The sequence below is a fragment of the Serratia sp. SA088 genome (assembly GCF_049065515.1).
Classification (GTDB): Bacteria; Pseudomonadota; Gammaproteobacteria; order Enterobacterales; family Enterobacteriaceae; genus Serratia; species Serratia nematodiphila.
This window is the reverse complement of record NZ_JBAKGW010000003.1, coordinates 337,986-395,656: the sequence shown is the minus strand read 5'-3', so window position 1 is coordinate 395,656 and position 57,671 is coordinate 337,986. Positions and strand designations below refer to the sequence as shown.

The following is a 57,671-nucleotide window of genomic DNA, read 5'->3' as shown; positions in this document are numbered from 1 at the left end:
TGGACCAGATCCGGGTTCTCCGCGCCGAACGCCGCTTCCGGCTGCAGGGTAAAGGCGCACTTGTCGCCCGCGCGCAGGCCGAGCAGTTGCTCTTCCAGCGGCGCCGACAGGCTGCCGTCACCCAGGCGGAACAGCGCCGGTTTGCCGCTGCTGCGGGTGGATTCGGCGGTCGAACCGTCTTCCAGTTTCAGCGTGAAGTGAACCAGCACCGCGCTGTCACTGATAACCTGAGCCGTCATATTACTCACCTTTACTCTTTGCGCCTTTGCTCGCCGGCGACAGGAAACCTTCCAGCACGATCATCGCCGCACCCACGCAGATAAAGCTGTCCGCCAGATTAAAGGTCGGGTAGTGCCAATCACCGACGTAGAAGTCGATGAAGTCGACCACGAAACCGTGCCACAGGCGATCGAACAGGTTGCCCAACGCCCCGCCGATAATAAAGGCGTAGGCGATGTTGTTCAGCTTCTGCTGCGCGGTGCTGCGGTACATCATCACCAGCAGCACTGCGACGATGGCGATGGCGATGCCGGCAAAGAACCAGCGCTGCCAGCCGCCATGGTCGGCCAGGAAGCTGAACGCGGCGCCGTAGTTGCGCGCGTAAAACAGGTTGAACGACGGGATCAACGGCTGGGACTGGCCCAGCGTAAAGTTAGCGAGGATCCACTGTTTGCTGCCGAAATCCAGCGCCAGCACCGCTACCACAACCCACAGCCAACGCAGGCCGGTCGAACAAATTGGTTTACTCATCAGGCGCAAGTTCTCAGGCAAAGTTACGCTTCTCGCCGTCACCGGCGACGTTGCTCACACAGCGGCCGCAGATGTCTGCATGCTCCGCCACCAGGCCGATATCGGTGGTGTAATGCCAGCAGCGCGGGCACTTCTCACCTGGCGCTGTGCTGAAGGCGATCTTCAGCCCTTTCAGCAGCTCGGAGGCCTGCGCATCGGCCGGCGCATCCGCCAATGGCGCAACGCTTGCCGCAGAGGTCAGCAGCACAAAGCGCAGCTCATCCTGCAGGCTGTTCAGACGCGCCGCCAACTCGCTGTCGGCATACAGCGTCACCGCCGCTTCCAGCGAACCGCCGAGGCGTTTGTCGGCACGCGCCTGCTCCAGCACCTTGTTCACTTCACCGCGCACTTTCAGCAGCTCAGCCCAGAAAGCGTCGTTCATCGGCTCGCCTTCCGCCAGCCCGAACAGACCGTCGTACCACTCTTCGGTGAACACGTACTGCGCGCGTTTGCCCGGCATGAAGCCCCAGATCTCGTCTGCGGTGAACGACATGATCGGCGCCATCCAGCGCACCAGCGCTTCGACGATGTGATACAGCGCGGTCTGGCAGCTGCGGCGAGCGACGCTGTCGCTCTTGGCGGTGTACTGACGATCCTTGATGATATCCAGGTAGAAGGAGCCCATCTCGACCGAGCAGAACTGCATCAGGCGCTGCACCACTTCGTGGAAATCGTAGTTGGCGTAAGCCTGCTCGATATCCTGCTGCGCCGCCAGCGCGCGGCCGACCGCCCAGCGATCCAGCACCACCATGTCTTCAGGCGCCACGCAATCGGTGCTCGGCTCGAACCCGTTCAGGTTGGCCAGCAGGAAGCGCGCGGTGTTGCGGATGCGGCGATAAGAGTCGGCAGAACGCTTGAGGATCTCGTCGGACACCGCGATCTCGCCGGTGTAATCGGTCGACGCCACCCACAGACGCAGAATGTCGCCGCCCAGCTTGTTCATCACGTCCTGCGGGCTGACGGTGTTGCCGATCGACTTGGACATCTTGCGGCCCTGGCCGTCGACGGTGAAGCCGTGGGTCAGCACTTCCTTGTACGGCGCCTTGCCCTTCATCGCGGTGGAAATCATCAGCGAGGACATGAACCAGCCGCGATGCTGGTCGGAGCCTTCCAGATACATGTCGGCGCCGTGACCGTTAAACTCAGGGCGCACGTCAACCACCGAAGCGTGAGTGGAGCCGGAGTCGAACCACACGTCCAGCGTATCCGGCACTTTCACGTAGTCGGCGGCTTCCGCGCCGAGGATGTCGGCCGCGTCCAGATCCCACCAGGCCTGAATGCCGTCCTGCTCGACGCGCTTGGCCACTTCTTCCATCAGCTCAACGCTGCGCGGGTGCAGCTGCTCGGTCTCTTTATGCACGAACAGCGACATCGGCACGCCCCAGGTGCGCTGACGCGAGATACACCAGTCCGGGCGGTTGGCGACCATCATTTCGATGCGCGCCTGGCCCCAATCCGGGATCCACTGCACGCCCTTGATCTCTTCCAGCGACTGCTGACGCAGGCCTTTCTGATCCATGCTGATGAACCACTGCGGCGTGGCGCGGAAGATGATCGGCGTCTTGTGGCGCCAGCAGCACGGATAGCTGTGCAGGAACTTCTCGACGTGCAGCAGCGCGCCTTTCTCACGCAGCAGCTCGACGATCAGATCGTTGGCCTTGAAGACGAACTTGCCGTCCAGCAGCGGGTAGGTGCCGGTCAGGTAGCAGCCGTTCGGCCCTACCGGGTTGGCCACTTCCAGGCCGTATTTCTGGCCGATCACGAAGTCGTCCGGGCCGTGGCCTGGCGCGGTATGCACCGCACCGGTACCGGCGTCCAGCGTCACGTGCTCGCCGAGGATCGCCGGCACGTCGAAGTCCATGAACGGGTGTTTGAAGCGCAGCAGCTCCAGATCGGCGCCTTTGCAGCTGCCCAGCACCGTCCACTCGGTGATGCCGGCGCGTTTCATCACGCTTTCCACCAGTTCGGCCGCCAGGATCAGGCACTGGCCGTCAACCTGCACCAGCTGATAGGTGAAGTCCGGGTGCAGCGAGATCGCGCGGTTGGCCGGCAAGGTCCACGGCGTGGTAGTCCAGATAACCAGCGAGATGGCGCCGTTGAAGTGGCTCACGCCGAACTTGGCCGCCACGGCAGCCGCGTCGGCCGCATGGAAGCTCACGTCGATCGACGGCGAAGTCTTGTCGTAGTACTCCACTTCCGCTTCCGCCAGCGACGAGCCGCAGTCGGTGCACCAGTGAACCGGCTTGGCGCCTTTCAGCAGGTGGCCGTTGCTGATGATCTTGCCCAGCGCGCGGATGATGTTGGCTTCGGTTTTGAAGTCCATCGTCAGGTACGGACGATCCCAGTCGCCCAACACGCCCAGACGGATGAAGTCCTTCTTCTGGCCTTCAACCTGCTCGGCCGCGTACTCGCGGCACTTCTGGCGGAACTCGGCCGCCGTCAGCTTCTCGCCCGGCTTGCCGTACAGTTGCTCAACCTTCAGTTCGATCGGCAGGCCGTGGCAGTCCCAACCCGGCACATAAGGCGAGTCGAAGCCGGCCATCCCTTTCGACTTGATGATAATGTCTTTGAGAATCTTGTTAACCGAGTGACCAATGTGAATGCTGCCGTTCGCATACGGAGGGCCGTCATGCAAAATGAAGGTTTTTTTGCCCTTTTTGGCAGTACGAATAATCCCGTACAGATCCTGTTCATACCAACGTTGCAGCATGCCAGGTTCGCGCTTGGCGAGATCGCCGCGCATCGGGAACCCTGTTTCCGGCAAGTTCAGGGTATTCTTGTAGTCACTCATGAGATTCTCGTTTCCGTTTTCGGCTATTTACCCGTCACACTTCAAGCTGCATCTTTGTCGGCCGCCCTTTCTCACCCGAATCACTTGCCTATGCAAGCTCATCGGGGTTCGCGCGGTTGCCGCCGCGATGCAACTCGAATTGTTTAGGGTAAACGATTAAACCAGTGTTTTTAACCCGAAGAACTTCCGGGCCGTCACCACATCATTGGCGATTTGCTGCTTCAGGGCATCGAGCGAAGCAAACCGCTGTTCATTGCGCAATTTTGCGCGGAGCACCACCTCAATATGGCGCCCGTAAAGATCCATTGTGACATCCAGCAAATGCACTTCCAGCTGCTGGCGCACGCCGGCGACGGTCGGGCGCGTGCCGATATTGGCCACGCCCGGCAGCGGCTTCGGCCCCAGGCCGTACACTTCCACCGCATACACTCCTTTCACCGGCGCCACCAGACGCTTGAGCGGCAAATTGGCGGTCGGGAAGCCGATGGTGCGCCCCAGCTCGTCGCCGTGCACCACGCGCCCGGAAATGCTGTACGGGTGGCCCAGCAGGGTCTCCGCCAGCGGCAGATCGTCCTCGCTCAGCGCGGTGCGGATCGCGGTGCTGCTGATGCGCCGCTCGCCTTCGCGGAAGGTCGGGGTGCTGACCACGTCGAAGCCGTACTCTTTTCCGGCCTGCTGCAATAGCGGAAAATCGCCCTGACGCCCGGCGCCAAAGCGAAAATCATCCCCCACCATCAGGAATTTGACGCCCAGTTTTTCCACCAGCAGCTCGGCGACGAACGCCTGCGCGGTGTTGGCGGCGAAACGCGGATCGAACTTGACGCACAGCAGGTAATCGACGCCCGCCTGCGCCAGATAGTTGGCCTTGTCGCGCAGGCGCGTCAAGCGGGCCGGCGCTTTGTCTGCGGCGAACATCTCCAGCGGCTGCGGCTCAAAGATCATGACCATCACCGGCAGCCCGAGGCGTTTCCCCTGTTGCTTCAACTGTTCCAGCAACGCCTGATGGCCGCGATGCACGCCGTCAAAGTTGCCGATGGTGAGCACGCAACCATGGTGGCGCGCCCGGATATTGTGAATGCCGCGAATTAGCTCCATAGCTGGCTCAAAACAGTGGAAATCGGCGGATTATACCTTGTACAGCCGGTAAGGTTAACCCGCGATTGGTGCCTTTATGTAATAGACATACCATACCGGAGATAATCTGTGCGTGAAACGGCTTCGCCACAGTTTATCCGGCGCTGCCGGGGCGATTCTCGACCGCGGCCAACGGCTTGCGCCCGCCGCGGCAAATCATTGGCGAATTTTCTCGCGAAACACTGTATTCCCAAGAGCGAAGCTGGTAAAATCCTGCGCCATCACAACGTAGCGAGTGCCGCCTGTACAAACGGCGCTTATTTGCACAAATCCATTGACAAACGAAGGCTAAAAGGGCATATTCCTCGGCCTTTGAATTGTCCTCAATAGAATATATTTGGGAGTTGGACCTTGGCTAATATCAAATCAGCTAAGAAACGCGCCGTACAGTCTGAGAAACGCCGCAAGCATAACGCAAGCCGTCGCTCAATGGTGCGTACCTTCATCAAGAAGGTAGACGCAGCTATCGCAGCTGGCGACAAAGAAGCAGCACAAAATGCATTCCTGGTAATGCAGCCACTGGTGGACCGTCAGGCAGCTAAAGGCCTGATCCACAAAAACAAAGCAGCGCGTCATAAGTCAAACCTGACTGCACGCATCAACGCAATGCAATAAGCATTTCGTTATCTGCTTGATAAAAAAACCGGCTCAGGCCGGTTTTTTTACGTCCTGCATTCAGTGAACCGCTAGCAGGAAAACAGCGCCGAGAAGTCTTTGTTGCAGACACGCTGCACCGCCGGATGCTGGATCATGCGCTCGGCGAAGATGATGTAATACTCCTCCTGCACGCTGTCGATGCGCCCAATCTCCACCACATTGTCATCGTTGTAGGTATCCTGCGCATACAGCGTCGGCGCCACGAAGATCGCATTGTGGTACATGCCGAAGGCCTTCATCAGCGCCGCATCGTCGAACTCGCCCAGAATTTCCACCTGAATACCCTGCGTATTGAACCAGTTGAGCAGCTTGCGCCCCAACATCGAACGACGGCCGGGGATCAGCAGCTTGCGCTGCTCCAGGCAAGCCGGGAACGGCAGCTCCGGCGCCGGCTGGCGACAGAAAAAGCTGATGCCGCACTCGCCCAGCTTCAGCGAGAACAGCCCTTCCTGCTGGCTGGAGTCCACCGGGCAATCCGACAGGATCATATCCAGTTTGTGCTGGCTGAGCTGCTCCAGCAGCATCTCGTGCGTCGATTCAAAGCAACGCAGGTGGATCTGCTCGTTGTCCACCACCACCGCCGTTTCCAATACCTGGCTGACCAGCCGCTTCGACAGCGCGTCCGCTACGCCGACGTCGAACAACAGGTTGGACTCTTTGCGGTAGTTGACGATATCCAACATTTCCTGGCTGAGCATGAACATCTTGTCGGCATAGCGGAACACCAGCTGCCCCAGCTCCGAAGGCACCAACCCGCGCCCCTGGCGTTTGAACAGCTTGCCGTCCAACCGCTCTTCCAGCGCTTTGATCTGGCCGGTGATGGTCTGCGGCGTCAGAAACAACGCTTCGGCGGCACCGACCACGGAACCGGCCTTGCAGACCTGCCAGAAATAGTAAAGGTGATTAAAGTTGATATGCGACATCCTCACGAGCGGCTCTCCTTAACAACGTTTCGCAGCGGCAAACGGTGTGCCGTGACGAGCGACAAACTTCCTTTCCCTGCTTCAGACAACGTATAGCCCCATTAGTCCCAACGAAGAACGGCCGAAGCTGCACATATTTTATACCGTACAGCTCCGACCAGCCATTTTATTATGTGCCCTTACCGGGCACATTCAGGATTAACGCACGCGCGGCAACGCCAGACGCAGTAATCCATACCCTACCACCGCCGCAGTGGTGGAGCCCAACAGGATCCCCAGGCGGGAATAGGTGCTGAGCGCCGCATCCGCATCGCCGAACGCCAGCGAGGCGATAAAAATCGACATGGTAAAACCAATGCCGCAAAGCACCGAAACGGCAAACACCTGTTTGAAGCCGATACCTTCAGGCAAACGGGCGATGCCCATTTTCACCGCCAGCAGGCTGAAGAGGAAAATCCCCAGCGGCTTGCCGATAAACAGACCGGCCGCAATCCCGACCGGCAGCAGCGACGTCAATCCCTCCAGCGATACGCCCTGCAAAGAGACCCCGGCGTTGGCGAAAGCGAACAGCGGCAGGATCATGAACGCCACCCAAGGGTGCAGCTCATGCTCCAGCGTTTCCGACGGCGATGGCCCCTTTTTGACGTTCAACGGGATCATAAAGCCGACAATCACCCCGGCCAGCGTCGCATGCACCCCGGACTTGAGGATCGCCACCCACAGCACCAGGCCGACCATCATGTACAGCGAGGTCTTGCCCACGCCGCGCCAGTTCATCACCGCCAGCAGCGCCGTCGCCGCCGCCGCCACGCCCAGCGCCACCATCGACACTTCGTGGGTGTAGAACAGCGCGATGATGATGATCACGCCCAGGTCATCGATGATCGCCAGCGCCAACAGGAACACTTTCAGGCTGGTCGGCACGCGGTTGCCCAGCAAGGCCATGACGCCCAGCGCAAAGGCGATGTCGGTCGCGGCCGGGATCGCCCAGCCCTGGCGGGTAACTTCATCCGCGCCGTTGAAAAGCAGGTAAATCAGCGCCGGCGCCAGCATGCCGCCCAGCGCAGCGATCGCCGGAAACACCGCCTTGTCACGCCCGGACAGCGAGCCTTGCATCAGCTCGCGCTTGACCTCGAGCCCCACCACCAGGAAGAAGATGGCCATCAGGCCGTCGTTTATCCACAGCAGCAGCGGTTTAGCGATCTCCAGCGAAGCTACCTTCACCATCACCGGCAGGTTAAGGAATGCCTGATAGATCCCCTGCGCCGGGGTGTTGGCCATGATCAGGGCGACGATCGCCGCCGCGATCAGAATGATACCGCCCGCGGCTTCCTGACGTAAAAATTGACGAATGATGTTAGTCACAGTACGTCTCTCCAAATCTGTGCAGGACATAGCGCCCTGCGAACCACAGTCATGAAGTGAGTATAGAGGGCGTTTTAGTTCGAAAAAATAAGTTTATAAATGCTAAATAACTCGAAAAAACCGATAAAAAGCACGAATAAGTCACATTTACGTTGTGGAATTAGCGGTTCGGCGCGCAAATAAAAACCCCGGGACAGAAGCCCGGGGTTCGCACATAAGCCAACAGAAACAGCAGGTTAGCGAGTCAGATCGTCAAAGAACTTTTTCACCCCGTCGAAGAAGCTCTTCGAGCGCGGGCTGTTCTTGTCGCCGGACGGGCCACCCAGGCTCTCTTCCAGCTCACGCAGCAGCTGCTTTTGCTTGTCGTTCAGATTGACCGGGGTTTCCACCACCACGCGGCACAGCAGGTCGCCCTGGCTGCCGCCACGCACCGATTTCACGCCCTTGCCGCGCATGCGGAACAGCTTGCCGGTTTGGGTCTCCGAAGGCACCTTCAGTTTCACCCGGCCGTCCAGCGTCGGCACTTCAATCTCGCCGCCCAGCGCCGCCATGGCGAAGTTGATCGGCACTTCACAGTACAGGTTGTTGCCTTCACGCTCGAAGATCGGGTGCGCCTTCACCTGCACCTGAACGTACAGATCGCCCGCCGGTGCGCCGTGTTCGCCGGCTTCACCTTCACCCGCCAGGCGAATGCGGTCGCCGGTATCGACGCCGGCCGGAATTTTCACCGACAGCGTCTTGGATTTTTCTACCCGGCCGTGGCCGTGGCACTTGTTGCACGGATCTTTGATGATCTGACCGCGGCCATGGCAGTGCGGACACGCCTGCTGCACGGTGAAGAAGCCCTGGCGCATCTGCACCTGGCCCTGGCCGTGACAGGTTGGGCAGGTGACCGGTGAGCTGCCCGGTTTGGCGCCGCTGCCGTGGCAGACGTCGCACTCTTCCAGCGTCGGGATGCGGATCTCTTTGGTGACGCCACGTACCGCTTCCTCGAGGGTCAGCTCCATGTTATAGCGCAGATCGGAACCGCGGCTGGCGCGCTGACGGCGGCCTCCGCCGAAGATGTCGCCAAACACGTCGCCAAAGATATCGCTGAAGTCGGCGCCGCCGCCAAAGCCGCCGCCGCCCATGCCGCCCTGTTCAAAGGCCGCGTGCCCATACTGGTCGTAGGCCGCGCGTTTCTGGTCGTCGGTCAGAACTTCGTAAGCTTCTTTAACTTCTTTAAACTTGGTTTCGGCGTCTTGTTCCTGGTTGCGGTCAGGATGGTATTTCATCGCCAGGCGTTTGTACGCCTTTTTGATCTCACGTTCATCCGCCGTCTTGCTGACGCCGAGAATCTCGTAATAGTCTTTCTTCGCCATTCTTTCGCTTACCCTTAACATGCGTGCACGGGCGCAGAGTTGCCTCGACGCCCGTGCTGGTTTCCGGGAGCGGCACCTCGGCCGCCCCGTGCCCGCTTAAGGGCGATTATTTTTTGTCTTTAACTTCTTCGAACTCGGCGTCAACCACGTCGTCGTCTTTCTGCGCCGCGTTGTCCGCGCCGGCGTCAGCACCCTGCTGAGCCTGCTGCGCCTGAGCCATTTCCAGCAGTTTGCCGGAAACCTGCACCAACGCCTGGGTCTTCGCTTCGATCTCGGCTTTATCTTCGCCTTTCACCGCCGCTTCCAGATCCTTCAGCGCCGCTTCAATCGCCGTTTTGTCTTCCGCCGGCAGTTTGTCGCCCGCTTCTTCCAACTGCTTGCGCGTGCCGTGGATCAGGTGATCCGCCTGGTTACGCGTCTGCACCAGTTCTTCGAACTTGCGGTCCGCTTCAGCGTTCAGCTCGGCGTCGCGCACCATTTTCTGGATTTCGTCTTCGTTCAGGCCAGAAGACGCCTTGATGGTGATCTTCTGCTCACGGCCGGTGTTCTTGTCTTTGGCAGACACGTGCAGGATGCCGTCGGCATCGATATCGAAGGTCACTTCGATCTGCGCCATGCCGCGCGGCGCCGCCTGGATGCCGTCCAGGTTGAACTGGCCCAGAGATTTGTTATCGCTGGCGCGCTTACGCTCACCCTGCAGCACGTGGATGGTTACCGCAGACTGGTTGTCTTCCGCAGTAGAGAACACCTGGCTGTGCTTGGTCGGGATAGTGGTGTTTTTGGTGATCAGCGGCGTCATCACGCTGCCCATGGTTTCGATACCCAGTGACAGCGGGGTAACGTCCAGCAGCAGAACGTCTTTCACATCACCGGCCAACACGCCGCCCTGTACCGCAGCGCCCACGGCAACCGCTTCGTCCGGGTTCACGTCTTTACGCGGCTCTTTGCCGAAGAAGTCTGCGACTTTCTTCTGCACCATTGGCATACGGGTCTGGCCGCCCACCAGGATCACGTCCTGAATGTCGGAAACCGACAGGCCAGCGTCTTTCAGCGCCACTTTCAGCGGCTCGATGGAGCGCGCCACCAGATCTTCAACCAGCGACTCGAGTTTGGCGCGAGTCACTTTGATGTTCATGTGTTTTGGACCGGTCGCGTCTGCAGTGATGTACGGCAGGTTAACGTCGGTCTGCTGAGCGGAAGACAGTTCAATCTTCGCTTTCTCGGCGGCTTCTTTCAGACGCTGCATCGCCAGCGGATCGTTGCGCAGATCGATGCCCTGATCTTTCTTGAACTCTTCCACCAGGTAGTTGATCAGACGGCTGTCGAAGTCTTCGCCGCCCAGGTGGGTGTCACCGTTGGTCGCCAGCACTTCGAAGGTTTTTTCGCCGTCAACGTCGTCGATTTCGATGATGGAGATATCGAAAGTACCGCCGCCCAGGTCATAAACCGCGATGGTGCGGTTGCCGACTTCTTTGTCCAGGCCATAGGCCAGGGCCGCCGCGGTCGGTTCGTTGATGATGCGCTTGACTTCCAGACCCGCGATGCGGCCGGCGTCTTTGGTCGCCTGACGCTGGGCGTCGTTGAAGTAAGCCGGTACGGTGATAACCGCTTCAGTTACCGGTTCGCCCAGGTAATCTTCCGCCGTTTTCTTCATTTTTTTCAGCACTTCCGCAGAGATCTGCGGCGGAGCCATTTTCTGGCCTTTCACTTCCAGCCAGGCGTCGCCGTTGTCGGCTTCGACGATTTTGTACGGCATGATCGCTTTGTCGCGCTGCGCTTCTTCATCCTGGAAGCGGCGACCGATCAGGCGCTTGATGGCGAACAGGGTGTTTTCAGGGTTGGTGACTGCCTGACGCTTAGCCGGCTGGCCAACCAGAGTTTCACCGTCCTGGGTATATGCGATAATAGAAGGAGTGGTGCGGTCGCCCTCGGCGTTTTCCAGCACGCGTGCCTTGGCACCATCCATAATTGCTACGCAAGAGTTGGTAGTACCCAGGTCGATACCAATAATTTTGCCCATCTAAACGTCTCCACTAAAAAATTCATAATCAGTCAGGTTGCTAACCTATATGCGGGCGATTTTTTGCTTTTCAACTGCCCGATATCTCAGTGCGACCCGCGGTTAGCAGCTGCGGTTGCAAATAAGATGGGGCCATCCAACCCGGCATCAAGGGGCAAGGCGAAAAAAATTTCTTTTTTTATCGTCATTCAGATCATTGTTTCCGGTTGCGGGGATCATTATGATGCGCGCGCTCTGATGGAAAACTTCGATTTTTTGGCCATTCAGACCATTTATGATTTTAATTCGCTGTTTCCGTTAATTTTCTGTTATCGCAGAGGACTTATGCACACCAACAAGTTGGCGAATCCCGGCCCTCTCGGCCTGATGGGCTTCGGGATGACCACCGTCTTGCTGAACCTGCACAACGCGGGCTTTTTTCCACTGAACTCCGCCATCATCAGCATGGGGATTTTCTTCGGTGGCCTGGCCCAGATCCTGGCCGGTCTGCTGGAGTACAAGAAGGGCAACACCTTCGGCATGACCGCCTTCACCGCCTACGGCAGCTTCTGGCTGAGCCTGGTCGGCCTGCTGCTGCTGCCGCGTCTGGGCCTGGCAGAGGCCACCGAAGCCCACGTGCTGGGCATCTACCTGGCGCTGTGGGGCATCTTCACCCTGTTCATGTTCTTCGGCACCCTGGGCGCCAACCGCGTGCTGCAGTTCGTGTTCGCCAGCCTGACGCTGCTGTTCGCCCTGCTGGCCGTCGGCAACATCACCGGCAACCACACGCTGCTGACCTTCGCCGGCTATGAAGGGATTATCTGCGGCGCCAGCGCCATTTACCTGGCGATGGCCGAAGTACTCAACGAGCAGTATGGCCGCACCGTGCTGCCGATTGGCGAACCGGCTCCGGCGCGCGTCGCGGCCTCACCGGTCACGGCGTAATCGCCCGCCCCTGATGAAAAAGCCCTGCACTGCAGGGCTTTTTTTTAGCTGTAGGAGTCGGCTCGCCGCTCCCCGGCTTCGCTGTTCAGGTCACGATGCAGGTAGAAGCCGAGCAGCAGCCCGATGAGCGACAGCGCCAACACATAGTAAGCGGGCGCTAACGGGGTTAATTTCATGATCAGCGTCACAAAAATAGGGGTTAAACCGCCAAAAATAGCGTACGAGACGTTATATGAGAACGAGATACCGGTAAACCGCACTTCCGCCGGGAATGCCCGCACCATCACGTACGGTACGGCCCCCACCACGCCTACGCTGAACCCCACCAGAGCATAACAGGCGAACAGCATTTCCGGGCGCACGCCCACCGTCTGATAGAACAGCCAGCTGCAGCCGGCCAGCAGTACACTGCCGGCCACCAGCGTTTTGCTGGCGCCGAAGCGATCGGCCGACAAACCGGCGACGATGCAGCCGGCGATCAACATGATGGTGGCGATGCTGTTGGCCTGCAGCGTTAAGGCCGGCGCGATGCCGAACTGCTTTTGCAGATAGGTCGGGGTCATCAGGATCACCACCACGATGCCGGCGGAGAGCAGCCAGGTCAGCAGCATCGACACCGCCACTTCCCGTTTGTAGTTGAGCACCACCGATTTCAGCGGCAGCTCCTCGGCCAGCGCTTTACGCGCCTGCATCTCGATAAAGATCGGCGTTTCCTGCAGCCAACGGCGCAGGTACATCGCCACCAGGCCGAACATGCCGCCAAGCAGGAATGGAATGCGCCAGCCGCCGCCGGCTATGCTCTGCGGGCTGAGCGTGGTGTTGATCACCGTCGCCACCACCGAGCCCAGCAGGATGCCCACCGTCAGCCCGGCGGTCAGCGTGCCGCAGGCGAAGCCGATGCGCCGGCGCGGCACGTGTTCGGCGACGAAGACCCAGGCGCCCGGCACCTCACCGCCGATCGCCGCCCCCTGCAGCACGCGCATCAGCAGCAGCAACAGCGGCGCGGCGATGCCGATGCTGGCGTAGGTCGGCAGCAGGCCCATCGCCAGCGTCGGCAACGCCATCAGCAGAATGCTCAGGGTAAACATCTTTTTGCGGCCGACCAGATCGCCGAAGTGCGCCATCACGATGCCGCCCAGCGGGCGGGCCAAATAGCCGGCGGCGAAGATGCCGAAGGTTTGCACCAGGCGCAGCCATTCCGGCATGTCCGCCGGGAAGAACAGATCGCCGACCACGGCGGCGAAGAACACGAAGATGATGAAGTCGTAAAACTCCAGCGCGCCGCCCAACGCGGCCAACGTCAGCGTTTTGTAGTCTTGCCGGTTCAGCCGGCGATTAGTGTCGTGAGGCATAGGGCACCGTCGGTAAAGGCTGTAAAAATAAAAGCCGCAGGCTTTCTGTAAAAGAATCCTTACTATAGCGGCAAATTATTTTCACACCAGACGGGTTGAAGCCGATCTCGCAGATTGCTGAAATTTAGAGGTTTATCTCGCGACGCGCGCTCTTTGGCCGAAATGCTGCTACCACTGCGGCATGCGTTTCGACGTAAGGCCCGTCGAGCAGCTGAATGCAGTAAGGCACGCTGGCGAAGATGCCGTGCACCACCGCATTGCCCTGCTCATCCTTTACCCCTTCCAGCGTTTCCTTGATCGACTTCGGTTGGCCGGGCAGGTTGATGATCAGCGCCTGTTTGCGGATCGCCCCCACCTGGCGAGAAAGAATTGCCGTTGGCACATAGTGTAGGCTGATCTGACGCATTTGCTCGCCGAAGCCGGGCATCACGCGATCGGCGATCGCCAGCGTGGCGTCGGGGGTGACATCACGGCGCGCCGGCCCGGTGCCGCCAGTGGTCAGCACCAGATGGCAGCCCATTTCGTCCACCAGCTCGCACAGCGTCTGTTCAATTTGCGTCTGCTCATCGGGGATCAGCCGGGTTTCCAGCTTGAAGGGCGTCGCCAGCGCGCCGGCCAGCCACTCCTCCAGCGCCGGAATGCCTTTATCCTGGTAAACGCCGCCGGAAGCGCGGTCGGAAACGGAAACCAAACCAATACGTAAAATATCCATGCGTAACCTCTACAGCCTGATGGGGTCCGAACGGGCTCGTCCCCCGTTCTGTTGTCATTGCCGAGAGTATAAGGGCTTCCCCCGCCGGCAGGGGCGTCGGGCATAAAAAAAGGTGGCCTGAGCCACCTTTTTACTGCGCGATCTGCGGGAATTACAGCAGGTCGGCGATCATTTTTTCCAGTTTGCCCTGGTCTACGGCGAACTTGCGGATGCCGTCGGTCAGTTTCTCGACCGCCATCGGATCCTGGTTGTGCTGCCAGTAGAACTCAGGTTCGGTCAGTGCGGCAGGACGCGCCTTCACTTCACCGGTATAAGACAGTTTGCGCTCCAGCGCGCCTTCGCTCTCCGCCAGCTCTTTCAGCAGCGCAGGGGCGATGGTCAGGCGGTCGCAGCCGGCCAGCTCGATGATTTCGCCGACGTTGCGGAAGCTGGCGCCCATCACCACGGTGTTGTAACCGTGTTGTTTGTAGTACTGGTAAATTTCGGTCACGGAGATCACGCCCGGATCTTCGTGCGGGGCGAACTCTTTCTTGTCGCCGTTGGCTTTGTACCAGTCGAGGATACGGCCGACGAACGGCGAGATCAGGTAAACGCCGGCTTCGGCACAGGCGCGAGCCTGAGCGAAGGAGAACAGCAGCGTCAGGTTACAGTTGATGCCTTCTTTCTCCAGCTGCTCCGCCGCGCGGATGCCCTGCCAGGTCGAGGCCAGTTTGATCAGAATGCGATCGTTGCTGATGCCGGCTTCGTTGTACAGCTTGATCAGGCGCTTGGCCTTGGCCACGCTGGCAACGGTGTCGTAAGACAGGCGTGCATCCACTTCGGTGGAGATGCGGCCCGGAACCAGTTTGAGGATCTCCAGACCGATGTTGACCGCCAGCTTGTCGGCGGCATCGGCGATTTGCTGCTCGCGATCGCTGCTCTGGCCGCGCGCCCAGGCGATGGCTTCGTCAATCAGTTTGCGGTATTCAGGAATTTGGGCTGCATTGAGGATCAGCGAAGGGTTGGTTGTGGCGTCCTGCGGTTGATACAGCTTCATTGCCGCGATATCACCCGTATCTGCAACCACCGTGGTCAGCTGGCGCAGGGAAGTTAATTTGTCGGTCATGTTGGCATTATCTCATCGTTTGTGCATGAACTTTTGGCATTGTTCAACCATGCCCTACCCTGATAATAACATGCGCCAAGCCCGGTGCAAGGCTGGAAAACCGCGGCGCACAAGCATCTGTTTTATCCTTGGGCGAGCAACCGTTTACGCCGATATCTTTCGCCATTACCGAGCGGATGGAAAGGCAATAACGTGCTATTGTCCGAATAAATTATGTTAAATTCGAAAAAATTGATGCAATTCGTCCGCTAATCTGCGAAAAATCTTAATCGACTGACGCCGGACAGATTCCAGCTAAGCTCTTGTAAAAAATAGGCCAATGTTTTTCACCTGCGGTGGATGCTGCAAGGTGCGCATTAAATTTCGATAAGAGGAGGGATCCATTGACGGACCTGATGAATTTTATAAACAACATTTTGTGGGGGTCGGTGCTGATTTATCTGCTGCTCGGCACCGGCATTTACTTCACGCTGCGCACCCGCTTTATCCAGCTCCGCCACTTCAGCCACATGTTCTCGGTGTTGAAAAACAGCAATAAAAGCGACAGCGCCGGCATCTCCTCTTTCCAGGCGTTGTGCACCACGCTGGCAGCGCGCGTCGGCACCGGCAACCTGACCGGCGTCGCCATCGCCCTGACCGCCGGCGGCCCCGGCGCCATCTTCTGGATGTGGGTGGTGGCGTTTATCGGCATGGCCACCTCATTTGTGGAAAGCTCGCTGGCTCAGCTCTATAAAACCAAAGACGATAACGGCAACTACCGTGGCGGCCCGGCCTATTACATGGAAAAAGGCCTTGGCATGCGCTGGATGGGCGTGCTGTTCTCGATCTTCCTGATCATCGCGTTCGGTCTGGTGTTCAACGCCGTGCAGGCCAACTCCATCGCGCAAGCTTCCGCCGTCGCCTTCCACTTACAGCCGCTGCACGTCGGCATCGGTCTGGTGCTGCTGAGCGGCGTGGTGATCTTCGGCGGCATCCGTTCCATCGCCAAAGTGGCCGAACTGGTGGTGCCGCTGATGGCCGGTGCCTACCTGTTGCTGGCCCTCTGGGTGATTGGCCATAACATCGAACACATGCCGGCGATCCTGGCGCTGATCTTCAAAAGCGCCTTCGGCCTGCAGGAAGCCGCGGCCGGCGCCGTCGGTTACGGCATCTCCCAGGCGATGACCCAGGGCGTACAGCGCGGCCTGTTCTCCAACGAAGCCGGCATGGGTTCGGCGCCCAACGCGGCGGCGTCCGCCTCGCCTTATCCGCCGCATCCCGCTTCGCAGGGCTACGTGCAAATGCTCGGGGTGTTTATCGATACCATCGTCATCTGCAGCGCCACCGCGGCGATCATCCTCTCCTCCGGCATTCTCGATCAGCCGACCGACAGCATCAGCGGCATCGATCTGACCCAGCGCGCGCTGTCGACCGCCGTCGGCAGTTGGGGCACGCCGTTCGTCGCTATCGCCATCTTCTTCTTCGCCTTTACCTCGATCATCGCCAACTACGCCTATGCCGAGAGCAACCTGGTGTTCCTCGAACACAATCATCCGGGCGGCCTGCTGATTTTCCGCTGCGTGGCACTGGGCATGGTGATGTTCGGCGCGCTGGCGGAGCTGCCGCTGGTGTGGAAAATGGCGGATACCTCCATGGCGCTGATGGCGATCACCAACCTGACGGCGATCCTGCTGCTGTCGCGGGTGGCGCTGAAGCTGGCCGACGACTACCATCGCCAGCGCCGCCTGGGCAAGCTGCCGACCTTCGACGCCAACCGTTATCCGGAGCTGAAATCGCAGCTGGAGCCGGGCGTGTGGGACGACAAGCAGCCGCCGCGCTGAGTATTCCGGGGCGTGTGCGATGCACGCCCCGCCTATTGGACCGATTGCCCCTTTTTTCCGCGCTTTTTGCTACAGTATGCGCACTTGGATAAACAGGATCTGGCCATGCTCGTTATTATTTCCCCTGCAAAAACGCTCGATTACGACAGCCCGCTGGCGACAGAACGCTTCACGCAGCCCGAACTGCTGGACAAGTCTCAGCGGCTTATCAAAATTTGCCGCGCGCTGACGCCGGCGCAAATCGCCAGCCTGATGAGCATCAGCGACAAGCTGGCCGGGCTCAACGCCGCGCGCTTTAGCGAATGGCAGCCGAAATTTACCCCGGACAATGCCCGCCAGGCGTTGCTGGCGTTCAAGGGCGACGTTTACACCGGCCTGCAGGCGCAGGATTTCAACGAAGCCGATTTCGACTTCGCCCAGCAGCATTTGCGCATGCTGTCCGGCCTGTATGGCGTGCTGCGGCCGCTCGATCTGATGATGCCGTACCGGCTGGAGATGGGCATCAAGCTGGAAAACCCGAAGGGCAAAGATCTGTACAGCTTCTGGGGCGATCAGATCACCCAAAAGCTCAACGAAGCGCTGGAGCAACAGGGCGACGACGTGGTGGTCAACCTGGCCTCCGACGAGTATTTCAAAGCGGTGAAGCCGGCCAAGCTGCACGGCTCGCTGATCAAACCGGTGTTCCTCGACGAGAAGAACGGCAAGTTCAAGGTCATCAGCTTCTACGCCAAGAAAGCGCGCGGGTTGATGAGCCGCTTTATCATCAAAAACCGCCTGACGCGCAGCGAGCAGCTGGCGGACTTCAACCTGGAAGGCTACGCCTTCGACGAAGCCGCTTCGCAAGGCAATGAGCTGGTGTTCAAACGCCCGGAGCAGGCATAAAAAAAGCCGTCGCAAGACGGCTTTTCGCATTCTAGCCTGCCGAACTTCAGGCCGGCAGCGCCATCAGGAATTTGCGCAGCTCGCCGAAATTGGCCGGCAGCGTGTGCGACAGCAGCGGCAGATCGGCCCGCAGCGCCAGCGCTTTCGGCAACGGCAGTTCCTGGCCGAGAATCGCTTCCACGCTCTCTTTAAACTTGGCCGGATGCGCGGTGCCGAGGAACAGACCGAACTCCCCTTCCTGCAACTGGTCACGCAGCGCGCGGTAGGCGATGGCCGCGTGCGGTTCGGAGATATAGCCCAGCTCGGCCAGCTCACGCATCGTGTCTTTGGTGGTCTCGTCGCTGACCGCCGCGTGCCCCAGCTCTTTCAACTGCCAGACCTTGCGACGGAACAGCTCTTCCACGCGCGGCCAGTTGTTCGGCTGGCTCACGTCCATGGCGTTGGACAGCGTCGCGACCGTAGCGTGCGGCTGCCACTGGCCGCTGGTCAGGAAGCGCGGCACGGTGTCGTTGGCGTTGGTGGCGGCGATGAAGCGCTTCACCGGCAGGCCCAGCGATTTGGCCAGCAGCCCGGCGGTCAGATCGCCGAAGTTGCCGCTCGGCACCGAAATCACCAGCTGATTGCGCGCTTCCTGCGGCAGCTGCGCCACCGCTTCGAAGTAGTAGCAGATCTGCGCCAGCAAGCGACTGATGTTGATCGAGTTGGCCGAGTTCAGGTGCAGCGCGTCTTTCAATTCCTGATCGTCGAACGCCTGTTTCACCAGCGCCTGACAGGCGTCGAAGTCGCCGTCGATCGCCACGGTGTGAATATTGCCGCCCAGGGTGCAGAACAGCTTTTCCTGCAGCGGGCTGATTTTGCCCTGCGGGTAGAGGATCACCACCCGAACGTTCTTCAGGCCATAGAAGGCGTGCGCCACGGCGGCGCCGGTGTCGCCGGAGGTGGCGGTCAAAATGGTCACCGGCTGATCGCCGGCCACTTCCGCCAGCATCTGCGCCATAAAGCGGCCGCCGAAGTCTTTGAACGCCAGCGTCGGGCCGTGGAACAGCTCCAGGCAGGAGACGTCTTCCGTCACTTTCGCTACCGGTGCCGGAAACTCAAAGGCGGCCTGCACGCGTTTCTTCAGCGCCGCCTCCGGCACTTCTTCGCCGATAAAGGCCGAAAGAATGCGGCTGCTGCGGGTGACAAAGTCCTGCTCCAGCAGCTGGTCGATCTCGGTCAGTTCGAACGCCGGCAGCTCCAGCGGGAAGAACAGCCCCTGCTGCTTGCCCAGGCCTTGTTTGATCGCCTGCGCGAAGCTGACCTGCTCGTTGTGATCCTTAAGGTTGTACAGTTTCATGCGTTATCCCAATAGTCGAGCGCCTGCGGTATCCAGACGGCAAATATGAACAAAACCTTCGTCGTTTTGCAGATAGTGTTGTTGCAGCCAGGCGGCCATGCGTTGCGCGGTGGCGCCGTCGTTGCAGACGGCGAACAGCGTCGGGCCGGAGCCGGAGATGCCGCAGGCCAGCGCGCCTATCTCCTGCGCCGCCTTGCGCGCTTCGGCGAAGCCCGGCAGCAGCCGGGTGCGGTACGGCTCGGCGATCACGTCCTGCATTAATTTGGCGGCCAGCTGCGGCTGCCGGGTGTGGCAGGCGTGAATAAAGCCGGCCAGATAACGGCCGTGGCTGATGCAATCCTGACGGCGGTACTGCGCGGGTAAAATGGCGCGCGCTTCGGCGGTGGAGACCTTGATGCCCGGATAGGCCATAACCCACAGCCAATCGTCAAAGCACGGCACCTCCTGGCTGATAATGCCTTCTTCTTCCAGCATCAGCTGCAGGCCGCCCAGATAGCAGGGCGCCACGTTGTCGTAATGCACGCTGCCGGAAATGCGGCCTTCCAGCTCGCCCATCAGGCCGAGCAGCGTCGTCTTATCCAGCGGGCGATCGCAAAATTCGTTCATCGCCATCAGCCCGGCCACCACCGAACAAGCGCTGGAGCCCAGCCCCGATCCGATCGGCATGTTCTTTTCCAGCCGCATCGCCACCGGCACTTCGCGGCCGATCTCCTGGCAGAAACGCTCCCAGCATTGATAAACGATGTTCTCTTTCGGCTCGGCCGGCAGCTTGCTGACGAAGCGCCCGGCGTTTTGCAGACTGAACGTCTCGGCGGCTTCCACGCTGACGCAGTCGCCCAGCAGCGTGCCGTCGATCGGCGAAACCGCCGCGCCCAGCACATCAAAACCGACGCTGACGTTACCGATCGAGGCCGGTGCATACACCTTAACCATATTAAACTCCCAACTTCCATGACAGTGTGCGCAGCAGATCGGCGAACACGCCCGCTGCGGTCACATCGTTACCGGCGCCGTAGCCGCGCAGCACCAGCGGCAGCGGCTGATAATAACGGCTGTAGAAGGCCAGCGCGTTCTCGCCGTTCTTCACTTTATACAACGGATCGTTGCCGTCCACCGCCTCGATGCGCACCTTACAGCGCCCTTCGTCGATCAGGCCGACATAGCGCAGCACCTTGCCTTGCTCGGCGGCATTGGCCACGTTGCGCGCGAACTCTTTATCCAGTTCCGGCAGCCGCGCCAGGAAATGCTCCACGTCGCCCGACGCTTCGAAGGACGGCGGCAGCACCGGCTCGACCTCGATATCGCTCAGCTCCAGCTTGTAACCGGCTTCGCGCGCCAGGATCAGCAGCTTGCGCGCCACGTCCATACCGGACAGATCGTCGCGCGGATCCGGCTCGGTGTAGCCATTGGCTCTGGCCTGCAGAGTCGCCGCCGACAGCGACAGCCCTTCATCCAGCTTGCCAAAAATAAAGGACAGCGAACCGGACAGGATGCCGGAGAAACGCACCAGCTCATCGCCGGCGTTCAGCAGGTTTTGCAGGTTCTCGATCACCGGCAGACCGGCGCCGACGTTGGTGTCGTACAGGAACTTGCGGTGCGAACCGGCGGCGGCGGCGCGCAGTTGCTGATAATAGTTCATCGACGAGGTGTTGGCCTTTTTGTTCGGCGTTACCACATGGAAGCCGTCCGCCAGGAAGTCCACATACTGATCGGCCACCGCCTGGCTGGAGGTACAGTCGACGATCACCGGGTTCAGCAGGTGATACTCCTTCACCAGCCGGATCAGGCGGCCGAGATTGAACGGCTCCTGCGCGCCGGCCAGCTCGTCCCGCCAGCTGTCCAGCGCGATGCCGTGCACGTTGGTCAGCATCACGCGCGAGTTGGCGATGCCGCACACCCGCAGATCGATATGTTTTTGCTTCAGCCACGGCTGTTGGCGGTAGATCTGCTCGATCAGCGCCCCGCCGACGCCGCCGACGCCGATGACGAACACTTCGATCACCTGATCGGTGTTGAACAGCATCTGGTGGCTGACGCGCACGCCGGTGGTGGCGGAATCATTGCTGACCACCACCGAGATTGAACGCTCGGAAGAGCCCTGGGCGATGGCGACGATATTGATGTTGGCGCGCGCCAGCGCGGAGAAGAAGCGCGCGGAAATGCCACGCAGGGTGCGCATGCCGTCGCCGACTACCGAGATGATCGCCAGGCGCTCCATGACGTCCAGCGGATCCAGCACGCCATCTTTCAATTCCAGATAGAACTCCTCCTCCAGCGCGCGGCGGGCGCGCTGCAGTTCGCCCTGCGGCACACAGAAGCTGATGCTGTATTCGGAAGAGGATTGGGTGATCAACACCACCGAAATGCCGGCGCGCGACATCACGGCGAACACCCGCGCAGCCATGCCGACCATGCCTTTCATGCCCGGGCCGGAGACGTTGATCATCGCCATATTATTCAGGTTGGTGATACCTTTCACCGGCATATCGGCATCGGTGCTGTCTTTGCCAATCAGCGTGCCGGGAGCCTGCGGGTTGGAGGTGTTTTTTATCAGGCAAGGGATTTGGAATTGGGCAATCGGCGTGATGGTGCGAGGGTGCAGCACTTTGGCGCCGAAATAGGAAAGCTCCATCGCCTCCTGGTACGACATCGATTTCAGCAGCCTGGCGTCCGGCACGGTTCGCGGATCGCAGGTATACACGCCGTCGACATCGGTCCAGATTTCGCAACAGTCGGCACGCAGGCAGGCGGCCAGCACCGCGGCGGAATAGTCGGAGCCGTTGCGGCCCAGCACCACCAGCTCACCCTTGTCGTTACCGGCGGTGAAACCGGCCATCAGCACGATGTGGTCGGCCGGGATCGCCGCGGCGGCGATGCGCAGCGTGGACTCGGCGATATCCACGGTAGACTCCAGGTAGTGGCCCTGCGCCAGCAGTTTCTCCACCGGGTTGATCACCGTGACCGGATAACCCTTGGCGCGGAACACCCCTTCCATGATGGCGATGGAGAGCTTTTCACCGCGGCAGATGATCGCCGCGTTGACGCTGTCCGGGCACTGCCCCAACAGCGAGACCCCGTGCAACACCTGTTTGAGCTGCGCGAACTCCTGATCGACCACGCCTTTCAAACGATCGAATTCAAAGCCCGGCAGCGCCTGCGCCAGCCCGCTCAGCAGGTCGGCAAAGATCCGCTCGGCGTCGCTGATATTCGGCAGAATGTCCTGGCCCGCCACCGTTTTGTCGATCATTGCCACCAGATGGTTGGTGATCTTTGCGGGGGCGGACAAGACCGTGGCTACCTGTCCCTGACGCGCATTACTCTCCATGATGTCGGCGACGCGCAGAAAACGTTCCGCATTCGCCACCGAGGTTCCGCCAAATTTCAGCACTCGCATGTGTGATCTCTCCGAATTTAAGCCGAAAAAAAAGCCCGCACTGATTAGGTGCGGGCTTTTTTCTGTGTTTCCTGTGCGCGTCAGCCCGCCCCGTTACCTGTGGTATCGGTGGTGGTAATAATTGTGGTTTTCAGGCTGATGTTGCGCATGTTGTCTGTCTGTCTCATGAAATATTCTGTCCCCTCTATTGGTTAAAGCAATCGCTATCCCAAGTCAAACTATTTCTTTTTTTTGCTTATTTTCCGTTCAGCGGCGGTAATGCGCGATGCAACAGGTGAAAAGCAAAACGACAGAACAAAAAAACAACTTAAAGCCGATTTACTAGTGGATCACGCTGGGTAACCGTCTGATGGAGCCGTTATCACTTGGCGAGTTTTTTTTCGATGTCGTGCAGCAGCGTATGCAACATCGCCGTGTCTCGCTGTTGCAACGCCCCGAGGCGCTGATGCAGCCAATCGCGCAATTTTTGGTCATCGCCGACCTCCAACGCGTTCAACAAGGCATCGGCGCGGTGGCGCAGCGCTTTGAGTTGCCCTTCCGACGCCACCTTTTCCTGCGGCGTGCTGACGCCCATCAGGCTCGCCAACTGGTAGCAGTACACCATCACCGCCTGGCCCAGGTTAAGCGACGGGTAATCCGCCTGCATCGGCACGCCGGTCAGCAAGTCCGCCAGCGCCAGCTCTTCGTTGGTCAGGCCGGAATCTTCGCGGCCGAACACCAGCGCGGCCTGGCCGACCCACTGCTTACGCTCGCTCAGCTGTTCCAGCAGCTCAGGCGGCGTGCAGTAGTAGTGAAAGCGCGCGCGGCTGCGGGCGGTGGTGGCGACGGTAAAATCCACGCCCGCCAGCGCCTGTTCCAGCGTGGCGAACGTTTGCACGCCGTCGAGGATCTCACCAGCACCGTGCGCCACCCAGCGCGCCGCCGGCTGCAGGTGCGCTTCGCTGTCGACGATGCGCAACGACGTGAAGCCCATGGTTTTCATCGCGCGCGCCGCCGCGCCGACATTTTCCGGCCGCGCCGGAGCCACTAAAACAATATGAAGCTGCATGACTCTTCCACCGAAGGCGGGCCTGCGTTTTTGACGATGGCGCAGCGCCCGCTTATATTTACAATTACGCAACAATAAACGCGTTAATAGCAACAAACAAGATTAAACGGCTCGTTGAACTAATAAACCCGTCGTAATAGTCATTATTCGCGCTTATGTTTTACTGCTTTTATTTATCAATAAGTTAAAACAATGCGATGATCAATAAGCGAATAATTGTATCCTATCGTGCCGGAGAATGCTGAATCGTTCACAGAATTTGAGGTTCTGTGACTTAAACTGGCATTTCTGTAAGTGTTTTTCACAAATCTGTTAACGTGCTACAATTGAATTTGATATATGTCAACAAAGCGTAGTTTTGTTGGGTGATGAATTCGGCACGCGCTGTTATATTGCTGTTAATGGGGTTAGGATATGCGCCGTTTCGGCACCCAAGGGGTTGTAGGGAACAGCATCCCCACCAGGCTAGCGATCTTGTTGACATGAGATGGAAAGTGCATCAAGAACGAGTTTACGTACTTTAGTCATTTGCTGAGAGGGAACGTGGCGCTATCTCTGCCCTCCTCTAAGAAAACAAAGACTTCTGTACTTCCGATTTTCTATTTTGTTGGCAATTTTAGGTAGCAAATATGCAGACCCCGCACATTCTGATTGTCGAAGACGAGTTAGTCACTCGTAACACCCTGAAGAGCATTTTCGAGGCGGAAGGCTACATTGTTCATGAAGCCAATGATGGTGCAGAGATGCACAATATCCTGTCTGAAAATGATATCAATCTGGTCATCATGGACATCAACCTGCCAGGCAAAAACGGCCTGCTGTTGGCGCGCGAACTGCGTGAACAGGCCAGCGTCGCCTTGATGTTCCTGACCGGTCGCGATAACGAAGTGGACAAAATCCTCGGCCTGGAAATCGGCGCCGACGATTACATCACCAAGCCGTTCAACCCGCGTGAGCTGACCATCCGCGCGCGCAACCTGCTGTCGCGCACCATGAACCTGGGCAGCCTCGGCGAAGAGCGCCGTCTGGTCGAGAGCTACAAGTTCAACGGGTGGGAGCTGGACATCAACAGCCGCTCTTTGATCAGCCCGGCCGGCGAACAGTACAAGCTGCCGCGCAGCGAATTCCGCGCCATGCTGCACTTCTGCGAAAACCCGGGCAAGATCCAGTCGCGCGGCGAACTGCTGAAGAAAATGACCGGCCGCGAGCTGAAGCCGCATGACCGCACCGTGGACGTCACTATCCGTCGCATTCGCAAACACTTCGAATCGACGCCGGATACGCCGGAAATCATCGCCACCATTCACGGCGAAGGCTACCGCTTCTGCGGCGATCTGGAAGAGTAATTCCGGCCTGCCGTCATGAAAACGGGGTTCAGCATGCTGAACCCCGTTTTTTTATTTCGTCTCAGCCCATGGCATGATCGGCACCGCGCTCAACGCGTTCTTCGGCGAACCGTCGATCACCTTGTCGGAGTAGCTCAGGTAAATCAACGAATTGCGCTTGGCGTCATAGAAGCGCACCACCTGCAACTTCTTGAACACCAGCGAGGTGCGTTTCTGGAACACCACATCGCCTTCCGCCTTGCCGTTTTTGATCTTGTCGCTCAGCTCGATAGGCCCCACCTGCTGGCAGGAAATGGCCGCGTCGGCGGTGTCTTCCGCCAGCCCCAGGCCGCCTTTGATGCCGCCGGTTTTGGCGCGGCTGATATAACAAGTTACATTTTTAACATCCGGATCGTCGAACGCTTCCACCACGATTTTGTGGTCCGGCCCCAACAATTTAAACACCGTATCAACGGAGCCCACCTGCTCCGCCTGCGCGCTGCCAACGGTTGCGCAAACCAAACCGAATAAAAATATCCAGCTTTTTTTCATTTACTTAACTCCGGTATAACCTTGCCGCAAAAATAGATTCGGCGGTCGCCATTATTTATGTCTAAGCTCACGGAATCGGTTTTTTACGGGTCCGCACCGTCCGTTTTAGCACAGAGCGTGACAAAAATCTTTGAGAGTCGCGGAGTAAAAAAATTGCTATGATGCGGCGTCGTTATTTCTTTGCGCCCACTACGGTGTACCCCAATCCAACTCTGGCGCGGCATGCGCAGCAGAGGCAAAGAGTGCAACGCATAATGGCTCATGGATCGGTCTGATAGCGCAGCACCAGCGTGACGAATCAACAGTTCGGGTTCCTACCCCCAAGCTTTACGAGGAAGATCTATGGATCAAGCCGGTATCATTCGTGATCTGCTTAGCTGGCTGGAAAGCCATTTGGACCAACCCTTGTCGCTGGATAACGTGGCGGCCAAGGCAGGCTACTCCAAATGGCATCTGCAACGGATGTTCAAAGATATTACCGGTAACGCCATCGGTGCTTACATCCGGGCAAGGAGGCTGTCCAAAGCCGCCGTCGCGCTGCGTTTGACCAGCCGGCCGATTTTGGATATCGCCCTGCAATATCGCTTCGACTCGCAGCAGACCTTCACCCGCGCCTTCAAAAAACAGTTTGCGCAAACGCCGGCGCTGTACCGCCGCGCCGAAGACTGGAATGCATTCGGCATCTGTCCGCCGATCCGTCTGGGGGCCTTCACCTTGCCGCAGCCGGAATTCGTCTCGCTGCCGGACAAGCAGCTGGTCGGCCTGACCCAAAGCTACTCCTGTACGCTGGAACAGATCACCACCGTGCGCACCGAACTGCGCTCACAGTTCTGGCGTCAGTTCCTCGGTGACGTCGAAACCCTGCCGCCGGTGCTGTACGGGCTGCACCACTCGCGACCGAGCCAGGAGAAGGATGACGAACAGGAAGTGCTGTACACCACGGCGCTGGAGCCGGATCAGGTGCCTGACAAGGTACAGGAAGGCCAGCCGCTGGTGTTGCCGGGCGGTGAGTTTGCGATGTTCAGCTACGAAGGGCCCACCGAGGGACTGCAAGACTTTATCCTGACGGTCTACGGCACCTGCCTGCCGGCGCTCCAGCTGACGCGCCGCAAAGGGCACGACATCGAGCGCTTCTATCCGAAAGGCGAGCGCCGTCCGCATCAGGCACCTATCGAGATCAAGTGCGATTACCTGATCCCGATTCGGCGTTAACGCTGCAGTTCGTCCAACGCGGGCATGTCCAAATGCGTGACATCGCCCGCCGTTTCCACGATCCAGCCGGATGCCAGCCACGGGCTCTGCTGGTGATCGACGCGCGACAGTGAGCAATTGCGCAAGCGCAGGCGGCGTTCCGCATAGGCCGGCAGCCCCAGCACCGTACTGATCAAACACCCCAACGCGATACCATGACTGACGAGCAGCGGCTTGCTGCCTTCAGGCAGCATCAGGCAACTCTCCAGCGCGGCGCGCATGCGCTCGCCCAGCTCCTCCATGGATTCGCCTTGAGGGATTCGGCCGTCAGGAGTACCATCGACCATCTGTTTGCGCCACTGCTCTTCCTGCGGCGTCAAACTGTCGATCAGGCGTTCTTCCAGAACCCCCATGTGCAGCTCACGCAAACGCGGATCGCTAATCACTTCGCAGCCACAGGCGTCGGCGATGATCTGCGCCGTGCGGCGCGTGCGCCCCAGATCGCTGGTAATGATGTGCGTAATGCCTTCTTTGCTGACGCGCCTGGCGACCAGACGGGCCTGGTGTTCACCCATGGCGGTTAACGGGCTATCGGACTGACCCTGGATGCGGCGAGCCGCGTTCCATTCCGTTTCGCCATGGCGAACGAGGTATACCTGTAACATTTTTGTTTTCCGTTATACTGCGTGAAATTTGCATTTATCCCCGGCCCGGTGGCGCTTTTGCCGCTGCCCGGCGTATCGGCCAGAAGGATATCAAACCCGTTATGTACCATGTTGTCGCTGCAACTACCAACCCGGCAAAGATCAAGGCTATTCAACTGGCCTTCGATGACGTCTTTGGCGCAGGCCAATACCGCATTGAATCCGTTGACGTCGCCAGCGGTGTCTCGCTGCAGCCGATAGGCAATCACGAAACCCGCACCGGCTCGCGTCAACGCGTTATGGAAGCGCGCCAGGTCAGGCCCGAGGCCGATTTTTGGGTCGGCGTGGAAGCCGGGATTGAAGAGAATATGACCTTCGCCTGGATGACCATCGAGAACCCGCACATCCGCGGCGAATCTCGCTCGGCGAGCCTGATGCTGCCGGAGGTCATCTTACAAGGTATTCGCGCCGGTCGCGAATTGGGCAGCGAAATGGCGGCGATCACCGGCAATGCCGAGGTGAAGCGCCAGGGCGGCGCCATCGGCGTCTTCACCGACGGCCGGCTGAGCCGCACCAGCGTTTATCACCAGGCGCTGCTGCTGGCGCTGGTGCCGTTTCACAACGCCATCTATCAGCAATAGCACCGCGCCCGCTAGGGCGCGTCGTGCAACAGCTGCTGCTCAAGCCACTGTTTCAGCTCGGGTGAAGCCGCTTTCAGGCTGTTCGATCCGCGGGTGATGGTGGCAATCCCCGCGCCCAGTTCATTTTTCAGCTCGCGCTGGCTCATCTCGCCGCGCATCAGTTCCTGGATGATTCGCACCCGGGTGCCCAGCGCGGTGCGCTCGTCCGGCGTCAGCATCAGCTGCAGCAGCGGTTGATGCAGTTCTTGCGCAAACGAATTCTGCAGCAGCGCGACGAAGCGCAGCCAATCCTCATTGCCTTGTTCTGAAAGAGCGGGGTCGTTTAACGATAATTGCGTCATGGCAGCCACCATACTATTTAACTAGTACAGCAGCATACCATAGGGCCGTCAAAATCAATAACGTCTCTGCCACTCGGCGTCGGTCAGCACCTTGGCCGGCCGGTGCGTCAGATAGCGGTAAAACGCATCATAGGCCAACACATTCTTGACGTAGCCGCGGGTTTCCGAGAACGGAATGCTTTCGATGAACGCCACCGGATCGATCCGCCCCGCGCTGTTGCCCAGCCAGGTGTTCACCCGCGACGGGCCGGCGTTATAGGCGGCGCTCGACAGGATGCGGTTGCGGCCGAACTGCTGATAGACCGACTCCAGATAGCTGGTGCCGATGGTGATGTTAGTCTGTGGATCGAACAGCTGGCTCGGGCCGACGTAACCGGGAATATTGAACATCTGCACCGTATGCTGCGCGGTGCGCGGCATCACCTGCATCAGGCCGGTAGCGCCAACCGGCGACTGCGCTTTCGGATTCCAGGCGCTCTCCTGACGCGCGATCGCCATCGCGTAGCTGGTGGTGATCCCCTTGTCATCGGTCGCGCGGCGGAACTCCTGCGGCCAGGCGACCGGGAAGCGCTCCTCCAGATGATCCCACAGCTTGCCGACGATGGTCGCCTGCACGCTCAGATCGGCCCATTTTTGCTCAAAGGCGTAGCGCGCCAGCGCTTCTTGTTCCGGCCGGCTGCGGCTGGCGACGTAAGAGCCCCACTCGCTGCGGGCCAGGTTATCCATATTCCAGTACATCAGCTCGCGCACCCGGGCGACCTCCGGCCCGTCAACCAGCGATGTGCGCGGCTTGGCCGCCACCGCCACCATCACCGGATAAGTGGCGTTCAGCTTCTGCGCCGCGACCATCGGATAGAAGCCGCGTTCGGTCATCAGGTTACGCAACATCTCCTCGCCTTCGGCGCGTTTGCCTTCGTCCATCAGTTGACTGGCGCGCCAGTAGCGCCACTCATCCTTGTTGCGCGACTCTTCCGGCAGGCGGGCCAGCCAGGTCGCGACGCCCTGCCGATCGCCATAGCCCAACGCCATGCGTACTCGGCGCTCCAACAGCGAAGGCGAACGGCTGCGCAGAATCACCTGATCGCGCCACTGCGCCTGCTCGTAGGTAGCGTCGCTGCCCATCAGGCGCCAGGCCACCGCCTCTTCCAACCCCAGCCGTTCGTCGTCGCTCATTTTCTGCAGCCGCGCGAGCGTCGGGATCATCGCCCGCGCGTTTTCCACATCCTGCCGCGCCAGGCGTTCAAAGGCGATGCCGGTAGCGGCGCGGGTAAAGTCAGTCGGCCCAACGCTGCGGGCGAAGGCTTCCACGGTGGTCGGATCGTTTTGCAAGCGCACCAGGGCGTTGCCCATGGTCTGATAATCGGCCGGCAGCTGGCTGTAGAGGTTGCTGACCAGCGAGCTGTTGCCCTCTTTCAGCGCCAGCTTCATGCGCGCCAGAATATCCAGCGGGGTCTGCTTGCCTGCGCCGCGCCAGACGCTGAACAGCCGATCGCAGGCGCCCGGCAGCGTTTTGCCGTTCAGCCACAGCTCGTCAGCGCCGCTCCAGGCCGCCTGCTGATCGCCGGTGGCCCATTTGGCGTAGTAATAGTTGCAGCGCGCCGCCACCGGTTTGGGCGGCTGCGGGCTGAAAGCCAACAGGGTGCGCCAGTCTTCGCGACGCGCCAGTTCATTGACGAAGCGCGGCGCCAGTGATTTCGCCGGCGGCAGCGTCGGATTGCGCTTGATGAAGTCGTTCACCTCGGAGAATCCCGCCTGGCTCAAATCCTGAGTCAGCTCGCGGTATTCCAGATAAGGATAAAGCGGGTAATCGCGCAGCGTCGGCATCAACTGCGCCACCACGTCCATCTGATTGCCGTCCCACGCCTGCTTGATCTGCTGGTAGCGCTGACGCTGCGCATCCAGAGAATCCGCCAGCGCCGCGCCAGAAAACGCCGTCAGGCACAGCCCCATCGCCAACAGCCGTCGCTTGTCCACCTTGACCATCCTCGCTCTTTCCTCACAGGTTGTGCCGCAGGAGCCGCCCAGCTCCCCGGTGACCGCCGCGCCACGGCGCCGCGGGACAAAATAAAGCCGGGCGCACGGCCCGGACGCAGATATCTACCATAGACAGCGCGATCGCCCATCCATTCAATACTGTAGAAGAAGAAGTGTATCGCCATGGCGGGAGCCAGGTAAAAAACGTTTACTTAGGCTGACAAATCAGGACGCCCGGCTATTTTCGTCAGCCGGATTTTTATTAGCTGCCATAATAATTATTCCGCAAGGAAGTATCATTGAATTATTAGCCGCTCTATTACAGAACATTCCAAAACCCCGTCTGGCGGTGCGCAGAATGCCTTACTGCCCGCTCAACACGCCAACGCTGTCGAAAAGCGGTGGCAAACCCCGCCTTGCGTTTTTATACTGTCAAAATGATGTAAGAGAATTCTGAGAAATCAGAATACTCAGCACTCAACAAAGGCATCTTATATTACAATCCGCGCCAATTATGGCTTAGATAGTGTTCATTAGACAGTGTGACTGACAGCGTTCAGCAAAACGATTATTCCTTCAAGCGGCTGGATTTTTCCTTGTCAGGCCACGGCCTGCGGGTGGTGGATTAGGCAGGAGTGGCGGGTGAAAATGGCGAATGATGCCTCGATATTGACGAGTTGCGCAACAAGCCCCGCGCCGGGCTTCCTTGTCGCTCGTCTGAATATTGGCCGTCTGCTGCTGTTCATTTTGTCGATATTGCTGGCGCTGCCTGCGCAGGCGCGCGCCGACGATGCGCCCTCTCAACAGCGAGCCCACGCCGTAACCACCGTGGTGGTCGGCATCATCAGCTACGCCCGTTGGCCGCATGAACCCAATCCGATCCGCTTGTGCGTGACCGCATCGACCCGCTATGCCGAGGGCCTGTTCGATCCGATCCTGCTCAGTGCGCCGCGGCCGATCAAAACCGAGCGCGTGCCGCTCGATAGCCCAACGCTGGGGAGCAGTTGCGACGTCATTTATTTAGGAAGCATCACCGCCGCGCAACGTCAAAATTTCATGCAGCGCATTTCCGGCAACGCCATTCTCAGCATCAGCGAGAACGACAGTGAATGCTCCGCCGGCAGCGCATTTTGCCTGCAGTTCGATGGGGATCAGACCAGTTTCAAGGTCAACCTGGACGCTCTGGCGCGCAGCGGCGTGCGCGTTCATCCCAACGTGCTGCAGCTGGCACGCAAACAGGCGCCGCCGCTATGAGGCTGTTGCGTAGAAACCGCTCCGGCAATGCGCGCCCGACGCTGGGCCGAGTGCTGCAGCGAGTGCATCTTGGGCTGGCGTTGATCGCCGTCGGCACCGCCGGCATCTTTTTGACGCTGGTGGCGCTGTTTGCGCTGCGCGCCTATGCCAATCACAACCTGCACCTGATCGCGCGCTCCATCAGCTATACCGTCGAGGCCGCCGTGGTGTTTGAAGACCGCACTGCCGCGCGCGAGGCGCTGATGCTGATCGCCTCCAACGAAGAGGTATCGGACGCGCGGATCCTCGACAACAACGGCAAAATGCTGGCCAACTGGCGCCATCCCACCGATGGACCGCTGCACGGCCTGGAGCAGATCGTCGCACACTGGGCTCTGCCTGAGCCGGTCATTCTGCCTATCATCCACGAAGGCAAGCAGGTCGGCCAGGTCTGGCTGAGCGGCAACGGCGGCAGCCTGCTGCGTTTCCTGTTGCGCGGCATGGTCGGCATGATCGCCTGCCTGGTGCTCAGCACCCTGTGCGCCCTGGTGCTGTCGCGCCGCATGCTGGTCGGCATCGTCTGTTCGCTGGACGACATCGCCAATGTGGCGCATGCGGTGCGCCGCGATCGCACCTTCGGCCTGCGGGTGCCGTCGGCGCCTATCGCCGAGCTGCATGAGCTCAGCAACGATTTCAACGGCTTGCTCGACGAGCTGGAGGCCTGGCAGGCCCATCTGAAGCAGGAGAACGACTCGCTGGCTCACCGGGCTACGCACGACAGTCTGACCGGTTTGCCGAACCGCGCCTTCTTCGAAGGGCGGCTGAGCCGGGCGCTGGGCGATGTCGAATCGCCGGCGAAATTGGCGGTGCTGTTTATCGACGGCGATCGTTTCAAGGAGGTGAACGACAGTTACGGCCATGCCGCAGGCGATGCGGTGCTGACTACCATTGCCGGGCGCATTCGCGCACAACTGCGCGAGACCGATCTGGTCGCGCGTCTGGGAGGGGATGAATTCGCCGTGCTGCTGGCGCCGGTACACAGCACGGAAGATGTCTTGCAGATCGCCGACAATATCATTGATTGCATGACGCAACCGGTCATTTTGCCGAACGACGAGGCGGTCGTGACCTCTCTGAGTATCGGTATTGCGCTGTACCCTGATCACGCGTCGACGCCTCAGGGTCTTTTGCACGAAGCTGACGATGCAATGTATCAAGCAAAGCATCGTTATAACGGAGGCTGGCGGCTGGCTATACATAAATAAGAGCCCCGGCTATAACACTTGAACTAGGGATTTTGACTATGATACAGCAACTGTTTAAAGGTCGTTTTTCACTGCTGACGGCGGTGTTCGTCGCGCTGCTGACGCTCGCCGGCTGCCAGAGCAAACCGCAGGGCCTGACGCCCGAGCAGGTCGCACTGCTGCAATCGCAGGGCTTCAAACTGACCGATAACGGCTGGGAGTTCGGCCTGTCGGATAAAGTGCTGTTCGGCAACAATATCGGCAAGCTGAACCCGGAAAGCACCGAGACGGTGCAGAAGATGGGTCGTGCGCTGCTGAGCGTCGGCATCACCAAGTTCCGCCTGGACGGCCATACCGACAACTACGGTGAAGACAGTTACAACGACCAGCTCTCCCTGCGCCGCGCCGATGCGGTGGCCGATCTGCTGGCCAATGTCGGCATTCCGCGCGCCAATATCGAAACCCGCGGCATGGGCAAACGCGATCCCGTTGCCGATAACCGCACCTCCAGCGGCCGCGCGGAAAACCGCCGCGTCGCGATCGTCGTCACGCCATAAGCCACCAATATGCGCCTTTACCGGCGCATAAACGGTTATACTTAGCGATCGCTGAGCGATGTCTGGGATCCGAGATCGAAACGGGCTACACTCATGCCGCCAGACATCCTATAAATACTGATATAGAGAGGCTTAGAGCAACGTGGCTCAATACGTCTATACCATGCACCGCGTCGGCAAGGTGGTACCGCCGAAGCGTCATATTTTGAAAAACATCTCCCTGAGCTTCTTCCCTGGGGCCAAAATCGGCGTGCTGGGTCTGAACGGCGCCGGTAAGTCTACCCTGCTGCGCATCATGGCCGGCATCGATACCGATATCGAAGGGGAAGCGCGCCCGCAACCGGGCATCAAGATCGGTTACCTGCCGCAGGAGCCGCAGCTTAACCTCGAACACACCGTGCGTGAGTCGGTGGAAGAAGCGCTGGCGGAAGTGGTCGGCGCGCTGAAACGCCTGGACGAAGTGTACGCGCTGTACGCGGAAGAAGGCGCAGACTTCGACAAGCTGGCCGCCGAACAGGGTCGCCTGGAAGAGATCATTCAGGCGCACGACGGTCACAACCTCAACGCCCAGCTGGAACGCGCCGCCGATGCGCTGCGCCTGCCGGACTGGGACGCCAAAATCGCCCACCTGTCCGGTGGTGAACGCCGCCGCGTCGCGCTGTGCCGCCTGCTGCTGGAAAAGCCGGACATGCTGCTGCTGGACGAACCGACCAACCACCTGGACGCCGAGTCCGTGGCCTGGCTGGAACGCTTCCTGCACGATTTCGAAGGCACCGTGGTAGCGATCACCCACGACCGTTACTTCCTGGATAACGTGGCCGGCTGGATCCTCGAACTTGACCGCGGTGAAGGCATTCCATGGGAAGGCAACTACTCCTCCTGGCTGGAGCAGAAAGACGCGCGTCTGGCACAGGAAGCGTCCGCCGAAGCCGCTCGTCGCAAGTCGATCGAGAAAGAGCTGGAGTGGGTGCGTCAGGGCGCCAAAGGCCGTCAGTCCAAAGGCAAGGCCCGCCTGGCCCGCTTTGAAGAGCTGAACAACACCGAATACCAGAAACGTAACGAAACCAACGAACTGTTCATTCCGCCTGGCGCACGCCTGGGCGATAAAGTGGTCGAAGTCAGCAACCTGCGTAAGTCCTATGGCGACCGCCTGTTGATCGACGACCTGTCGTTCTCGGTGCCAAAAGGCGCGATCGTAGGCATCATCGGCCCGAACGGCGCGGGTAAATCCACGCTGTTCCGCATGATGTCCGGCCAGGAGCAGCCTGATTCAGGCAGCATCGTGCTGGGCGACACCGTCAAGCTGGCGTCCGTCGATCAGTTCCGCGACAACATGGACGGTTCGAAAACCGTGTGGGAAGAAGTCTCCGGCGGGCAGGACATCATGCGCATCGGCAACACCGAGATGCCAAGCCGCGCCTATGTCGGCCGCTTCAACTTCAAGGGCGTCGATCAGGGCAAACGCGTGGGCGAGCTGTCCGGCGGTGAGCGTGGCCGTCTGCATCTGGCCAAGCTGCTGCAGGTTGGCGGCAACGTACTGCTGCTCGATGAACCGACCAACGACCTGGATATCGAAACCCTGCGCGCGCTGGAAAACGCCCTGCTGGAATTCCCTGGCTGCGCCATGGTTATCTCGCACGACCGTTGGTTCCTCGACCGTATCGCCACCCACATCCTGGACTACCAGGACGAGGGCAAGGTGGAATTCTTCGAAGGCAACTTCACCGAGTACGAAGAGTACAAGAAGCGTACGCTGGGCGCCGACGCGCTCGAACCGCACCGCATCAAGTACAAAAAGATCGCCAAGTAATACCCAAGGCGCCGCATGCGGCGCCTTTTTTATGCCCGCTTTATGCCCGCGCCCGGCGATAGTCGCGCGGTGAACACGCCATCACGCGTTTGAACGCATGGCTGAACGCGCTATCGGACTCATACCCCAAACGCTGAGCGATGGCAGATACCGGTTCACCGCCGGTACGCAGCGCCCGCGCCGCCAGCAACATGCGCCAGCGCGACACGTACTCAAGCGGCGCCATGCCGGCTTTCTGCTTGAAGCGCAGCGCCAACGTCGAACGGGAAACGCTCGCCGCGTCGGCCAACGCCGCCACCGTCCAGCGCCGGGCGGGATCGGCGTGCACCGCCTGCATCGCAGCACCGATGCGCGGATCGAACAAGGCGGGCAGCCAACCCGACGCCGCACTCTCCTCCCCCATCAGGTAAATCCGCAGCGCCTGGGTCAACATGATTTGCCCCAGATGATGCGTCATCAACGTACTGCCCGGCGAAGGCCTAACCAGCTCATCCGCCAGCCGTTGCAACGCCCATTGCAACACGGCCGCCTCTTCCGTGCCCCCGCGGATCACCATCAGCGCGGGCAGGCTGCCAAACAGCCGTTCCACTTCTTCGCCGAAGCTAAAGCGGCCGCCGATAAACAGGCACGTTTCCCCCTCGCCGCAGCTCGCCATGCCGTTTTTCGCCTGCAGATAGAGCGCGTCGGCGTCGAGCGCCGGCAGTGACAAGTCGCTGCCGACGGTCAGCGGCAGGCTGCGAGTCAGCAATAAACAGTCGCCGGCCGCCAGCCACAGCGGTTCGGCCAGCCCTTCCGCCGCCAGCCAACAGCCGCCGCGCACCACCGCGTTGAACTTCCCGCCTTGCGGAGCGGGAAAATGAACGGCCCAGTCGCCGCCGGCCTTCAGGCCGCCGAAAAACGCATTCTGGCTGTTCAATGGCGCAAGCACTTCCGATAAAGGATCCATATCCCCTCCCCGTAAGGATCTTTCAAGAGCATAACCCGCGCGATGCGCCGGCCGAAGGCTTTGGGACGATGGCGACAGAAATTAGGCGTCTGCGTCATCTGCCAGGCTTACTCCCGCGCCAGCTCGCGCGCATAGTCGTCGAACGCCGGATGCTGCAGCACCACATCGATGAAGCAGGCCAGTGCCGCGGAATTCAGCTTGCGACTCGGGTAGACCAGATATAGCTCATTCCCTTCTGCGCGCCACGCCGGCAGCACCTCCACCAGCAGTTTCTGCGCCACCACCTCGCGGCTGAGAAACGCCGGCAGCAGCGTGATCCCCGCGCCGGCGATGGCGCATTCGCGCGCATACAGCAGGTTGTCGGTGGTGTGCGCCAGCGGCAGCTGCCAACGGTAGTAGTCATCGCCGCAGCGCAGGTTCCAGGCCGTCCAGGCGCGGTGGGCGATGCAGCGATGCTGCTGCAGCTGTTGCGGATGTTCGATCGGCGGGTGCTGCGCCAAATAGGACGGTGCGGCCAACAGATAGCGCGGCGCATACCCGAGACGGCGACCGATCAGCGAAGAGTCCTGCGGCTTGCCGGTGCGCAGCGCGGCGTCGAAACCTTCCTGCACCAGATCCACCATGGCGTCGGACACCGACACCTCCAGCGAAACGTCCGGGTACTGGCGCTGAAAATCCGCTGCCAGCCGCGCCACCAGGGTCGCGCCCAGCCCGGCGGGCGTCGAGATGCGCAGGCGGCCGCTCGGGTTATCGCGCAGCCGCTGCAATGCCAGATCGGCACGTTCGGCAGCAGACATCATGACCTGACAATGTTCCAGATAACGCTCACCGGCGAAGGTCAGGTTCAGCTGGCGCGTGGTGCGATTGAGCAGCCGTAGCCCCAGCGTCTGCTCGAGCTGGCTGATGCGCTGGCTGACGCTGGATTTCGGCAACCCAACGCGCTGCGCGGCGGCGGTAAAACTGCCGCACTCCGCCACCAGCGCGAACAACGCCATGTCCTGCAGTTGTTTGAATTCCATTGTTCACCTTAAACGAACACTCCGTTAGATATTGTCCATCTTATCACCCCACTGTCGCGGGTCTACACTGGGGGCATCATTTGAAAGGAGTACAATCATGTCGATAAAAGCCATTGCCGTAGACCCGCAGAACCCCGCCGATTTCATCGAAATCTCACCGGAGATGCCGGTGCCCGGCCAGTACGATCTGCTGGTGGAAGTGAAAGCGGCGTCGGTCAACCCGGTGGACACCAAAGTGCACGCCGGTCTGCAGAAAAACGGCCTGCAGCAGCCGCGCATTCTCGGCTGGGACGCCAGCGGCGTCGTGGTGGACGTGGGCAACGGCGTCAGCGGCTTCAAGCCCGGCGATGAAGTGTGGTACGCCGGCGACATCACCCGCCCCGGCAGCAACAGCAGTCACCAACTGATCGACTCACGCATCGCCGCGCACAAGCCGCGCAGCCTGAACTGGGCCGAGTCCGCCGCCATGCCGCTCACCGCCCTCACCGCCTGGGAGGCGCTGTTCGAACACCTGAACATTCAGGACGCGCCGGAGCACAAGACGCTGCTGATCATCGGCGGCGCCGGCGGGGTCGGTTCGCTGGCCATTCCGCTGGCCACGCTGCGCAGCAAGGTGAAAGTGATCGCCACCGCATCAAGACCGGAATCCGCCGCCTGGTGCCTTGAGCGCGGCGCCGATCTGGTGGTGGACTACCGCGATCTGAAGGGCAACCTGGCGCAGCAGGGCATCGAGCAGGTGGATTACATCCTGTGTCTGAACGATACCGACGGCCACTGGTCGGCGATGGCCGAACTGATCGCGCCGCTCGGCCATATCTGCACCATCGTCGAAAACGCGCAGCCGTTGGATCAAAACGCGCTGAAGCTGAAAAGCGCCGCGCTGCACTGGGAATTCATGTTCACCCGCAGCATGTTCACCACCCCGGACATCGCGCAGCAGGGCAAGATCCTGCAGCAGGTGGCGCAGCTGCTGGACGAGGGCAAGCTGAGCACCACGCTGAGCGAAACCCTGCACGGGCTGTCGGTAGACACGCTGACCGCCGCGCATCAACAGCTGCTCGGCGGCCATATGCAAGGCAAGCTGGTTATCGCTTACTGAGCCTGAATCGCGGCGGCGCAGCGCGCCGCCGTTACTGCGGACGAACGAAGCCGACGCACAGCGTCTGCTCGTCGCTATGCGGATCGGCGCGGAACGTCAGCGTCTGCTGCCAATCGAGGCGCATCTTCGGCCAGTGGGCCAACTCGCCGCCGAAGTCGCTGCGCGCGCAGTCCTCACCCAACCGCCCGAACAGGGCAACGCCGTGCTGCGCAATCTGCGGATAGCTGATGTTGACGTTGTAGATATTCGGCCGCGTATGATTGGACCAACGCGTAATGGTTCGCGGCCGGGAACCGGCGTACACCGTCATCCACTGCGACAGGTATTCGCCGCCGACGTAGCGCAGTTCAACGCCATACCGCTCCTGCCACTGCCGCTCCACCTCGGCGCTGAACGTCTTGATACCCACCATTTTCTGGCCGGCGTTGCGCACGTTGCCCAGCATCACCGCGGCATACCCCAGGTAGACCGCCAGCGCCGCGCACATCAGACCAATGGTCGCCGCGCGCAGCGAACGCACCGGCGGCTGGCGCACGCAACCGACCAACAGCGCAGGCGCCAGCATGAAGAACGGCTGCAGCCATTCGGTCAGCCGGCCGCCGACGTTGAAAGAGAACCAGAAGGTAATGATGCCGAGCGGCAACAGGTAGACCCACAGCAACACCCGCATCGGCAATGCCGATGGCCAGGCCAGCACCGCCCCGCTGCGCCGCAGGATCCCCCACAGCACCAGCGACGGATAGAACACCAGCAGCAGCGACTGCAGCATGTCGAGATTGAGCTGCATCTTGATCTGCGAATCCACCCACTTGAAGGCGGCGAAATCGTGGTTCCACAACCAGAACACGTTCGGCAACACCAGCGCCAACCAGATCGCCACCGCCAGATAGAACTGCGGCTGGCGATAACAGCGGCGGATCTGCGGTACGAACAGCGTCGACAGCGCAGCGAAATAGACGAAGGCGAAGGTCGAGTACTTCGCCATCATCGCCAAACCGGCCGTCAGCGCGAAGGCCGGCCACCAGTTGGCCGAACGCGAAATAGCCAGGTGGAAAAACAGCGCCATCCACGGCCACAGCATCACCAACAGGTAATTGTCGTTGTAGGGAATGATGTCGAAATTGATGATGCCGGACAGGTTGAGCGTCAACAGCGCCATCCAGGCCAGCGAGGTGCTGCCGCTCAGCCGGCGCGCCAACAGCCAGACGCCCAACATGCCGATGGCGATGGCGATGAAGTGCCCGCCATACCAGTACAGGTTCAGCGGCAGCCACGAGAACCCGATCGCCGGCTGCATCGCCGCCCCGACCAGCCACGGGTTTTTCGGTGAGCCCCATTCGCCGTTGAGGCCCCAGTTGAGCGCCTCGACGGCGTCGTAAGGCAGGGTAGGATCGAGATGAACAGTCAGCAGCGTCCAGGCTGCGGCATAGCAGACCAACCAAAGAGCGAGCAAGCGATAAGACATGTCTTCTTCTAAGCGTTATTGTAAAGAAAAGCTTAACGTAGTCGCTGTCGAATGAACCATGTTTAAACAAGCCGTTAAATGTGCGCCCGGGCGGCCGTTTCTGCCGCGCGATCGCACATTACGCTAATTTTGCTCAGCCTGCGGCGTGATGCTGGGCGGGCGCGTTCGCCAACCGGCCGGCGTCCGCCGCCAGCAGCTGTTGCACCAGCTCGACGCAGCGCAGGAAGCGCTCTTCGTAATCGCTGGACTCAACGTGCACATACTCGATATTGTTGGCGCGCAGCATCTCCTCCAGCAGGCGCTGGAACGCCAGCCGATCGGCGGTACTGCCCAGGCTGCGCAGGCCGTCCGCCACCCACGGCGTGTTGTTTTCCAGCAGGATCACCAGATCGAAACGGTATTCGTCGATCAGCGCCTGCACGAAGGGGTGTTCACGCCCCTCATACTTTTTGCAAAACGCCTGGGTGGTGACGAAATCGGTATCGATAAATGCCACCTTGTTGGCGTACTTGACCGCGAAATCCACGTATTGCGCCTGCCCGAGGGCAATTTTGTCGTAGTCGGAGTACTGCAGCGCCATCTCGTCGCCGCCCAGGTGCGAGAACACGTAATCGCGGCCATATTCCCAGGCGCTGGTGGTGTTGAAGATGTTGGCCAGCTTGTTGACCAGCGTCGATTTGCCGCTCGACTCGCCGCCGAGGATCGCCACGGTGCGCACGAAGAACGGCTTCACCTCGGTCGGGATGTAATCCCAGTAGCGGAACGGATCCTGGCGGATCTGATTGCCGCTGATGTTCATGAACGAACGCTCGGGGTCGACCAGAATGGTTTCGATGCCCAGATGCTCGCGGTAACGCGGCGCATCCTGCGCTTCGCTGGAATAGATAAAGCTCGGCACGATGCCTTTCTGTTCCATAAAGGCCTTCATGCCGTCGCTCCACACGTTCCAGCCGTGCGGGTAGGGCTCGATGCCCTGCTCGTCGAACGAGTGGATATGGATGTTTTTCTGGTACTTGAAGGTCTGCAGCAGCCAGCGCAGGCGATCGCTGACCGTCGGCTGTTGCGACATCGAACTGTTCTCGAACAGTTCGCGGTCGCGCGGCTCGTCGTGGCACAAAATGACGTGCAGCTCATCCACCTGGCTGCAGGCGCGCTGGATCAGGTAGATATGGCCGGTGTGCAGCGGGTAAAATTTACCAAACACCACGCCGACTTTAACCTCTTTACGCGGGAACTCCAGCCCGAGAAAACGGTGCAGCGCTTCGAGCTTTTGCGCGCTCGGGCTTTTGATCTTGTCGTTCAACAGCTGGCTCAGATAGCCCTTGGTCATGCCGCTGGCATCCGCCACCTGCTGCAACGTGCAGCCTTTTTGCTTGATGGACGTCTTCAGGTAATCAAATTGCGGCATGGCCACCTCCGTTTAGTATGCTAAACAAAATAGCATATCTTGCTCGCCGTCGGCGACATTAATAAAACTCTTCCAGCACGTCCAGCGCGTCCGCCAGCTTCTTGACCCCGAACACCTGCATGTTGGCCGGCGGCTTCTTCGGCATATTGCCGTGCGGCACGATGGCGCGCTTGAAGCCGTGCTTGGCCGCTTCGGCGATCCGCTCCTGGCCGCTCGGCACCGGGCGAATTTCCCCCGCCAGCCCCACTTCGCCGAACACCACCAGATCGTTCGGCAGCGGCCGATCGCGCAGGCTCGAGACCAGCGACATCAGCAACGCCAGATCGGCGCTGGTCTCACTGACTTTCACCCCGCCGACCACGTTGACGAACACGTCCTGATCCGACATCTGCAGCCCGCCGTGCCGGTGCAGCACCGCCAGCAGGATCGCCAACCGGTTCTGCTCCAGGCCCACCGCCACGCGGCGCGGGTTGGACATCATCGAGTGATCCACCAGCGCCTGGATCTCCACCAGCAGCGGCCTGGTGCCTTCCCACACCACCATCACCGAGCTGCCGGAAGTGACTTCATCGCCGCGGCTGAGGAAGATCGCCGACGGGTTGCTGACTTCGCGCAGACCCTGTTCGGTCATGGCGAACACCCCCAGCTCGTTGACCGCGCCGAAGCGGTTCTTGTGGCTGCGCAGGGTACGGAAGCGGGAATCGGCGTCGCCGTCCAGCAGCACCGAACAGTCGATACAGTGTTCCAGCACTTTTGGCCCGGCCAGCGAGCCGTCTTTGGTGACGTGGCCGACCATCACGATCGCCACGCCGCGCGTCTTGGCGAAGCGCGTCAGGTAGGCGGCGGTTTCCCGCACCTGCGCCACGCTGCCCGGCGAAGACTGAATGTCCGCCATGTGCATCACCTGAATCGAGTCGATCACCATCAGCTTCGGCTGTTCCTGCTCGGCGATCAGGCAGATCTGCTCGATGCTGGTTTCCGACAGCATGTTCAGGCCGCCGGTCGGCAACCCCAGACGGTGAGCGCGCATCGCCACCTGCTGCAGCGACTCCTCACCGGTGACGTACAGGGTTTTCATCTGTTCGGACAGTTTGCACAGCACCTGCAGCAACAGGGTGCTCTTGCCGGCGCCGGGGTTGCCGCCGATCAGAATCGCGCTGCCGGGCACCACGCCGCCGCCCAGCACGCGGTCGAACTCGAGAAAACCGGTGGTGAAGCGCGGCAGCGCCTCCAGGCTGATTTCCGACAGCTTCTGCACCTTGCTGACGCCGGCGTCGCCGGCATAGCCGCTGAGGCGATCGTTGCGCGCCGCTGCGGGCGACGCGGCCAAACGCACTTCCGTGATGGTGTTCCAGGCATGACAGGCGCTGCACTGCCCCTGCCAACGCGGATAGTCCGCCCCGCACTCATTGCACACAAATGCCCGTTTTGCCGCTTTTGCCACGTCTTACCTCAATCTTTCGTTATCGCACTTCGTGTTTCAGGCTGCCGGTGAGAATACACAGCACGCCCATCAGATCCGCATGCCGGATCGATACCTGCGCTTTTTCATACACTTTCGGCTTGGCGTGGTAGGCGATGCCCAACCCCGCCGCCTGCATCATTTTCAAATCGTTGGCGCCGTCGCCGATGGCCACGGTTTGCGCCAGCGGGATCTCCAGCTTCTCCGCCAGCCGCAGCAGCGTGTCGGCTTTGAACTGCGCGTCCACCACCGGCCCCAGCACTTCGCCGGTCAGCTTGCCGTCGCGGATCTCCAGCTCATTGGCCGCCGCCGCCACCAGCCGCAGCCGGTTGCGCAGGTATTCGGCGTAGTAGGTGAAGCCGCCGGAGGCGATCGCCACATGCCAGCCCATCGCCTGCAGCTTGCCCACCAGGCTGGTCAGCCCCGGCATCAACGGCAGCTCGTCGCGCACCTGCTTGAGGATGTTGGCATCGGCCCCTTTCAGCGTGCCGACGCGCTGGCGCAGGCTGGCGGTAAAGTCCAGCTCGCCGCGCATCGCGCGTTCGGTGACTTCCGCCACCTGCTCGCCGACGCCCGCCAATTTGGCGATCTCGTCGATGCATTCGATCTCGATCGCCGTCGAATCCATGTCCATCACCAGCAGCCCCGGCGTGCGCAGGTGCGGGATCTTGCCGAGCGGCGCCACGTCCAGCCCGCTCTCCGCCGCCAACAGCTTGGCGCGCGGCGTCAAGGTGCCCGCCAGGCGCACCACCTGATAGTCGTCCACGCCCCAGGCGGTGACGATCACCATCGCCGCGCCCAGCTTGCGTTGGAATTGGGTAATGCGCGCCTTGTCCAGCTTCCTGCCGTATAACAGCCACCCGGTATTGCCCGCCCGGTAGTCCAGCGGCATCACTTCGTCGCCGCTGAGCGAAAGGGGAAGACCCGGCCATTGAGAGATCTCCGCCGGAAGATCGCAATAGGTCAGACTGTTTGACATCATTGACTCCTGAATGGACAAAAACGCTGCATGATAAAACGACGCATCAAGCTATCCTATCGCCAGCGGTTCTGGCAACATAAAGTGTCCCCGATGCCCAAGGAACCTGCATGGCTCGCGCTAAACTGAAATTTCGCCTGCACCGCACCGCTATTATCCTGATTTGCCTGGCTTTGCTGGTGCTGCTGATGCAGGGCGCCTCTTATTTTAGCCTGAGTCACCAAATGGCGCGATCCGAGCAGGTGGAAGAGCTGGCGCAGACGCTGACCAAACAGGTCGCCTACAGCCTGGCGCCGCTGCTGGACGACGACGGCAACAACCCGCGCATCGACGCCATCCTCAAGCAGCTCACCGATCACAGCCGCATTCTCGACGTCAGCGTGTATCAGTTGGACGGCACGCTGGTCTCTCACGCCGGGGAGCAGATAAGTATACGCGATCGCCTGTCGCTCGACGGCAAACGCGCCGGCAGCTACTTCAACCACCAGTTGGTCGAATCCATTCAGGGCAAAGACGGCCCGATCGGCTTTATCCGCATCACCCTCGACACCCACGTGCTGGCGACCGAATCCAAACAGGTGGACAACACCACCAACCTGCTGCGCCTGATGATCCTGCTGGCGCTGGCGATCGGCATCATTCTGGCGCGCACCCTGCTGCAGCACCGCCGCAGCCGCTGGCAGCAGTCGCCGTACCTGTTGACCGCCAACACGCCACTGGAAGAAGGCAATACGGTGGAAGACGACGAAGAGGATGCGCCGGAGATAAAGCAGGAAGCGCCGAAGAAGAAGTAACTCAGGCCAGGCGCTGAATGCGCTCATGCAGCTTCTGCAGTTGCGCCAGCATTTGCTCGGCAATCGCGCGGAAGGCTTCGCTGATGTCGTCATGTTGCGCCGTGCGCCGCCAGAACTCGAGAGCCAATAGCTCCGCTTGCCGCCAGACGGCGCCGCTCACCTCATTGCTCAAACGGATCTCCACCGAGTCATGGCGCAGATTGCCGCTGCTTGCCGGGGCAAAAGCCATCGGCAGCATATCGTACAAAGGCGCCAACATGACCGGCCGCTGCGTTGGCCGCAAGAACGACAGATTACCCTGGTGCATATCGCTATTGGCGATCAAGCGGCCAAAGGCCCAATACAGGGCAATCCGTTGGCAGGCAGAGCGATCGATCGCGCCTTGCTGCAATAACCGATTAGCCGCCACAACCCAGTTGGCATGGCCGCTGCCGCTAAACTCGGCATCCAGCGCCTCCAGTGACACCATCGCCACCCGCCCTTCTTCGCCGATGCGATCAAAGCGCTCTACCTCTAAAAAGCATTGCCGATCGGCGCCAAACAGGATTTGCGTCGTTGCGGCAGGCAATCCCGCAGCGGCGACCGTCTGCAACGCCAGCGACTCGGCGATCAGCAAATCGCTCCAGCGCTGTGCAATGACATGCGTCGGCGCCAGACTGAACTTAACCAAAACATGCGCGCGATGCCCAGACGTCAGCTCAGCATAGGCGGCAAATTTGGGTTGTTCGCCACCGGCGGAGGAACCCACCAACTCCCCGGCCAACGCCTGGACAGACAATGCGGCGTAACGCTCGGTTTTATCTTCCGTCGCGATAGCGACGGCAGTCTCCCGCATTAACCAACGCTGATAGCTGTCGGCGCCAGGCAGCAAATCGCCGGTCATGTCTTCGCCATAACGGCAGAGCGCCAACAGACGTTGGCCCTCATCCCATCGCCGCACATCCTCCGGCAAATTCAACTCGTGGGCCGCCGCTTTTCCCCAGGCTCGCCCAAGAAAGCCAATCGGCCTCAGGTCATTCAGATACCATGGCAGGCCGTCATAGAGCTGCCACTCTCCGCTGCGCTCATCGCACACCGCACAGTTATCGGCAGGATACAGCGGGCAAAGCGTGGCAAACAGGTGTGCCTTACCCCGTTCATCAACCCGATACAGCGGAAACTGCCTCTCACCGCCGATCCCGCGCCGCAATACATAGCGCGTCGCCTTACCTTTACCGAGGATCAATACGGCGCCCGCCAGTTCGCGGATACGGCGCGATAGCGTCGGCTGGCTGATGCCCAACGCTTCTGTCAGTTGACGAGCCGTGGCCGGCCCATGACGCAAAACTTGTTCAACGGTGAGCATCGGATGAATAGATTGGTGAATAGATTGATAGAGGAAGTAATAGCGTTAAATGGCAGGAAGGTAAAGCGTTAGCAAAAAATCGGCCGTGCGGAGTGAATAGATTGACGGGCGGGCGCCATGACGACGCCCGCCGCGTTATTACGCTTTGTCGCCCAGCAGCACGGATTCCAGCGCGATAACGATCATTTCGTTAAAGGTGGTCTGGCGTTCCGCCGCCGTGGTCGCTTCGTGACGCAAGATGTGGTCGGACACGGTGCAGATGGTCAGCGCCTTACAGCCGAACTCTTCGTACAGCTCCGCCGCCACGCCGTAGATGCCGGCCGCTTCCATTTCCACGCCCAGGATGCCGTACTTCTTCATCACCTGGAACATGTCCGGATCCGGGGTGTAGAACAGATCGGCGGAGAAGATGTTGCCCACGCGCGCCGGGATGCCCTGCGCCGCCGCCGCGTCGACCGCGTTGCGCACCATGTCGAAGTCGGCGATCGCCGCGTAGTCGTTATCCTTGAAGCGCAGACGGTTCACCTTGGAGTCGGTGCACGCGCCCATGCCGATCACCACGTCGCGCAGTTTGATATCGTCACGCACCGCGCCGCAGGAACCCACGCGAATGATCTTCTTCACGCCGAATTCGGCGATCAGCTCGCGCGCATAGATGGAGCAGGACGGGATGCCCATGCCGTGGCCCATTACGGAGATGCGGCGGCCTTTGTAGGTGCCGGTGAAGCCCAACATGCCGCGCACGTTGTTCACTTCCACCGCGCCTTCCAGGAAGGTTTCGGCGATGTATTTTGCGCGCAGCGGATCGCCCGGCATCAGTACTACGTCAGCGAAATCACCCATCTCAGCATTAATGTGCGGCGTAGCCATAATTCTCTTCCTTTAAATCGTATTAAATAGCGTTAAACGTATAAGCCGTGGTATGTCAGGCGGCGGCCAACTGCGCCTCCGCCTTGAACTCACGAATTAAAACAGGGTTTTACCGTAATCCATCGGCGACAGGCCAAAATAATTGGCGACGGTCTGGCCGATGTCGGCGAAGGTCTCGCGGTGGCCCAGCGAGCCCGGTTTCACTTTCGGGCCGTAGACCAGCACCGGGATGTGCTCACGGGTGTGGTCGGTGCCCGGCCAGGTCGGATCGCAGCCGTGGTCGGCGGTGAAGATAATGATGTCTTCGTCTTTCACCAGCTTCAGCAGCTCCGGCAGGCGGCGGTCGAACAACTCCAGCGCGGCGGCGTAGCCCGCCACGTCGCGGCGATGGCCGTAAGAGGAGTCGAAGTCCACGAAGTTGGTGAACACGATGGTGTTGTCGCCGGCCTTTTCCATTTCAATCAGGGTCGCGTCGAACAGCGCGTCGATGCCGGTCGCTTTCACCTTCTTGGTGATGCCGACGTTGGCATAGATGTCGGCGATTTTACCGATCGACACCACTTCGCCGCCCTTCTCGTCCACCAGCTTTTTCAGCACGGTCGGCGCCGGCGGCTCTACCGCCAGATCGTGGCGGTTGCCGGTGCGCTGGAAGTGGCCCGGCTTGTCGCCGACGAACGGACGCGCGATCACGCGGCCGATGTTGTAACCGCCTTCGGTTAGCTCTTCACGCGCGATTTCGCACAGCTCGTACAGGCGATCCAGGCCGAAGGTTTCTTCATGGCAGGCGATCTGGAACACCGAGTCGGCGGAGGTGTAGAAAATCGGCTTGCCGGTTTTCATGTGCTCTTCACCCAGTTGATCGAGGATCACGGTGCCGGATGAGTGACAGTTGCCCAGGTAGCCCGGCAGGTTGGCGCGCTCCACCAGCTTATCCAGCAGCGCCTGCGGGAAGCTGTTGTGCTCGTCCTTGAAGTAGCCCCAGTCGAACAGTACCGGCACGCCGGCGATTTCCCAGTGGCCCGACGGCGTGTCTTTACCGGAAGAGAGCTCGCTGGCGTATGCGTAAGCGCCGATGATATCGGCATTGCGATCCAGCCCCTGCGGGAAGTTGCCGGTGGACTCTTCCGCCGCTTTGCCGAGCCCCAGGCGGCTCAGGTTAGGCAGCGTCAGCGGGCCCTGGCGGCCCACGTTGGCTTCACCGCGCGCGCAAACCTCGGCGATGTGACCCAGAGTGTCGGAACCCTGGTCGCCAAAACGTTCGGCGTCTTCGCTGGCGCCGATGCCGAAGGAGTCCAATACCATAATAAATGTGCGTTTCATCTGTGCTCTCCTGCGTGTTCTCACGCTTTGGACGGCCGCGAAAAAGCCGCGGCCGTTCCTGATTCTTGGGTTATTCCGTGACGCGCTTATACACCACCGGCGTCGCCTCCGGCGCCTTGTCGCTCAGCGTCATTGCGCTACGCACCGCATCGGCCGCCTGCTGCCAGCTCTCTTCATCGTTGGCGTGGATCATCGCCAGCGGCTGCTGGGCATCCACCTTATCACCCAGGCGCGCCACCTCGGTCAGACCGACGCTGTAATCGATGGCGTCGCTCGCCCGGCGGCGGCCGCCGCCCAGCGAAACCACCGCCATGCCCAGCGCGCGGGTATCCATGGCGCTGATGATGCCCGGATTTTCAGCATACACCGGCTTGCTCAGCGTTGCCGCCGGCAGATAGCTATCATAACGTTCGACGAAGTCTATCGGCCCTTGCTGCGCCGCCACCATGCGGCCAAACACTTCCGCCGCCTTGCCGTTGTCCAGCACCGCCTGCAGTTTGGCGCGCGCATCGGCCTCGTCATTCGCCAGGCCGCCGGACAGCAGCATCTCCACGCACAGCGCCAGCGTCACTTCCAGCAGGCGCGGATTACGGTATTCGCCGGTCAGGAAGCGCACCGCTTCGCGCACTTCCACCGCATTGCCGGCGCTGGAGGCCAGCACCTGGTTCATGTCGGTCAGCAGCGCGGTGGTCTTGCAGCCCGCGCCGTTGGCCACGCCGACGATCGCCTGCGCCAAATCTTGCGACAGGGCGTAGGTCGGCATAAAGGCGCCGGAACCGACCTTCACGTCCATCACCAGCGCATCCAGCCCTTCCGCCAGTTTCTTGGCCAGAATGGAGGCGGTGATCAGCGGGATAGAATCCACGGTGGCGGTGATGTCGCGGGTGGCGTAAAAACGTTTGTCCGCCGGCGCCAGCGAGCTGGTCTGGCCGATGATCGCCACGCCGACGTCCTGAATAATTTTGCGGAAGGCGTTATCGTCCGGGAAAATATTGAAACCCGGAATGGCTTCCAGCTTGTCCAGCGTGCCGCCGGTATGCCCCAGGCCGCGGCCGGAGATCATCGGCACATAGCCGCCGCAGGCCGCCACCATCGGGCCGAGCATCAGCGAGGTCACGTCGCCCACGCCGCCGGTCGAATGCTTGTCGACGATCGGGCCGTTCAGCGCCAAACTCTTCCAGTCCAGCACGGTGCCGGAATCGCGCATCGCCATGGTGAGCGCCACGCGCTCCGGCATGCTCATGTCATGGAAATAAATGGTCATCGCCAGCGCGGCGATCTGCCCTTCCGACACCACGTTGTCGCGAATGCCGTTGATGAAAAAGCGGATTTCCGCTTCGCTTAACGGCTGGCCGTCGCGTTTCTTACGAATAATTTCTTGAGCCAGGAACAAGGCATCCCCCTGTGTCGCCGAGAGTCGGTGCAGACGGGCGCGCCTGGCGCCCGCCAACGAAATCGATCAGTAGCCGCCGCCGGCGGTCTGGGTCTGGTGGCCCAGCGCGGTCAGCAAGCTGGCCAGCAGGCTGGAAGCGCCAAAGCGGAAATGCCGCGCATCGGCCCACCCCTCGCCCAGAATACGATCGGCAAGTTGCAGATAATGCAGCGCGTCTTCCGCAGTGCGCACGCCGCCGGCCGGCTTGAAGCCCACCGTCTTCGCCACGCCCAGATCGCGGATCACCGACATCATCAGCTCGGCGCTCTCCAGGGTGGCGTTGACCGGCACCTTGCCGGTGGAGGTCTTGATAAAGTCAGCCCCGGCCTTGATGGCGATCTCGGACGCCTTGCGGATCAAATCGGCCTGTTTCAGCTCACCGGTTTCGATGATCACTTTCAGCAGCACGTTAGCCGCCTGGCAAGCCTGCTTGCACTGTTTCACCAACTCGAAGCCGACCTGTTCGTTGCCGGCGATCAGCGCACGGTATGGGAACACCACGTCCACTTCATCCGCGCCATAGGCGATCGCCGCGCGGGTTTCCGCCAGCGCGATGTCGATATCGTCATTGCCATGCGGGAAGTTGGTCACGGTGGCGATGCGGATGTCCGGCGTGCCTTGCTCGCGCAGCGCCTTACGCGCCACCGGGATAAAACGCGGGTAGATGCAGATGGCCGCCGTGTGGCCGGCCGGGCTGTTGGCCTGACGACAGAGCGCGATCACTTTCTCGTCGGTGTCATCATCATTCAGCGTGGTTAAATCCATCAAGTTCAGCGCACGTTGCGCTGCTGCGGTTAATTCGGTCATAAAACTCTCCAACTGAGTACCTGGGTGTTGGCGAGCGGACTTGGTTCCATGAAGATAGCGCTGGGGAACGGCGTTCCCGCGGCGGCAACTGAGATCCTTCTCACCGCACATGGCCACCCGCCTTGCGGCCGGCCAGTAATAGCTATTTGAACACGAATGCCGGAGGCGATTCGCGTTCATCGTCACACTATATGAAATAGCACTGTAACAGACCGGAATTATATGTGAAGAGCATCACAAAATAACGCGATATCGTTCACAAATTCGCTAAAGAAGCGGCTGAAGATCGCGGGTGCGGCAAACACCCGCGTTGCTTAGAGTATAGGCGGAGTCCCGCGATCGGTCGCGCCGTCGCGGGCTCCGTGATGGCTTACAGCGCCAGGAAGAAGCCGGCGATGGTGGCACTCATCAGGTTGGACAGCGTGCCCGCCGCCACGGCCTTCAGACCGAAGCGCGCGATGTCGTGGCGACGGTTGGGCGCCATGCTGCCCAGACCGCCCAGCAAGATCGCCACCGAGGAGAGGTTGGCGAAGCCGCACAGCGCAAAGGAGATGATCGCCTTGGTGTGCGTCGACAGCACCTGCAGGCCTTCCGCCGCCACTACGTCATCCGGGCGCAGATAGGCGCCGAAGTTCATGTAGGCGACGAATTCGTTGACGATGATCTTCTGGCCGATGAACGAACCGGCGGTCATTGCCTCGCTCCACGGCACGCCGATCAGGAAAGCGATCGGCGAGAACACCCAGCCGAGGATCAGTTCAAGCGACAGCTGCGGATAATCGAACCAGCCGCCGATACCGCCGAGAATGCCGTTAAGCAAGGCGATCAGCGCGATAAACGCCAGCAGCATCGCACCGACGTTCAGCGCCAGCTGCATGCCGGAAGCCGCGCCGGAAGCCGCCGCATCGATCACGTTGGCCGGACGATCCTCTTCGGCGATCAGCTTCATCGCATCGTCTTTATCGTGGGTCTGCTCGGTTTCCGGCACCATCAGCTTGGCGAACAGCAGCCCGCCCGGCGCGGCCATGAAGGACGCGGCGATCAGATATTCCAGCGGCACGCCCATCTGCGCGTACCCCGCCAACACCGAACCGGCTACCGAGGCCAGGCCGCCGCACATCACGGCGAACAGTTCTGACTGGCTCATGGTGGCGATATAGGGGCGTACCACCAGCGGCGCTTCGGTCTGGCCAACGAAAATGTTGGCGGTCGCCGACAGCGATTCGGTGCGCGAGGTGCCCAGCAGCTTGTGCAGGCCGCCGCCCAACACGCGGATCACCAACTGCATGATGCCGAGGTAGTACAGCACCGCAATCAGCGAGGAGAAGAACACGATCACCGGCAGGACGCGCAGCGCGAATACGAAGCCGCCGCCGCCGAACACCTCGAACATCTTGTCGGACACCAGCCCGCCGAAGATGAACGAAATGCCCTGATTGCCGTAGGCGATAACGTTTGCCACGCCGTTAGACATATTGCCGAGAATGCTGCGGCCCAGCGGCACGTACAGCACCAGCGCGCCGATGCCGACCTGAATGATGAACGCCCACACCACGGTGCGCAATTTGATGGCCCGACGGTTGCTGGAGAGCAGCACCGCAATGGCGATCAGCACCGCCATACCGACCAGACTCATGATGAGTTGCATGCAAAGTTTCCCTGTTGCAAAAAATAAAATACATCCCTGCTCATGAAGAGAGGTCTGCTATTGGAGAGTTTCGGGGGGATTATACTGAGCGAGGTCACCCTCGCACCGATTTATGTCACAAATGTATACAACGAGACGCAAATGAAAATCTTATAACGTGACACAAGTCACGTTATAAGCTCGTCAATCCGGCATGGCAAACAGTGACTGGGTATTGCGTTGCAGATGGGCGGCGATCTCGTCGGCCGGTTCCGGCCGCAGCTCGCACAGCGTGTGAAACACCTCGGCGGCGCGCTCGGGGCGATTCGGCTGCCCCTGATAGCCGGCCAGCGGCATGTCCGGCGCATCCGTCTCCAGCAGCAGCGCCTCAAGCGGCAGCTGCGCCATCACGCCGCGCGTTTTCTGCGCCCGCTCATAGGTGATGGTGCCGCCCACGCCGATGTAATAGCCGAGGCGGATAAACGCCTGCGCCTGCGACAGGCTGCCGGCGAAGCCGTGCACCACGCCGCGACGCGGCAGCTGCATGCGCCGCAGCGCCGCGGCCAGCTGATCGTGGGTACGCCGCGAGTGCAGGATCACCGGCAGGTCATGCTGTTTCGCCAGCCTCAGTTGGGCCAGCAGCACGCTTTGCTGGCGCTCGAACTGCGGGTTGTCCATATACAGATCGAGCCCGATCTCCCCCACCGCCACCAGCTTGCGCGGCCGTTCGGCCAACAGCGCCGCCAGCTGTTCCAGCTGCGGCTCATGATGCTGCGCGATATACAGCGGGTGCAGCCCCAGCGCGGCGAACAGCGGCGCGTGATCCTGCGCCAGCCGCAGTACCCGCGTGAAGCGATCGGCGGTGACCGTCGGGACGATGATGCGCTGCACGCCGGCGCTTGCCGCCCGCGTCAGGCTCTCGGCCTCATGTCCGGTAAAGGGCGGGAAATCGAAATGGCAGTGGGTGTCAGTAAAGGCGTAGCTCACAGCGCGCCCCCTTCACCCGGCGGCAGATCGCCCGGCAGAATGAGCTTCGGCGCCGCCACCGCAGCCTCCGGCTGCGCCGTGAGATCGGGTGACATGGCGATGTCGGTCACGATCGGCGAAGGCATTCTGACGTTCTCCGGCTGGATCAGGCGGCGCGACAACGATTTTTGCACCTTGATACCGTCCGGTTCCTGCTGCGCCATCCACTGGCCGACGGTGGCCAGGAAGTAGCGGCCGCAGCGGCGCCCCAGGTGATAATCCTGATTGAGCGCCCCCAGTCGGCTGCCCAGCGCATTGCTGGCCAGCGGCTTAGGCGGGAAGATCTCGAAGATGCGCAGCTTGCCCGGCGGTTTCTCAATAAAGCGCTGGATGCGGTGATAGCTTTGCTCATGATGCTGCAGGATGCGCACCATCTGCTGCAGGCTGCTGTCGCTCAGCCAGTGCTCCATGCGCTTCATCCACTGCGGGGTGTAGTACATTTGCGAAGGCACGGTGCGGATCACCACGATGGTGTCGGCGCCGCGGCGGTAGGCCTCTTCAACCGGGATCGCATCGCTGATGCCGCCGTCCTGATAGCTGACGCCGTCCAACTCCACGCCCTGACGGTAAAAGCCGGGAATGGCGCTGGACGCCTTGATGGCCGGCAGCCAGCGTTCGCGCTGCGCCGGCAGATAGGCCGGTTCGAAATCGTCGCTGCGGCAGGCGCACAGCAGGAATTCGCGCCCGTCGATAAAATGCTGTTCCGCCACGTCCATCGCCAGCGGCATCTGCGCCGCCGCCGTATCAACCAACCAATCGAGATCGATCAGATGCCCGCCGCGCACGAAACGCAGCGGATTGAAGAACTGGGCCGAGGTGGTGTAACGGGTGATCACCCGGCGCGCGTAGCCCATCTGCCCGCAGATATAGGCAGACAGATTCTGAGCGCCGGCCGATGTGCCGATCAGCAGATCGAAAGGGTTAAAGCCCGCGCGCTGGAACTCGTCCAGCACGCCGGCGGTGAAAATGCCGCGCTGGCCGCCGCCTTCGCAGACCAACGCCATTTTTCCTGGTCGAAAAGGTTTAGACGCCAGCGGTTCTATATTGCCGAGCGTGATGGGTATTCTGTATCCCAACTTGGCATCCTCAGTGAGACGTTTTCTCCGAGGATACCGCGTCTCGCTCTCTTCCGTAATCCTCTTGCAGCACGCCGACGAGGAAATCATTGCTGCCGGCCAACCAGGCACCATCGCTGCCGGACCATTCGGCCCACGCCTGCCATACCTGACCTTTCAGCTGTTTCCAGCGCCCGACGATGATGTCGCTGTTCATGGCCGGCTCTCCCCGAGGTGAGAAAAGGAATTAAGCTTTGTTACAGTTTGCAGGAAAATGCCGGCCGGCTAAGGGCGCCGACGGCCGGTGAACAGGCTGACCAGGAACAGGATGATGCCGACAACGAACACGACTTTGGCGGCCCAGGCGGCGGTGCCCGCCAGCGAACCGAACCCCAGTGCCGCAGCGATAAGCGCGATGACTAAAAAGATAATGCCCCAACGAAACATAAGCTTCTCCTTACCATTGTGAAAAAATTCGCTGCCGTCTACCGCCCCGACAACGGGACATCGACGGCAAATCAGTTTCTTTTTTTGGTGGTACACGTCGGGCCGCCTTCACGGCCCGACAGATGCGGCTTGTTGTTACTTGTTACGGGCGCCTGGCGGGATTACGGCTTGACCACCAGGTCGTTTTTCACGCTTTTCACGCCGTCGATAGCCTTGGCGATGCTTTCGGCACGCTCGGACTGCGCCTGCGTTTTCACCTCACCGGAAAGCTGCACCACGCCATCGGTGGTTTCCACTTTCACATTGCGCGACGGCACGATGTCATCGGCCAGCAGCTTGGCTTTCAGCTCGCTGGTGGTGGCGGTGTCGCCGGCATACGATTTGATCGACTGGTTGGCTTCATCTTTCACGTGCAGCTTGTCGCTGACGGTTTTGACGCCTTCCACCTTACCGGCAACCGCAACCGCATGCTCCGCCTGCGCCTGGCTGCCGACAAACCCGCTCAGGATCACGGTGCCTTTTTCGGTTTTCACCGAAATGTCAGTGCTTTTGATGGTTTTATCGTCCACCAACGCACTTTTAACTTTAGCCGTTATCGCGCTGTCATCCATGTAACCGTCAACTTTTTTCATGGAGCTATCGATTTTGGCACCGGCACTGTCCGCGGCGTTAGACGCCTTGTTGAGCAGACTGTCTTCGGCCAGCGCAGTGCCGCTCACCAAAGCAGAACCCAAAACAACAGCCATCAGCGAGTGTGCAAATTTGGTCTTTTTCATCGATCTCTTCCTTTTGTTGGGGGCCTCAACGCCAGAGCGCCGGAACCCTTCAGCCGCCTTCACGCGGCCTCTCGGTAAATACTTCATCATCGCTATACGATTAAGCGTTCACGACAGGAATATTGCAACCGCCGTGCCAACTTCATAAACACCTTAAAAATCAAACAAAAAAAGCATTGAGTCGGATTTTTAATCAAAAAACTGTCGCCTATTGACGACAGACCAAGTGACACGAAACGGTAAAACAGTCATCTCATTGATATTTAAGGAAACAGACTGTCTCCTATCGGCAACACATCAGAATAACTCACCAAACAATCAGCGTATTACAGTGATTTACTCTCAAGCAATGTGCGGACATCTCGTTAAAGATAGACCATGCGGTGGAAAACGCAGGCCTAACGAACGCTGCCTGGCGATATCGGTTTGCGGCATAAAAGGTGAGGAAGTTTTATTAATTAGCGGAGTGAGGATGAGGGAGGTTGGCAGGGCGCACCGGGCGCCCTGCCGATTGATCAGTGTTCGCGGGTTTTGCGGAAGGTCACGTCAGGATAGCGTTCCTGCGTCAGGTTGAGGTTCACCATGGTCGGCGCGATGTAGGACAGGTTGTCCCCACCGTCCAGCGCCAGGTTGATCTCGTTCTTGCGCTTGAACTCTTCGAACTTTTTCACGTCGTCGCACTCGACCCAGCGCGCGGTCGACACGTTGACCGACTCATACAGCGCTTCCACGTTGTACTCGCTCTTCAAGCGCGCCACCACCACGTCGAACTGCAGCACACCGACCGCGCCGACGATCAGATCGTTGTTGGCGATCGGGCGGAACACCTGCACCGCGCCCTCTTCGGACAGCTGCACCAGCCCCTTCAGCAGCTGTTTCTGCTTCAGCGGATCGCGCAGGCGAATGCGGCGGAACAGTTCCGGCGCGAAGTTCGGAATGCCGGTGAACTTCATGTCTTCACCCTGGGTGAAGGTATCGCCGATCTGAATGGTGCCGTGGTTGTGCAGACCGATGATGTCGCCCGGATAGGCTTCTTCCACGTGCGAGCGGTCACCGGCCATAAAGGTCAGCGCGTCGGAGATCACCACGTCTTTGCCGGTGCGCACCTGGCGCAGCTTCATGCCCTTCTCATAACGGCCGGACACCACACGCATAAAGGCCACGCGGTCGCGGTGCTTCGGATCCATGTTGGCCTGGATCTTGAACACGAAGCCGGTGAATTTCTCTTCCGCAGCCGTCACTTCGCGGGTGTCGGTTTTGCGCGGCATCGGCGCCGGCGCCCAGGCCACCAGGCCGTCCAGCATATGATCCACGCCGAAGTTGCCGAGTGCGGTACCGAAGAATACCGGCGTCAGCTCGCCGCTCAGGAAAGCTTCCTGATCGAACTCGTGAGAAGCGCCCTGCACCAGCTCCAGCTCATCGCGCAGCTGCGCCGCCAGATCTTCGCCCACCGCCGCATCCAGCTCTGGGTTGTTCAGGCCCTTGACGATGCGCACTTCCTGAATGGTGTGGCCTTTACCGGTCTGGTACAGGTAGGTTTCATCCTTGTACAGGTGGTAAACGCCCTTGAACAGCTTGCCGCAGCCGATCGGCCAGGTGATGGGCGAGCAGGCGATCTTCAGTTCGCGCTCAACTTCATCCATCACTTCCATCGGATCGCGGATGTCGCGGTCCAGTTTGTTCATGAAGGTCAGGATCGGCGTGTCGCGCAGGCGGGTGACTTCCATCAGCTTGCGGGTGCGATCCTCTACGCCCTTGGCGGCGTCGATCACCATCAGACAGCAGTCGACCGCGGTCAGGGTGCGATACGTATCTTCGGAGAAGTCTTCGTGCCCCGGGGTATCCAGCAGGTTGACCAGGCTGTCACGGTACGGGAACTGCATCACCGAGGTGGTGATCGAGATCCCGCGCTGCTTTTCCATTTCCATCCAGTCGGATTTGGCGTGCTGGCTGGAGCCGCGGCCTTTTACCGTACCGGCGGTCTGGATCGCCTGTCCGAACAGCAGCACTTTTTCGGTAATGGTGGTTTTACCGGCATCGGGGTGCGAGATGATGGCGAAAGTTCTTCTTTTGGAGACTTCGCGGGCAAATTCACTAGGAGACATGGTTTTCAGGTTCTACGGTTAGTCCGCCCTGCGACATCATCAGAACGCGCCGATCGCGGCGCCGGGCAAAGCGGTGAATAAAAGATAACAGCCGGGCATTTTCGCCGATTTGCCAACCGGTGACAATCAATGGATCCGATTTCCCGCTAACACAGGCGGAAATCGGGGGACAAGGCTGCCCAATGCCGACGCAATACAGATTTGTGATCGTCCGCCATCGGCAGGTCCGCCAACAATGCCGGCCACAAAGCTCGCGCCTTGTCGATGGCATCCAAGAGATGCACCCGTATTGCGGGCCAGGGAATATCGACTCGATCGGACCAGCGCTCGAAGGTTCGCATTGAGATCCTATCCCAGCGTTTTTCCTTCGCCATATTGAGCGCAACCTCAGACTCACCAGGGATATAAGCCAATGTAGTGACGATGTCATAAGCGGGAGCAAGCCGCACATCGGCCTGGTTTGGATAGATCATGGACCAATTTTTTACGTGAGCATCGCCATTGGCGAGCAGAATATTCGCCAACAGACGGCGCGCCATTTGCTGCGTATCCGCTAAAGATTCA

At 60.3% G+C, this 57,671-nt stretch carries 52 protein-coding genes and 1 other annotated feature (2 of these 53 cut by a window edge); of the genes, 13 read left to right on the top strand and 39 right to left on the bottom strand.

Going from position 1 to position 57,671, the window contains the following annotated elements:
• The 4 genes from fkpB to ribF all read right to left on the bottom strand — a co-directional run.
• On the bottom strand, window positions 1-239 hold the 5' portion of the coding sequence (gene fkpB / locus ACOWVD_RS10640; protein WP_004932949.1) for an FKBP-type peptidyl-prolyl cis-trans isomerase. The gene continues 232 nt to the left of window position 1, outside the view; 239 of the gene's 471 nt are visible here — the first part of the coding sequence; the start codon lies at window positions 237-239; its stop codon lies off the left edge, out of view.
• Between the two features lies 1 nt (window position 240).
• On the bottom strand, window positions 241-750 hold the full coding sequence (gene lspA, locus ACOWVD_RS10635; RefSeq protein ID WP_004932951.1) for a signal peptidase II: 510 nt from the start codon (window positions 748-750) through the stop codon (window positions 241-243).
• Window positions 751-763: 13 nt separating this feature from the next.
• On the bottom strand, window positions 764-3,580 hold the full coding sequence (gene ileS / locus ACOWVD_RS10630; protein WP_197843005.1) for an isoleucine--tRNA ligase: 2,817 nt from the start codon (window positions 3,578-3,580) through the stop codon (window positions 764-766).
• A 156-nt stretch (window positions 3,581-3,736) separates the two neighbouring features.
• On the bottom strand, window positions 3,737-4,675 hold the full coding sequence (gene ribF / locus ACOWVD_RS10625) for a bifunctional riboflavin kinase/FAD synthetase (protein ID WP_015376612.1): 939 nt from the start codon (window positions 4,673-4,675) through the stop codon (window positions 3,737-3,739).
• Between the two features lie 390 nt (window positions 4,676-5,065).
• On the opposite strand from ribF, the gene rpsT reads away from it, so the two are divergent.
• Complete coding sequence (gene rpsT / locus ACOWVD_RS10620) at window positions 5,066-5,329, top strand: 30S ribosomal protein S20 (protein WP_004932960.1); 264 nt, start codon at window positions 5,066-5,068, stop codon at window positions 5,327-5,329.
• Window positions 5,330-5,400: 71 nt separating this feature from the next.
• Here rpsT and nhaR read toward each other — a convergent pair whose 3' ends face one another.
• The 4 genes from nhaR to dnaK form a co-directional block, all read right to left on the bottom strand.
• The gene (gene nhaR, locus ACOWVD_RS10615) at window positions 5,401-6,300 is read right to left on the bottom strand and encodes a transcriptional activator NhaR (RefSeq protein ID WP_004932962.1); all 900 of its coding nucleotides are present in this window, start codon (window positions 6,298-6,300) and stop codon (window positions 5,401-5,403) included.
• Between the two features lie 192 nt (window positions 6,301-6,492).
• Window positions 6,493-7,659 carry a Na+/H+ antiporter NhaA gene (gene nhaA, locus ACOWVD_RS10610; RefSeq protein WP_021505367.1) on the bottom strand — a complete coding sequence of 389 codons (1,167 nt, stop codon included), beginning with the start codon at window positions 7,657-7,659 and terminating at the stop codon, window positions 6,493-6,495.
• Window positions 7,660-7,895: 236 nt separating this feature from the next.
• Window positions 7,896-9,020 carry a molecular chaperone DnaJ gene (gene dnaJ / locus ACOWVD_RS10605; protein ID WP_004932969.1) on the bottom strand — a complete coding sequence of 375 codons (1,125 nt, stop codon included), beginning with the start codon at window positions 9,018-9,020 and terminating at the stop codon, window positions 7,896-7,898.
• A gap of 106 nt (window positions 9,021-9,126) precedes the next feature.
• On the bottom strand, window positions 9,127-11,040 hold the full coding sequence (gene dnaK, locus ACOWVD_RS10600; protein ID WP_004932972.1) for a molecular chaperone DnaK: 1,914 nt from the start codon (window positions 11,038-11,040) through the stop codon (window positions 9,127-9,129).
• A gap of 324 nt (window positions 11,041-11,364) precedes the next feature.
• Here dnaK and satP point away from each other — a divergent pair, with 324 nt between their 5' ends.
• Window positions 11,365-11,964, top strand: a complete 600-nt coding sequence (satP, locus tag ACOWVD_RS10595) for an acetate uptake transporter (RefSeq protein WP_048326269.1) — start codon at window positions 11,365-11,367, stop codon at window positions 11,962-11,964.
• A 44-nt stretch (window positions 11,965-12,008) separates the two neighbouring features.
• Here the strand turns inward: satP and ACOWVD_RS10590 are convergent, their stop codons facing one another.
• From ACOWVD_RS10590 to tal, 3 genes are all read right to left on the bottom strand, one after another.
• The gene (locus ACOWVD_RS10590; RefSeq protein ID WP_049241978.1) at window positions 12,009-13,316 is read right to left on the bottom strand and encodes an MFS transporter; all 1,308 of its coding nucleotides are present in this window, start codon (window positions 13,314-13,316) and stop codon (window positions 12,009-12,011) included.
• Between the two features lie 124 nt (window positions 13,317-13,440).
• Entirely contained in the window at window positions 13,441-14,028 is a 588-nt protein-coding gene (gene mog / locus ACOWVD_RS10585; RefSeq protein WP_015376607.1) for a molybdopterin adenylyltransferase, read from the bottom strand.
• 151 nt (window positions 14,029-14,179) lie between these two features.
• Window positions 14,180-15,133 carry a transaldolase gene (gene tal / locus ACOWVD_RS10580; RefSeq protein WP_004932982.1) on the bottom strand — a complete coding sequence of 318 codons (954 nt, stop codon included), beginning with the start codon at window positions 15,131-15,133 and terminating at the stop codon, window positions 14,180-14,182.
• 383 nt (window positions 15,134-15,516) lie between these two features.
• Between tal and ACOWVD_RS10575 the strand changes: the two genes are divergently transcribed.
• Together ACOWVD_RS10575 and yaaA are read left to right on the top strand one after the other, a co-directional pair.
• Entirely contained in the window at window positions 15,517-16,953 is a 1,437-nt protein-coding gene (locus ACOWVD_RS10575) for an alanine/glycine:cation symporter family protein (RefSeq protein ID WP_082997241.1), read from the top strand.
• Between the two features lie 105 nt (window positions 16,954-17,058).
• Window positions 17,059-17,835 (top strand): peroxide stress protein YaaA, encoded by a 777-nt coding sequence (gene yaaA / locus ACOWVD_RS10570; protein WP_004932988.1) that lies wholly within the window; start codon window positions 17,059-17,061, stop codon window positions 17,833-17,835.
• 46 nt (window positions 17,836-17,881) lie between these two features.
• Here the strand turns inward: yaaA and thrC are convergent, their stop codons facing one another.
• The 5 genes from thrC to ACOWVD_RS10545 all read right to left on the bottom strand — a co-directional run bounded on the left by thrC (window position 17,882) and on the right by ACOWVD_RS10545 (window position 23,613).
• The gene (gene thrC, locus ACOWVD_RS10565) at window positions 17,882-19,171 is read right to left on the bottom strand and encodes a threonine synthase (protein WP_164095534.1); all 1,290 of its coding nucleotides are present in this window, start codon (window positions 19,169-19,171) and stop codon (window positions 17,882-17,884) included.
• Between the two features lie 3 nt (window positions 19,172-19,174).
• Window positions 19,175-20,104 carry a homoserine kinase gene (gene thrB, locus ACOWVD_RS10560; protein WP_004932993.1) on the bottom strand — a complete coding sequence of 310 codons (930 nt, stop codon included), beginning with the start codon at window positions 20,102-20,104 and terminating at the stop codon, window positions 19,175-19,177.
• Window position 20,105: 1 nt separating this feature from the next.
• The gene (thrA, locus tag ACOWVD_RS10555) at window positions 20,106-22,565 is read right to left on the bottom strand and encodes a bifunctional aspartate kinase/homoserine dehydrogenase I (RefSeq protein WP_421105627.1); all 2,460 of its coding nucleotides are present in this window, start codon (window positions 22,563-22,565) and stop codon (window positions 20,106-20,108) included.
• Between the two features lie 24 nt (window positions 22,566-22,589).
• Window positions 22,590-22,707 (bottom strand) — a sequence feature (Thr leader region).
• A complete protein-coding gene (thrL, locus tag ACOWVD_RS10550; protein ID WP_086581142.1) occupies window positions 22,646-22,714 on the bottom strand; it encodes a thr operon leader peptide in 69 nt (22 codons plus the stop codon). Its footprint overlaps the feature before it by 62 nt.
• A gap of 212 nt (window positions 22,715-22,926) precedes the next feature.
• Window positions 22,927-23,613, bottom strand: a complete 687-nt coding sequence (locus tag ACOWVD_RS10545) for a tRNA/rRNA methyltransferase (protein ID WP_049241970.1) — start codon at window positions 23,611-23,613, stop codon at window positions 22,927-22,929.
• Window positions 23,614-24,242: 629 nt separating this feature from the next.
• Between ACOWVD_RS10545 and arcA the strand changes: the two genes are divergently transcribed.
• On the top strand, window positions 24,243-24,959 hold the full coding sequence (gene arcA / locus ACOWVD_RS10540; RefSeq protein WP_004933003.1) for a two-component system response regulator ArcA: 717 nt from the start codon (window positions 24,243-24,245) through the stop codon (window positions 24,957-24,959).
• A 51-nt stretch (window positions 24,960-25,010) separates the two neighbouring features.
• On the opposite strand, the gene creA is transcribed toward arcA, so the two are convergent.
• A complete protein-coding gene (creA, locus tag ACOWVD_RS10535) occupies window positions 25,011-25,490 on the bottom strand; it encodes a protein CreA (protein ID WP_004933005.1) in 480 nt (159 codons plus the stop codon).
• A 342-nt stretch (window positions 25,491-25,832) separates the two neighbouring features.
• Between creA and robA the strand changes: the two genes are divergently transcribed.
• A complete protein-coding gene (gene robA / locus ACOWVD_RS10530; protein ID WP_015376605.1) occupies window positions 25,833-26,702 on the top strand; it encodes an MDR efflux pump AcrAB transcriptional activator RobA in 870 nt (289 codons plus the stop codon).
• On the opposite strand, the gene gpmB is transcribed toward robA, so the two are convergent.
• Window positions 26,699-27,346: a 2,3-diphosphoglycerate-dependent phosphoglycerate mutase GpmB gene (gpmB, locus tag ACOWVD_RS10525; RefSeq protein WP_004933012.1), complete on the bottom strand. Its 648-nt coding sequence runs from the start codon at window positions 27,344-27,346 to the stop codon at window positions 26,699-26,701. The two genes, robA and gpmB, sit on opposite strands and share 4 nt — an antisense overlap.
• 101 nt (window positions 27,347-27,447) lie before the next feature.
• Between gpmB and yjjX the strand changes: the two genes are divergently transcribed.
• Window positions 27,448-27,966, top strand: coding sequence for an inosine/xanthosine triphosphatase (yjjX, locus tag ACOWVD_RS10520; RefSeq protein ID WP_004933015.1), 519 nt, complete (start codon window positions 27,448-27,450; stop codon window positions 27,964-27,966).
• 11 nt (window positions 27,967-27,977) lie between these two features.
• Here the strand turns inward: yjjX and trpR are convergent, their stop codons facing one another.
• Window positions 27,978-28,307 (bottom strand): trp operon repressor, encoded by a 330-nt coding sequence (gene trpR / locus ACOWVD_RS10515; RefSeq protein ID WP_004933017.1) that lies wholly within the window; start codon window positions 28,305-28,307, stop codon window positions 27,978-27,980.
• A 54-nt stretch (window positions 28,308-28,361) separates the two neighbouring features.
• Window positions 28,362-30,290, bottom strand: a complete 1,929-nt coding sequence (gene sltY, locus ACOWVD_RS10510) for a murein transglycosylase (protein ID WP_049241965.1) — start codon at window positions 30,288-30,290, stop codon at window positions 28,362-28,364.
• Window positions 30,291-30,923: 633 nt separating this feature from the next.
• On the opposite strand from sltY, the gene ACOWVD_RS10505 reads away from it, so the two are divergent.
• From ACOWVD_RS10505 to ettA, 4 genes are all read left to right on the top strand, one after another.
• The gene (locus ACOWVD_RS10505) at window positions 30,924-31,535 is read left to right on the top strand and encodes a YfiR family protein (protein ID WP_049241963.1); all 612 of its coding nucleotides are present in this window, start codon (window positions 30,924-30,926) and stop codon (window positions 31,533-31,535) included.
• On the top strand, window positions 31,532-32,779 hold the full coding sequence (locus ACOWVD_RS10500) for a diguanylate cyclase domain-containing protein (RefSeq protein WP_049241962.1): 1,248 nt from the start codon (window positions 31,532-31,534) through the stop codon (window positions 32,777-32,779). The genes ACOWVD_RS10505 and ACOWVD_RS10500 overlap by 4 nt, the downstream gene beginning before the upstream one ends.
• A gap of 38 nt (window positions 32,780-32,817) precedes the next feature.
• Window positions 32,818-33,315: an OmpA family protein gene (locus tag ACOWVD_RS10495; RefSeq protein ID WP_049241960.1), complete on the top strand. Its 498-nt coding sequence runs from the start codon at window positions 32,818-32,820 to the stop codon at window positions 33,313-33,315.
• A gap of 142 nt (window positions 33,316-33,457) precedes the next feature.
• Window positions 33,458-35,125: an energy-dependent translational throttle protein EttA gene (gene ettA / locus ACOWVD_RS10490; RefSeq protein ID WP_015376600.1), complete on the top strand. Its 1,668-nt coding sequence runs from the start codon at window positions 33,458-33,460 to the stop codon at window positions 35,123-35,125.
• A gap of 40 nt (window positions 35,126-35,165) precedes the next feature.
• Here the strand turns inward: ettA and ACOWVD_RS10485 are convergent, their stop codons facing one another.
• Together ACOWVD_RS10485 and ACOWVD_RS10480 are read right to left on the bottom strand one after the other, a co-directional pair.
• Window positions 35,166-36,071, bottom strand: a complete 906-nt coding sequence (locus ACOWVD_RS10485) for an AraC family transcriptional regulator (protein WP_164095532.1) — start codon at window positions 36,069-36,071, stop codon at window positions 35,166-35,168.
• A 107-nt stretch (window positions 36,072-36,178) separates the two neighbouring features.
• Window positions 36,179-37,090 (bottom strand): LysR family transcriptional regulator, encoded by a 912-nt coding sequence (locus tag ACOWVD_RS10480; RefSeq protein ID WP_015376599.1) that lies wholly within the window; start codon window positions 37,088-37,090, stop codon window positions 36,179-36,181.
• A 97-nt stretch (window positions 37,091-37,187) separates the two neighbouring features.
• Between ACOWVD_RS10480 and ACOWVD_RS10475 the strand changes: the two genes are divergently transcribed.
• Complete coding sequence (locus ACOWVD_RS10475) at window positions 37,188-38,189, top strand: zinc-binding alcohol dehydrogenase family protein (RefSeq protein ID WP_049241954.1); 1,002 nt, start codon at window positions 37,188-37,190, stop codon at window positions 38,187-38,189.
• Window positions 38,190-38,220: 31 nt separating this feature from the next.
• Here ACOWVD_RS10475 and ACOWVD_RS10470 read toward each other — a convergent pair whose 3' ends face one another.
• From ACOWVD_RS10470 to serB, 4 genes are all read right to left on the bottom strand, one after another.
• A complete protein-coding gene (locus ACOWVD_RS10470) occupies window positions 38,221-39,654 on the bottom strand; it encodes a glycosyltransferase family 39 protein (RefSeq protein WP_033631746.1) in 1,434 nt (477 codons plus the stop codon).
• Window positions 39,655-39,787: 133 nt separating this feature from the next.
• Window positions 39,788-41,062, bottom strand: a complete 1,275-nt coding sequence (gene nadR, locus ACOWVD_RS10465) for a multifunctional transcriptional regulator/nicotinamide-nucleotide adenylyltransferase/ribosylnicotinamide kinase NadR (RefSeq protein ID WP_015376596.1) — start codon at window positions 41,060-41,062, stop codon at window positions 39,788-39,790.
• A 58-nt stretch (window positions 41,063-41,120) separates the two neighbouring features.
• Window positions 41,121-42,506 carry a DNA repair protein RadA gene (gene radA, locus ACOWVD_RS10460; RefSeq protein WP_015376595.1) on the bottom strand — a complete coding sequence of 462 codons (1,386 nt, stop codon included), beginning with the start codon at window positions 42,504-42,506 and terminating at the stop codon, window positions 41,121-41,123.
• Window positions 42,507-42,525: 19 nt separating this feature from the next.
• Window positions 42,526-43,503, bottom strand: a complete 978-nt coding sequence (serB, locus tag ACOWVD_RS10455) for a phosphoserine phosphatase (protein ID WP_004933052.1) — start codon at window positions 43,501-43,503, stop codon at window positions 42,526-42,528.
• 110 nt (window positions 43,504-43,613) lie between these two features.
• Between serB and ACOWVD_RS10450 the strand changes: the two genes are divergently transcribed.
• Window positions 43,614-44,297, top strand: coding sequence for a YtjB family periplasmic protein (locus ACOWVD_RS10450; protein ID WP_049241950.1), 684 nt, complete (start codon window positions 43,614-43,616; stop codon window positions 44,295-44,297).
• A 1-nt stretch (window position 44,298) separates the two neighbouring features.
• Here ACOWVD_RS10450 and yjjJ read toward each other — a convergent pair whose 3' ends face one another.
• The 13 genes from yjjJ to ACOWVD_RS10385 form a co-directional block, all read right to left on the bottom strand.
• Window positions 44,299-45,642, bottom strand: coding sequence for a type II toxin-antitoxin system HipA family toxin YjjJ (gene yjjJ, locus ACOWVD_RS10445; RefSeq protein WP_049241948.1), 1,344 nt, complete (start codon window positions 45,640-45,642; stop codon window positions 44,299-44,301).
• A 138-nt stretch (window positions 45,643-45,780) separates the two neighbouring features.
• Window positions 45,781-46,512 carry a purine-nucleoside phosphorylase gene (deoD, locus tag ACOWVD_RS10440; RefSeq protein ID WP_004933059.1) on the bottom strand — a complete coding sequence of 244 codons (732 nt, stop codon included), beginning with the start codon at window positions 46,510-46,512 and terminating at the stop codon, window positions 45,781-45,783.
• Between the two features lie 96 nt (window positions 46,513-46,608).
• Window positions 46,609-47,832: a phosphopentomutase gene (deoB, locus tag ACOWVD_RS10435; RefSeq protein WP_004933063.1), complete on the bottom strand. Its 1,224-nt coding sequence runs from the start codon at window positions 47,830-47,832 to the stop codon at window positions 46,609-46,611.
• A gap of 70 nt (window positions 47,833-47,902) precedes the next feature.
• Window positions 47,903-49,225: a thymidine phosphorylase gene (deoA, locus tag ACOWVD_RS10430; RefSeq protein WP_004933068.1), complete on the bottom strand. Its 1,323-nt coding sequence runs from the start codon at window positions 49,223-49,225 to the stop codon at window positions 47,903-47,905.
• 66 nt (window positions 49,226-49,291) lie between these two features.
• Entirely contained in the window at window positions 49,292-50,071 is a 780-nt protein-coding gene (deoC, locus tag ACOWVD_RS10425; protein ID WP_004933072.1) for a deoxyribose-phosphate aldolase, read from the bottom strand.
• A gap of 370 nt (window positions 50,072-50,441) precedes the next feature.
• Window positions 50,442-51,719, bottom strand: coding sequence for a NupC/NupG family nucleoside CNT transporter (locus tag ACOWVD_RS10420; RefSeq protein WP_164095529.1), 1,278 nt, complete (start codon window positions 51,717-51,719; stop codon window positions 50,442-50,444).
• Window positions 51,720-51,902: 183 nt separating this feature from the next.
• The gene (locus ACOWVD_RS10415) at window positions 51,903-52,685 is read right to left on the bottom strand and encodes a TatD family hydrolase (protein WP_049241943.1); all 783 of its coding nucleotides are present in this window, start codon (window positions 52,683-52,685) and stop codon (window positions 51,903-51,905) included.
• Window positions 52,682-53,800 (bottom strand): patatin-like phospholipase family protein, encoded by a 1,119-nt coding sequence (locus ACOWVD_RS10410; protein ID WP_033631741.1) that lies wholly within the window; start codon window positions 53,798-53,800, stop codon window positions 52,682-52,684. Before ACOWVD_RS10410 ends, ACOWVD_RS10415 begins: the two co-directional genes overlap by 4 nt.
• Window positions 53,801-53,810: 10 nt before the next feature.
• Window positions 53,811-53,996: a CsbD family protein gene (locus ACOWVD_RS10405; RefSeq protein WP_004933086.1), complete on the bottom strand. Its 186-nt coding sequence runs from the start codon at window positions 53,994-53,996 to the stop codon at window positions 53,811-53,813.
• A 68-nt stretch (window positions 53,997-54,064) separates the two neighbouring features.
• Entirely contained in the window at window positions 54,065-54,226 is a 162-nt protein-coding gene (locus ACOWVD_RS10400) for a DUF1328 domain-containing protein (RefSeq protein ID WP_004933089.1), read from the bottom strand.
• Window positions 54,227-54,387: 161 nt separating this feature from the next.
• Window positions 54,388-55,002: a molecular chaperone OsmY gene (gene osmY / locus ACOWVD_RS10395; RefSeq protein ID WP_004933091.1), complete on the bottom strand. Its 615-nt coding sequence runs from the start codon at window positions 55,000-55,002 to the stop codon at window positions 54,388-54,390.
• A 515-nt stretch (window positions 55,003-55,517) separates the two neighbouring features.
• Window positions 55,518-57,107 (bottom strand): peptide chain release factor 3, encoded by a 1,590-nt coding sequence (gene prfC / locus ACOWVD_RS10390; protein ID WP_004933094.1) that lies wholly within the window; start codon window positions 57,105-57,107, stop codon window positions 55,518-55,520.
• 146 nt (window positions 57,108-57,253) lie between these two features.
• Window positions 57,254-57,671: the 3' end of a type II toxin-antitoxin system HipA family toxin gene (locus ACOWVD_RS10385; protein ID WP_015376588.1), read on the bottom strand. Its footprint extends 848 nt past the window's final position; only the last 418 of its 1,266 coding nucleotides appear in the window; its start codon lies beyond the right edge, outside the window — the gene reads right to left on this strand; it ends in the stop codon at window positions 57,254-57,256.

Bases quoted from the DNA above. Each gene is read 5' to 3' on its own strand.
- lspA (WP_004932951.1), bottom strand. From the start codon at position 750: ATGAGTAAACCAATTTGTTCGACCGGCCTGCGTTGGCTGTGGGTTGTG.
- ileS (WP_197843005.1), bottom strand. From the start codon at position 3,580: ATGAGTGACTACAAGAATACCCTGAACTTGCCGGAAACAGGGTTCCCG.
- ribF (WP_015376612.1), bottom strand. From the start codon at position 4,675: ATGGAGCTAATTCGCGGCATTCACAATATCCGGGCGCGCCACCATGGT.
- dnaJ (WP_004932969.1), bottom strand. From the start codon at position 9,020: ATGGCGAAGAAAGACTATTACGAGATTCTCGGCGTCAGCAAGACGGCG.
- dnaK (WP_004932972.1), bottom strand. From the start codon at position 11,040: ATGGGCAAAATTATTGGTATCGACCTGGGTACTACCAACTCTTGCGTA.
- satP (WP_048326269.1), top strand. From the start codon at position 11,365: ATGCACACCAACAAGTTGGCGAATCCCGGCCCTCTCGGCCTGATGGGC.
- ACOWVD_RS10590 (WP_049241978.1), bottom strand. From the start codon at position 13,316: ATGCCTCACGACACTAATCGCCGGCTGAACCGGCAAGACTACAAAACG.
- mog (WP_015376607.1), bottom strand. From the start codon at position 14,028: ATGGATATTTTACGTATTGGTTTGGTTTCCGTTTCCGACCGCGCTTCC.
- tal (WP_004932982.1), bottom strand. From the start codon at position 15,133: ATGACCGACAAATTAACTTCCCTGCGCCAGCTGACCACGGTGGTTGCA.
- yaaA (WP_004932988.1), top strand. From the start codon at position 17,059: ATGCTCGTTATTATTTCCCCTGCAAAAACGCTCGATTACGACAGCCCG.
- thrC (WP_164095534.1), bottom strand. From the start codon at position 19,171: ATGAAACTGTACAACCTTAAGGATCACAACGAGCAGGTCAGCTTCGCG.
- thrB (WP_004932993.1), bottom strand. From the start codon at position 20,104: ATGGTTAAGGTGTATGCACCGGCCTCGATCGGTAACGTCAGCGTCGGT.
- thrA (WP_421105627.1), bottom strand. From the start codon at position 22,565: ATGCGAGTGCTGAAATTTGGCGGAACCTCGGTGGCGAATGCGGAACGT.
- ACOWVD_RS10545 (WP_049241970.1), bottom strand. From the start codon at position 23,613: ATGCAGCTTCATATTGTTTTAGTGGCTCCGGCGCGGCCGGAAAATGTC.
- arcA (WP_004933003.1), top strand. From the start codon at position 24,243: ATGCAGACCCCGCACATTCTGATTGTCGAAGACGAGTTAGTCACTCGT.
- creA (WP_004933005.1), bottom strand. From the start codon at position 25,490: ATGAAAAAAAGCTGGATATTTTTATTCGGTTTGGTTTGCGCAACCGTT.
- robA (WP_015376605.1), top strand. From the start codon at position 25,833: ATGGATCAAGCCGGTATCATTCGTGATCTGCTTAGCTGGCTGGAAAGC.
- gpmB (WP_004933012.1), bottom strand. From the start codon at position 27,346: ATGTTACAGGTATACCTCGTTCGCCATGGCGAAACGGAATGGAACGCG.
- yjjX (WP_004933015.1), top strand. From the start codon at position 27,448: ATGTACCATGTTGTCGCTGCAACTACCAACCCGGCAAAGATCAAGGCT.
- trpR (WP_004933017.1), bottom strand. From the start codon at position 28,307: ATGACGCAATTATCGTTAAACGACCCCGCTCTTTCAGAACAAGGCAAT.
- sltY (WP_049241965.1), bottom strand. From the start codon at position 30,290: ATGGTCAAGGTGGACAAGCGACGGCTGTTGGCGATGGGGCTGTGCCTG.
- ACOWVD_RS10500 (WP_049241962.1), top strand. From the start codon at position 31,532: ATGAGGCTGTTGCGTAGAAACCGCTCCGGCAATGCGCGCCCGACGCTG.
- ACOWVD_RS10495 (WP_049241960.1), top strand. From the start codon at position 32,818: ATGATACAGCAACTGTTTAAAGGTCGTTTTTCACTGCTGACGGCGGTG.
- ACOWVD_RS10485 (WP_164095532.1), bottom strand. From the start codon at position 36,071: ATGGATCCTTTATCGGAAGTGCTTGCGCCATTGAACAGCCAGAATGCG.
- ACOWVD_RS10480 (WP_015376599.1), bottom strand. From the start codon at position 37,090: ATGGAATTCAAACAACTGCAGGACATGGCGTTGTTCGCGCTGGTGGCG.
- ACOWVD_RS10475 (WP_049241954.1), top strand. From the start codon at position 37,188: ATGTCGATAAAAGCCATTGCCGTAGACCCGCAGAACCCCGCCGATTTC.
- ACOWVD_RS10470 (WP_033631746.1), bottom strand. From the start codon at position 39,654: ATGTCTTATCGCTTGCTCGCTCTTTGGTTGGTCTGCTATGCCGCAGCC.
- nadR (WP_015376596.1), bottom strand. From the start codon at position 41,062: ATGCCGCAATTTGATTACCTGAAGACGTCCATCAAGCAAAAAGGCTGC.
- serB (WP_004933052.1), bottom strand. From the start codon at position 43,503: ATGTCAAACAGTCTGACCTATTGCGATCTTCCGGCGGAGATCTCTCAA.
- ACOWVD_RS10450 (WP_049241950.1), top strand. From the start codon at position 43,614: ATGGCTCGCGCTAAACTGAAATTTCGCCTGCACCGCACCGCTATTATC.
- yjjJ (WP_049241948.1), bottom strand. From the start codon at position 45,642: ATGCTCACCGTTGAACAAGTTTTGCGTCATGGGCCGGCCACGGCTCGT.
- deoD (WP_004933059.1), bottom strand. From the start codon at position 46,512: ATGGCTACGCCGCACATTAATGCTGAGATGGGTGATTTCGCTGACGTA.
- deoB (WP_004933063.1), bottom strand. From the start codon at position 47,832: ATGAAACGCACATTTATTATGGTATTGGACTCCTTCGGCATCGGCGCC.
- deoC (WP_004933072.1), bottom strand. From the start codon at position 50,071: ATGACCGAATTAACCGCAGCAGCGCAACGTGCGCTGAACTTGATGGAT.
- ACOWVD_RS10420 (WP_164095529.1), bottom strand. From the start codon at position 51,719: ATGCAACTCATCATGAGTCTGGTCGGTATGGCGGTGCTGATCGCCATT.
- ACOWVD_RS10405 (WP_004933086.1), bottom strand. From the start codon at position 53,996: ATGAACAGCGACATCATCGTCGGGCGCTGGAAACAGCTGAAAGGTCAG.
- ACOWVD_RS10400 (WP_004933089.1), bottom strand. From the start codon at position 54,226: ATGTTTCGTTGGGGCATTATCTTTTTAGTCATCGCGCTTATCGCTGCG.
- osmY (WP_004933091.1), bottom strand. From the start codon at position 55,002: ATGAAAAAGACCAAATTTGCACACTCGCTGATGGCTGTTGTTTTGGGT.
- prfC (WP_004933094.1), bottom strand. From the start codon at position 57,107: ATGTCTCCTAGTGAATTTGCCCGCGAAGTCTCCAAAAGAAGAACTTTC.